The organism is Cellulomonas sp. P1_C4 (genome assembly GCF_056406355.1).
This window is the reverse complement of the sequence record NZ_JBFUAI010000015.1, coordinates 56,504-113,013: the sequence shown is the minus strand read 5'-3', so window position 1 is coordinate 113,013 and position 56,510 is coordinate 56,504. Positions and strand designations below refer to the sequence as shown.

Genomic DNA, 56,510 nt, shown 5'->3' with positions numbered 1-56,510 from the left:
CGCGGACCGGCCGGGGGCGCGCTGGTCCTCCGACCCGCCGACGGCGCTGGCCGGTCGGGTGGAGACGGACCCGACGAGCGCCTCCTCGGGCACACGCTTCTGCGCGTGCTCCACGATCCGCGCGAGGTCGACGCTGTAGGCGACGAGCGCGATGGTGAACGCGGTCGCGGCACCCCAGACGAGCAAGGTGCTCAGGTCACCGGTGGTCATGGCGTGCCCTCTCCTGAGGTCTGGCCGCCTGGGGCGGCCGGGGGTCTGTCATCCGACCGCGCGAGCGTCTCCGCCAGCACCCGGTCGAGCTCGGGCTGGAGTCCGACGTCGTCGCCGCGGGCCAGCCCGGCCGCGGTGACCACTGTACGGCCGTCGCCCTCGCCCTCGCCCGGCGCGAACCGGAGCCAGACGCGTCGGCGCGGGGCGAACAGCGAGGTGGCCAGGCCGGCGAACGCGAGCAGCGCGAACACCAGGACGAACGGCAGCGCGGGGTCGTGGCGCAGGTCGAGGGCGACGTAGCGGGGCAGGCCGTTGAACGTCAGCGTGCCCAGGCCGTTGGGGAGGTCGACGGTCTCGCCGGGGCGCACGTACAGCGTGATCGCCTTGCCGTCGGCGTCGACGGCCTGGGTCAGCCGGGCCTCGTCGAGCTGGTAGACGTTCTGCGGGACGCCCGTGTCGAGCCCGAGGTTGCCCTGCCAGACCGACAGGACGAGCAGGGGGTCGTTCGGCTGCGGGTCCACGGAGCGGTAGAGGTCGTCGCCGACCTCCTGCGCGGTGGGCAGCAGGTAGCCGACGACGCCGATCTGCTCCTGGTCGCCGGAGACGTCGGGGACCTTGAGCACGCCGCGCGACGTGTAGACGTTGTCCTGCGGCAGGAACGGCGTCGGTCCGCTGAAAGCGACCTCCCCGGCGGCGTCGTGCACCGTGATGTCGGGGGCGTAGCCGTTGCCCTGCAGGTATACCTTGGCGCCGCCGGCGTCGAGCGGGTGGTTGACCTTGATGGTCTTCTTCTCCGGCGCCGCGCCCGGGTTGGTCAGGGTGACGTGCGCGGTGAAGTCGCGCGACTGCAGGGTGTCGGGGTCGAAGCGGGACTCGAAGTCGTCGAGGCGCAGCGTGAACGGCACGAGGCTCGTCGGCGAGTAGGCGGTGCCCTGCTCGAACGTGTCGTAGTCGACCTGCGCGTTGGCGAACCCCCGGCCCTGCACCACGATCGCCTGCCCGCGGTAGTGCAGCACCTGCCCGGTGGCCACGGACAGGAGCAGCCCGACGAGTGCGAGGTGGAACACCAGGTTGCCGGTCTCGCGCAGGTAGCCGCGCTCCCCCGACACCGACCACGTGCCGCCGCCCTCGTCGCGGGTGTCGACGCGGTAGGTCGGCACGAACGGGAGCCAGCGCCAGCCTCGGCGCAGGACCGTCACGGCGTCCTGGGCGGCGACCTCCGGGTCGGCGGCCACGGAACCGGACCCCTGCGCGGGGAACCGCCCGAACCGGCGGGGCGCGCGCGGCGGGCGGCCGCGGACGCCGGCGAGGTGCACCTTGGTGCGCGGGAGGATGCAGCCGACCAGGGAGACGAACAGCAGGATGTAGATCGCCGAGAACCAGACCGACGAGTACACGTTGAAGAACCCGAACCGGTCGAGCCACTGCCCGGCGGTCGGGTGGTCGGTGAGGTAGGTGGCGACCTTGTCGGCGTTCTGCGCGCGCTGGGGCCACACGGTCCCGGGCACGGCCGCGACGGCCAGCAGCATGAGGAGCAGCAGCGCCACCCGCATGCTGGTGAGCTGCCGCCAGGCCCAGCGGGACCAGCCGACGAACCCGAGCGTGGGCAGGGTCGGCGGCGTCGAGGCCGGAGCCTCGGTCGGGTCCATGAAGACGTCGGAGAGGCCCTCGGGGCGATGCACGCTCACGTCACACCACCGGCACGAACGGGTCGCCGCCCACGAGGACGCCCTGCAGCCACGACGACCACGTGCCCCACACGCCGGTGACCAGCGCGAGGCCGAGGATCACGAGCATCMCGCCGCCGAGCCGCATGATCGCGAGGCGGTGCCGACGCAGGAACCCGAGCATCGTGGCGCTGCTCTCGATGCCGAGGGCGACGAGCAGGAACGGCAGCCCCAGCCCGAGGCAGAACGCGACGGCGAGCAGGGCGCCGCGGCCGGCCGACCCGCCGTCGAGCGAGAGCGTGAGGATCGCGGCGAGCGTCGGGCCGATGCAGGGCACCCACCCGAGCCCGAAAGTGATGCCCAGCAGGGGCGCACCCCACAGCCCCGCCCGCGGCGCCAGGTGCACGCGCCGCTCGTTCTGCAGGAACGGGATGAGCCCCAGGAACCCGAGGCCCAGCACGATGACGACGACCCCGAGCACCCGCGAGATCACGTCCTGGTACTCGACGAGCACCCCGCCCAGCGACCCCGCGAGCGCGGCGAGCGCGACGAACACTGCAGTGAAGCCCGCGACGAACAGCCCGACCCCGAGCAGCACCCGGCTGCGCGCGGGGGCGGTCTTGACGAGCGTGGTCCCCGATGAGGAGCCGAGGCGGTCGGCGCTCCCCGTCATGCCACCCAGGTAGCCGACGTACGCGGGGACCAGCGGCAGCACGCACGGCGACGCGAACGACACGAGCCCGGCGACGACGGCGACCGGGATCGCCAGCAGCAGCGAGCCCGAGGTCACCGCCCGGCCGAAGGCGTCGCCGGCGTCGAGAAGCATCACGAGGTGGGCGCCGGCTCGGCCAGGAGCCCGTCGACCATCGAGCGCAGCGTCGACGGGTCCGCCAGGCCGAGGATGCGGCCGGCCACGTTCCCCGAGCGGTCGAGCACGACCGTCGTGGGCACCGCGTTCACCGGCACCGTGCCCTGCAGGGCCGCGATCGCGGTCCCGTCGGAGTCCGCGAGGCTGGGGTAGGGCACCGAGAACTGCCGCTCGAACGCCTGCGCGGTCCCGGCGTCGTCGGTGCGGTTGATGCCGAGCACCTGCACGTCGTCGGCTGCGTAGTCCGTGGCCAGGGCGGCGAGGTCGGGCGCCTCGGCGCGGCACGGCGGGCAGTTGGCGTACCAGGTGTTGAGCACGACGACGTCGCCCCGCCAGTCGGCGACGTCCTGTGCGGTGCCCTCGAAGTCGGTGCCGGACAGCTCGAGCGGGCCCGTGCGGTCGCCCACGGCCCACGTCGTCGTGCTGCCGTCGCCGGACTGGTAGCCCTGGTCGGCGACGTCGTCGGGGTTCTCCTGGCCCCCGGGCGTGCAGCCGGCGAGAAGCAGGAGGGCGACGGCGCCCACCGCGAGACCGCGTCCGCGCACGTCAGGCCCCCGCGACCGAGGAGACGCCCGGCAGCAGGGAGCCCGCGGGCTCGCTGTAGCCGATGCCGACGAGCGTGTCGCCCTCGAACCGCAGGCTGGTCAGGGACGCGACCGAGCACTGCCGCTTGCGAGGGTCGTGCCACAGGTGCCGGTTCTCGAGCGCGAGGCGGGTGACCCAGACCGGCAGCTGGTGGCTGACCAGCACGGCCTCGTGGCCACGGGCGAGCTCGCGCGCGGTGTCGACGKCGGCCAGCATCCGGTCGGCCTGCTCCCTGTACGGCTCGCCCCAGGACGGCCGGAAGGGGTTGCGCAGGTAGGGCCAGTGCCTCGGGTGGCGCAGCGAGCCGTCACCGACGCCGAAGGCGAGGCCCTCGAAGTGGTTGCCGGCCTCGATGAGCCGCTCGTCGGTCCCGATCGACACGCCGAACGCGGCGGCGATGGGTCCGGCCGTCTCCTGCGCGCGCTGCAGCGGGGAGGCGACGACGGCGACGACGTCGTGGCGCACGGGCCCGGCGAGGTGCGCGGCGACCATGTCCGCCATCGCCAGACCCCGCTCCGAGAGCCGGTAGCCGGGCAGCCGTCCGTAGAGCACGCCCGCGGGGTTGTGGACCTCGCCGTGCCGCATCAGGTGGATCGTGGTCGCGACCATGGGCTCAGTCTCGCAAACACTCCTGTGCGCTCAGCACGCGGGAGCGTCTGGCTCGACGTGACACGCGCCACCCGTGAGGTGCAGGCGGACGGACTCCATCGCGTCGCCGAGCGCCGCGAACTGCTCGTCGGTGAGCACGTCGACCAGGTGGTCCCGCACGGACTGCACGTGCTTCGGGGCGGCCGCGACGAGGACCTCCCAGCCCTTGTCGGTCATGACGCAGTTCACGCCGCGCGCGTCCTCGAGGCAGGGCGCCCGGGTGACGAGCCCCTGCTCCTCCATGCGCCGGATGGTGTGCGTGAGGCGGCTGCGGGAGTGCGCGATGTTGTCGGCCAGCTGAGCCATGCGCAACGTCCGCGCCGGCTCCTCCGACAGGCGCACCAGCACCTCGTACTCGTGGGTGGACAGCCCCGTGTCGCGCTCGAGCTCGTGCTCGAGGGCGGCGAACAGGCGGGCCGCGCCGCCGCGGAACGCGCGCCAGTGGGTCTGCTGCTCGGCAGTCAGCCACTCCACCGTGGTGGATGTGTCAGTGGTCACAACGGGGCCTCCGTCCTGGGGTCTGGGGTTGCGGGTCTGGAGCGAGTGTAGTACAACTTTGAACTAACAGGTTTCGTTGACTCTTCAACAACCACGGAGGACTTCCCCCATGAGCACCACCACCACCGCCGTTCTTCCCGCCGGTCTCACGACGGGCACGTGGGCGGTCGACGCCTCGCACACCGAGGCCGCGTTCACGGTCCGTCACGCCGGCATCTCCAAGGTCCGCGGCACCGTCGCGGTCACCGAGGGCACCGTCGTCGTCGGCGAGGACCTGGCGAGCACGTCGGTCTCCGTCACGCTCGACCCGTCCACCGTCGCCACGGGCGACGCCAACCGCGACGGCCACCTCAAGAGCGGCGACTTCTTCGACGTCGAGAAGTTCGGCCAGTGGTCGTTCGTCTCCACCGAGGTCCGCGAGGCCGGCAAGAACTACGTCATCGTCGGCGACCTGACGATCCACGGCGTCACGCAGTCGGTCGAGCTCGACACCGAGTTCAACGGCACCGCGGTGGACCCGTTCGGCAACACGCGCGCAGGCTTCGAGGCCAGCGTGACGATCTCCCGCAAGGACTTCGGCCTGACCTGGAACGCGGCCCTCGAGGCCGGCGGCGTGCTCGTCTCCGACAAGGTCGTCATCGCGCTCGACGTCTCGATCATCAAGGGCTGACACAGCTCGCACCACACGTCCGGCCGGGTCCCTCGGGGCCCGGCCGTTCGCGTGCTCAGGCACCGGTGGCCGTGCGGCGGCGGTCGTGGAACGCCAGGATCTGCAGCTCCGAGGCGACGTCCACGGCACGCAGGTCGACGTGCTCCGGGACACGCAACGCCCGCGGGGCGAAGGTGAGGATGCCGACGACGCCCGCCGCGACCAGCGCGTCGCAGACGTCCTGGGCCCCCGCAGCGGGCGTGGCGATGATCCCGATCGTCGCGTCGTTGGAGGTGACGACCTCCGCGAGTGCCGACGACGGCTGCACCACCAGCCCCGCCACCGACGTCCCCACCACCGCGGGGTCGGTGTCCACCAGGCCGACCACCGCGAACCCGCGCTCGGCGAACACCGAGTAGCTGGCCAGCGCGTGCCCGAGGTTGCCGATGCCCACGATGACGACGCGCCGCTGCGTCGTCAGGCCCAGCACGACCGCGATCTGCTCCGACAGGTGCAGGACGTCGTAGCCGACACCGCGCCGCCCGTACGAGCCGAGGAACGACAGGTCCTTGCGCAGCTGGGCCGGCGTGACCCCGGCGCCCGACGCGAGCTCCTCCGACGACGTCGTGACCACGCCCTCCGCGGTGAGGGCGTGCAGCGCGCGCAGGTACCCGGGCAGCCGGGCCACGGTCGCGGGCGGCACGTCGCGCGCGCGCAGGTGCCCGGTCGCACCGGGCTCCGCTGCCCCGCCGTGCGCCCGGGACCCACCTCGCTGCGTGTCCACATCGACTCCCGCGACGCCCCGTCGGACCCGGTCGCCCGGGTCCTGCTGGTCAGGCTAGGGGTCGGGGCCCGGCGGGGGTAAGGGTTCGACGCAGACGCGCCGCGTCGATCCGCCAGTAGCCCTGCTGGACGCCGTCGACCTCGACCACCGGGACCAGCTCGCCGAGCTCGTCGACCAGGTCCCGACCTGCGACGTCGGCCGCGTCGATGTCGATCTCGGTCCATGCGTCGCCGGTCTCGGCACAGACCGTCCGCACCACCTCGCGGGCCTCGTCGCACAGGTGGCAGCCGACACGGCCGTAGAGGACCACCCGACTGTTCACCGTCATGCCACCAGGCTCTCACCGACCGGCACCCGTCGTTCACCCGTCGCGGGTCTCGAGCCTCGTTACAGTGACCAGGTGCGTCAGGCGTCCGGGAACACCGCCGCCCCCGCTCCCGTGCTGCGGGACCCGGGGTCAGGTCCGGACGGTCCCGGCGTGGGCGCGTTCTTCGACGTGGACAACACGATCATCCGCGGCGCCAGCTCCTTCCACCTGGCCGTGGGCCTGTACCGGCGGGGCTTCTTCCGCAAGCGCGACCTCGTCCAGTTCGGTCTCCACCAGTTCCGGTACCTGACGTTCGGGGAGAACAAGCACCAGATCGACGAGGTCCGCAGCCGGGCGCTGTCGATCATGGAGGGCCACTCGGTGGCTGAGGTCACAGCCATCGCCGAGGACGTCTACGACGAGGTGCTCTGCCTGCGGATCTACCCCGGCACGCAGCGGCTCCTCGACCAGCACATCGCGGCCGGCCACTCCGTCTGGCTGGTGACGGCGACCCCCGTCGAGATCGGCTCGCTCATCGCGCGCCGGCTGGGCGCCACCGGGGCGCTCGGCACCATCGCCGAGCACCGGGACGGCTTCTACACCGGGCGCCTCGTCGGCGACATGCTGCACGGGCAGGCGAAGGCCGACGCCGTGCGGGCCATCGCCGAGGAGGAAGGGATCGACCTGGCGGCGTCGTACGCGTACGGCGACTCCACCAACGACGTGGCGATCCTGTCCGAGGTCGGCTTTCCGTGCGCCATCAACCCCGACCGCCGCCTGCGCCACTACGCCGCCGAGGTGGGATGGCCGGTCCGCGAGTTCCGCAACCGCCGCCGCAACGCCCGCCGCGGCACCACCGTCGCCAGCCTCGCGGGCGCCGCGTGGGCCGCCGGGCTCATCACCCGCGCGGCCCTCCGGGCCTGGCGGGGTACCGGGAAGGACGTGCTGTGACCACGATCGAGACGACGATCCGCCCGGCCGTGCACGCCGACCTCGGCGCGCTCGCGGCCTTGGCCGCCCTCACGTTCCCGCTCGCGTGCCCGCCGGGGTCGACCGCGCAGGACCAGCAGGAGTTCATCGACGCGGTGCTCTCGACCGAGCGGTTCGCGGAGTACCTCGAGGACCCCCACCGGACCGTCCTGGTCGCCGAGGACCGCGGCCTGGTCGGCTACACCATGCTGGTCGCGGGCGAGCCCGCCGACGACGACGTCCGCGCCGCCCTGCACGTGCGGCCCACCATCGAGCTGTCCAAGTGCTACGTGCACCCGGACCACCACGGCGCCGGCATCGCGAACGCGCTGATGGCGGCGTCGCTGGAGGCCGCACGCGACCGCGGCGCGCAGGGCATCTGGCTGGGCGTCAACCAGCAGAACGCGCGGGCGCAGGCGTTCTACGTGCGGTCCGGCTTCGCCGTCGTCGGCACCAAGCACTTCACCGTGGGCACACGCATCGAGGACGACTACGTGCTGGAGCGCCCGCTCTAGCCGTCCTGCTCGTCGCGCGTCGTCGCGACGGGCCACCCCTCGTCGTCCCAGGCCAGCTTCCGGATCTCGAGCCGGAAGTCGCCGCCCGCCGCCGCGTCGTAGTAGTGGAACGCGAGGTACCCGCGCGAGACGGACTGCCCGCCGGGTCCGACCATGTCGCCGGTCGACGTCAGCAGCTGCTCGCCGCCGTCGAGCGTCATCTCGGAGCCCGACCGGTCGACGTACGGACCCGTGACCTCCCGCGAGCGCCCGACCGCGATGTTGTACGTCGAGTCGGTGCCCTGGCAGCACGCGTCGCGCGAGACGAACAGGTAGTACCAGCCGTCGTGCAGCCCCAGGTACGGCGCCTCGATCGCGTTCGGCGGCGAGGTGCGGCTGGCGATCGTCGTCGGCTCGGCACCCTCGACGGGCTTGCCGGACGGCCAGGTCAGCTCGACCAGCTGGATGCCGCCCCAGAACGAGCCGAACGCCATCCACGGGGTGCCGTCGGCGTCCTCGACCACACCGGGGTCGATCGCGTTGTAGTCGGTCTGGCCCGGCTCGGACCGGATGACCTCGCCCTGGTCGACCCACGCGTAGGCCGGGTCGTCCGGGTCGAGCGTGGTGTTCGTCGTCAGGCCGATGACCGACTTGTTGGAGCCGAAGGTGGACGCCGCGTAGTAGAGGTAGAACGTGCCGTCGTGCTCGATCACCTCGGGCGCCCAGAAGTTGGACACCCCGGGCACGGCGTCGTAGACCCACTCGGGCCGGGTGTCGGCGTCCCAGACGGTGCCGACGAGCTCCCAGGTCTGGCCCCCGTCGGTGGACCGCCGGATCTGCGGCGCGCCGAGCCCCTCGCGCACGTCGCCGGTGGAGAACACGTACCAGGGCTCGCCCTCGGCGCCCGCGACGAGCGCGGGGTCGTGGGTGTGGATGTCCCCGCTCAGGGACAGCGCCGTCGCGGCGGGTGACGGGTCGGGCCGCAGCGCGSCCACGACCCCGGCTCCCCCCAGCAGGGCGAGAGCGACGACGCCCGCCACGACGGCTCTGCGCACGGCGGTCAGACCCCCAGCCGGACGACGTTCCAGGACACCGGCGGCACCTCGACGGTGAGCCGGCCGTCCCGGACGACCGCGGACGCGTTGCCGCGCGGCACCACGGAGTAGTCGTCGTCGGCCGTCGCCGACCACGTGTGGTCGGGGTTGGCCAGCGTGGTCGCCTCGACGACGCGCAGGCCGGGCAGCGAGCGGGCGTCGACCTCGAGCGTGACGGTCTGCGTGAGCGAGCGGTTCACCGCGAACAGCGCGACCGCGCCGGTCTCGGGGTCCCGCGTCGCGACGGCATCGACCAGCGCGGCGTCGCCGTACTTCGCCGTCTCGTACGTCGGCGACTCGACCGCGACCTGCAGCACGTCGCCGACCGCGTAGCGCGACGCCTGGGCGAAGGGGTGGAAGATCGTCTGCTTCCAGGACCGGCCGCCCGGCTCGGTCATGATCGGCGCGATCACGTTGACCAGCTGCGCCAGCGACGCGGAGTGCACGCGGTCGGTGTGCCGCAGCAGGGAGATGAGCAGGTTGCCGACGACGACGGCGTCCGCGACGTTGTACTTGTCCTCGAGCAGCACGGGTGCGACGGGCCAGTCGTGCCCGGTCGGCGGCTTGGACTCGGCGCGGTGCTGGTACCAGACGTTCCACTCGTCGAACGAGATGTGGATGCGCTTGTCCAGCTTCTTGTGCGCGCGCACGGCATCGGCGGTGGCGCTCACCGACTCCACGAAGTGGTCCATGTCCACGGCCGAGGCCAGGAACGAGCCGAGGTCGCCGTCCTCCTCCCAGTAGTACGCGTGGGCGGAGATGAGGTCGACCTGCTCGTACGCCTCGGTGAGCACGATGCGCTCCCACTCCCCGAAGGTCGGGATGGCCACGCCCGACGAGCCGCACGCGACGAGCTCGAGGTCGGGGTCGACCATGCGCATCGCGCGGCCGGTCTCGGCGGCCAGCCGGCCGTACTCGTAGGCCGTCTTGTGCCCGATCTGCCAGGGACCGTCCATCTCGTTGCCCAGGCACCACATGCGGATGTCGTACGGGTCGGGGGCGCCGTTGGCGCGGCGCTGGTCGGACAGGCGGGTGCCGCCCTGCACGTTGCAGTACTCGAGCAGGTCGAGGGCCTCCTGCACGCCGCGCGTGCCCAGGTTCACGGCCATCATCGGCTCAACCTCGGCCAGCTTCGCCCAGCGCATGAACTCCTCGACGCCGACCGTGTTGGGGTCGGTCGAGTGCCACGCGAGGTCGAGGCGCGCCGGGCGCTGGTCCCGCGGGCCCACGCCGTCCTCCCAGCGGTAGCCCGAGACGAAGTTGCCGCCCGGGTAGCGCACGGTGCTCACGCCGAGCTCGCGGGTCAGCTCGATGACGTCCTTGCGGAACCCGTCGGCGTCGGCCGTCGGGTGCTCGGGGTCGTGGATGCCGGTGTAGACACAGCGGCCCAGGTGCTCGACGAACGAGCCGAACGTGCGCCGGCGGACCGGGCCGACCCGGAAGGCCGGGTCGAGGGTGAGTCGGACGGGGATCATGCGGTCTCCTGGTTCGGTCGGTGGTCGAGCGCGGTCCAGCGCACGCCGTGCGACGGGACGTCGAGGACGAGCGCGCCCTCCGGTTCCCACGCGGTCGGGTGCAGGTCGGGGGTGGTGCCGGGTTCCCACAGGTCCCGGGTGGTCCAGTCGCCCCTCGCGGCGGCGTGGCCGACCAGCGAGGAGAGCGGGAGCGAGACGGTCCGCGTCTGCGGGCCGGTCCAGAACACGGCGACGTAGGTGGTGTCGGCCTCGACGGCGGTCCACACGATCAGCTCGCCGTCGTCGAGCGGCTCGCGGACGACCTCGCGGCCGCCCGTCGCCGACCGCAGCACGTGGCCGACCGCGGGGGTGGCCAGGAGGTCGAGGGTCGCCGGGTCGCTGGTGGGCAGGTCTCCCCCGACCATCAGCGGTGAGCGGGCCATGACCCAGAGCGTGAGGATCGTGCGCTGCTCGTCGTAGGTCAGCCGGCTCTGCCGGTCCTCGCCGCGCTCCGCGCGCAGGCCGACGCGCCCGAGCGGCAGCATGTCGGCGTCGGCCCACCCGCCGGGTCGCTGCAGCGGCGCCCACCGGGCCAGCCGCGCGAACTGCGCGTGCACGTCCTCCCAGCGGTCCCACAGGTCGTCGGAGATCCGCCACATCTGGGCGTGCTCCCGCAGGTGCTCGACCTGCGCGGTCGACAGGTGGGTGCCGGGCGAGAGCGAGAGGACGACGTCGCGGCCGGAGCGCTCGATCGCCCGCGCCCACGCCTCGATCGCGTCGGGGTGGTACGGCGCGAGCATGTCGTCGACCTTGAGGAAGTCCACGCCCCAGCCGGCCAGCTGCGCGACCAGCCCGTCGAGATAGGCCTGCGCGGCCGGGTGGTCGTGGTCGAGACCGTAGTTGTCGACGTTCCAGGGGCACACCGACGTGGTGTCCGCGGCGTCGCGGGCCGTCCAGTCCGTGCCCTCGACGGGCAGGTCCTGCTCGACGGCGAGCCGCGGGATCCCCCGCATCATGTGCACGCCGAACCGCAGCCCGAGCTCGTGCACCGCGTCGGCGAGCGGTCCGAAGCCGCGTCCGCCGGCGGCCGACGGGAACCGGTTCTCGGCCGGGAGCTGGCGGCCGAAGGCATCCAGGACCAGCGACGAGCCGTCGTTGTACCCGTGCGCACGGGCCTGTGGGTCGTACCAGTCGATGTCGACGACGACCGTGTCCCACCCGTGCGGCAGCAGCCGCTCGGCCAGCACACGGGCGTTCGCCAGGACCTCGTCCTGCGTCACGGTGGTCCCGTAGCTGTCCCAGCTGTTCCATCCCATGGGCGGCGTCTGCGCATGGATCGACATCGTCAGCCCCTTCGCCGTCGGTCGCTTCTACATCGTTGTAGACGCATCATGCACGGCCCCTCCGACGGCGTCAACCGTCCGTTACGAGTTCGTGGCTTGACCGCGCACCGCTTCTCGTGTCATGTTCTACATCGTTGTAGATCAACGTTGTAGATGCAGCGCTGATCGGACGGAACGAGGTCAACGACGACCCTGACGGACCAGCCCCACGGCGGTCCTGACGCGACCGTGACCTCACACATCCTTGGGATATGGGAGGCAGGACGATGAAGAAGAACAAGCTCATCGCCGGCGCCGCGTTCGCCGCGGTCGCCGGGATGCTGGCGCTCACGGCGTGCAGCGGCGGCGACGGCGGAAGCGACGGCGGCGACAAGCAGATCACGTTCATGTTCCGCGGAGGCGCGGACGAGAAGGCGGCGTACGAGGCCGCCATCAAGAAGTACACGGCGGACACCGGCGTGAAGGTGAAGGTCATCGTCACCGACGCCGACCAGTACGCCACCAAGCTCCAGGCGGCCGTGGCCGGCAACAACGTGCCCGACGTGTTCTACATCGAGCAGGCCAGCCTGCAGTCGTACGTCAGCTCGGGCGTCCTGGCGGACATCACCGACGAGGTGGCCGCCAGCGGCATCGACCTGGACAACATCTGGCCGTACGGCGTGAACTCCTACCGGTTCGACGGCACGCTCCAGGGCACCCCCGACGGCAAGCTCTACGGCCTGCCCAAGGACGTCGGCCCGTTCTCGTTCGGCTACAACAAGACGATGCTCGAGGCCGCGGGCATCCCGCTGCCCGACAAGGACACCCCGCTGACGTGGGACCAGTTCGTCGACATCAGCAAGCAGCTCACCAAGGACACCGACGGTGACGGCGCCGTGGACCAGTGGGGCACCGGGCTCAACGTCCAGTGGAACCTGCAGTCGATGGTGTGGAGCAACGGCGGCGACTGGACCAACGAGGACCGCACCAAGGTCACGGTGGACACCCCCGAGTTCGCCGACGCGCTGCAGAAGTTCGCGGACCTCACCAACGTGGACCAGGTCACGCCGTCGGCCTCCGACGCCGCCACGCTCGATACCTACCAGCGGTGGATGGCCGGCGAGATCGGCTTCTTCCCCGTCGGCCCGTGGGACGTCAGCACGTACAACAAGCTCGACTTCGACTACGACCTGATCCCCTGGCCGACCGTCGGTGACGGCGGGGCGGCCACCTGGGTCGGCTCGCTCGGCATCGGGGTCTCCGCCACGAGCAAGCTGCCCGACGACGCCGTCAAGCTGGTCACGTACCTGTCGGCGGACCCGACCGCGCAGCAGACGCTCGTCGACGCCGGGGTGCAGATCCCGAACCTCGTCGACATGGCCCAGACGTGGGCGGCGGAGACCGACTCCGAGCCCGCCAACCGCCAGGAGTTCCTGGACATCGCGCAGGACTACGGCCGGGCGATGCCGGCGGCCTTCACCTACGGCGCCGAGTGGTACGACGAGCTCTGGACCAACATCCAGCCGGTGCTCGACGGCAAGCAGACGGCCGCCGACTACCTGGCCGACGAGCAGCCGAAGATGCAGAAGCTCCTCGACGAGTCGAACGACAACGCCGAGCAGGCCGCGGCCGGCAACTAGCTCCACCCCTCCCTGATCCCGCCGCCCGGGCACGCTCCCGGGCGGCGGGATCCCCCGGAAAGGACCCTCGCGATGACCGCGACCATCGAGTCGACGTCGACCGGCGCCGGCCTCACGCCCGAGCAGCGGGCGAAGCGGGCCAACCGCCGCCTGCACCGCGCTGAGCACCGGTGGGCGCTCGCGTTCGTCGCTGCGCCGATCCTCGGGTACCTGCTCTTCACGCTGTACCCGATCTGCTTCGCGGTCTACGCGTCGCTGACCAGCTGGAACGGCCTGGGCCCGATGACGTTCGTCGGCCTCGACAACTACGTGACGCTGTTCGGCGACGAGTACTTCCGCATCTCGCTCTACAACACCGTCTTCTACATGATCGGCATCCCGATCGGGCTGGCGCTCTCGCTGCTCCTGGCGCTCGCGCTCAACCGGAAGATCCGCGGACGCACGGCGTTCCGGACCATCTACTACGTGCCCGTGATCTCGTCGCTCGCCGCGATCGCGATCGTGTGGCAGTTCGCCTACAACGGCGACTTCGGCCTCATCAACCAGGTGCTCGCCTGGTTCGGGATCGACGGGCCGGACTGGCTGCAGAACACCGCGACCGTCAAGCCGGCCATCATCATCATGGCCATCTGGAAGGGGCTCGGGTACTCGATGCTCCTGTACCTGGCCGCGATCCAGGGCGTGCCCGCGTCGCTGCACGAGGCCGCGGCGCTCGACGGCGCGAACTCTTTCCAGCGGCTGCGGCACATCACCTTGCCGATGGTGCGGCCGGTGACCTTCTTCCTGGTCGTCACCAACATCATCGCCGGGTCCCAGATCTTCACGGAGATCAACATCATGACCCCGGCAGGCGGCCCCGAGTTCAGCTCCGCCTCCATCGTCTGGTACATCGTCCGCAAGGCGTTCAAGTACCAGCAGATGGGGTACGCGACGGCGATGTCGATCGTGCTCGGCGTGCTCGTCTTCGTCATCACCTTGATCCAGTTCCGCCTCAACCGGCGCAACAGCTTCAGCATCGACTGAGGAAGAGACGGAGACGCAGCCATGGCTACGACCCTGATGAAGCCGCCCATCCAGGCGCCGCCGACCGAACGTCCCCGCACGGGCGCCCAGCGCGAGAGCCGGCTCGGCAACGCCGCACTGTTCGCCCTGCTCGCCGTCGGCTCGCTGGTGATGCTCGCGCCGCTGCTCTGGATGTTCACGACGGCGCTCAAGACCAAGGTGCAGGTCTTCGCCCTGCCGCCGGTCTGGATCCCCAACCCGCCGCAGTGGGACACGTTCGTGCGGATGTGGACCGAGGCCCCGATCCTGTCGGGCTTCAAGAACAGCCTCATCGTCGCGCTGAGCGTGACGGTCATCGGCACGTTCACGTCCGCGCTGGCCGCGTTCGCGCTGGCCAAGCTGCGGCTGCCCTACAAGAACGCGATCTTCCTCGTCCTGCTGTCGGGCCTCATGGTGCCGTACCCGACGATCATGATCCCGCAGTTCGTGATGTTCTCCCGGCTGCACTGGGTGGACACCCTGCTGCCGCTGATCGTCCCCCTGCTGTTTGGGAACATCATCATGATCTTCTTCCTGCGGCAGTACCTGTCGACGGTCCCCGACTCCATGATCGAGGCCGCGAAGATCGACGGAGCGTCCTACCTGCAGATCTTCCGCGTGATGATCCTGCCGATGATCCGCCCGGCGATCGCCGCCCAGTTCATCCTCTGGTTCATGTACATCTGGAACGACTACCTCGCGCCGATCCTGTACCTGAACTCCCCGGAGAAGCAGACGCTCCAGGTGGTGATCGCCAACCTCAACGTCGAGTTCGCGACGCAGCGGGACTACCCGCTGATCATGGCCGCGTCGTTCGTCGCGCTGCTGCCGATCCTCGTCGTCTTCCTCATCTTCCAGCGGCAGATCATCGAGTCTGTCGCGCTCACCGGCTCGAAGGGCTGACCGATGACCCCCGACACGGCCCTCTGGGGAGGCCGGCACGCGCACGACCCGACCGCGGTGCGCGACGACGACGGCACGTACTGGCTGTTCTCCACCGACGCGTGGGCGGACGGTCCCGTGCGGGCGGGCGTGCAGGTGCGGCGCTCGAAGGACCTGGTCACCTGGGAGTTCCACGGGTGGGCGCTCGACGGCGTGCCGAGCGCCGGGGCGGCCTGGTCCGGGGCCGAGGGCCTGTGGGCGCCGGACGTCGTGCGGGTCGGCGACGAGTGGCGCATGTACTGGTCGGCGTCGACGTTCGGCTCGCGCACGTCGGCCATCGGCCTGGCGGTCGCCGGGCACCCGACCGGCCCGTGGGAGGACCGCGGGCTCGTGGTGACGAGCCTGCACGACGTCGACGGGCCGAACGCGATCGACGCCAACGCGGTGGTCGACGCCGACGGCCGGCACTGGCTGGTCTACGGCTCGTTCTTCGGCGGCATCCACGCGCTCGAGCTCGACCCGGTGACGGGCCTCGCGATCGGCGACGCCCCCGGGATCCTGCTCGCCCGGCGGCCGCGCAGCGTCGACGGCGCCGTCGAGGGCGCGTTCGTGCTGCCGCGGCCCGGCGGTGGCTACGCCCTCGTGCTCTCCTACGACTCCCTCTTCTCGACGTACCACGTGCGGGTCGGCGTCTCGGAGTCGCTCACCGGTCCCTACGTGGACCGCACCGGGCGCGACCTCACGGACCTCGAGGGCGACCCGGCCCTCGTCGGCACCCTGGTGCTCGCCGGCCATGCGCTGGCCGGCGGCCGCACCTGGCTGGCCCCGGGGCACGCCTCGGTGCTCGTCGACGGCGACCGCCAGCTGTTGGTCCACCACGTCCGCGACGCCGACGACCCCACGCAGCACGAGGTGCAGGTGCGCCGGCTCGTCTGGACCGCCGACGGCTGGCCGGTCGTGTCGCCGCAGCCCTGGGCCGGCGACGCCGAGCCTGACGACGACGACCGCCCCACGGACCCGGCCGCGCTGGCCGGCACCTGGGAGCTGGTGACGTTCGACCAGGCCACGGCCGGCACCGTCACCACGTCCCGGACCATGGAGGTCGGCGACGAGCTCCTCGAGACGGTCCGCAGCCACGGCGACGGGCGGTTCGCCTCGCCGGGCTTCGAGCTCGTCGCCTTCGGGTCGGTCGACGCCGTCCGCGGCGTGCGCACCGTCTCGTTCGCCGGCCTCGACGCCGACGGCAACGCCACGCTCGGCACCCGGGTGGGACCGTGAGCGCCGCGACGCACGACGACGACGCCGTCGGCGGCTGGGCCGGACGCGTCATGGTGTTCCTGCGCGCCGGCACGCAGGTGGTCGCGGTGAACGTCCTGGTCCTCCTGGGCACCCTCGCGGGCGGGGTCGTGCTCGGCGCGTACCCCGCGCTGGGCGCCGGCGGCGCGCTGCTCGCCCGGCTCGTCGGCGGATCGCCGTCCGAGCACCTCTGGCGCGAGTTCTGGTCCGCCTACCGCGCCGGCTTCCGGCGGCTCAACCTCCTCGGCGCACCCCTGACCGTGGGGTTCGTCCTCCTGGCCCTCGACGCGTCGGTGCTCGCCGCCGCGTCCCCGGGCCCGACGAAGGCCGCGCTGACGGTCGGCGTCGTCGTCCTGACCGCCTACCTCTCGGTCGCGCTCGCCACGCTGGTGCCCGTCGCCCGGCGGTACGACGACGCGCCGGTGGCCCGCGCGTGGCGGTTCGTCGCCGTCGCGCCGCTGCTCTGGCCGCTCACGAGCCTCGCGGTGCTGGCCGCGTTCGTGGTCCTCGCGGTCACGTTCAGCGCCGTCCCCGTGCTCGTCCCGCTGGTCGGGGCGAGCGTGCCGCTGCTGGTCAGCGGCTGGCTGGTCGACCAGCGCCTGACCAGGCTCGACGCGGTCTGAGCCCGCTCAGGCGCTCGGTGCGCGCTCGCCGAGCGTCGACTCGCGGCCGACGATCTCGAAGTCCGTGATGACCTGCTCGAACGGTCGGCCGGGCTCGGTCTCCTCGATGCGGGCGAGCAGCAGGTCGACGGCCGTCGCCGCGATCTGCTCGCGTCCCGGCGCCACCGTGGACAGCGTCGGCGAGGAGTACGCGGTCTCCTCGATGTCGTCGAAGCCGATGACCGCGATCTGCCCCGGCACGTCGATGCGGCGCGCGTGCAGGACGTGCAGGGCGCCGAGCGCGAGGGCGTCGTTGAGGCCGAAGACCGCGTCGATCTCGACGCCGGAGTCCAGCAGCCGGGCCATGGTCTCCGCACCCGTCGCCCGGTGCCACAGACCCGCCTCGCCGACGAGGGCCGGGTCCACGGGGAGACCGGCCTCCTCGAGCGCCTGCCGGTAGCCCTGCACGCGCAGCGCGGCCGAGCCGACGGTCTCGCCCTCGTGCGCGCCGACCACGGCGATGCGCCGCCGCCCGAGGTCCAGGAGGTGCTGGGTGGCGGCGCGGGCCGCCTCGACGTTGTTCATCGTCACGTGGTCCGCGGGCCCCCCGAAGATGCGCTCGCCCAGCAGCACCATGGGGAAGTCGACCTGCAGGGCGTCCGCATCCTGAGGCCCGAGCTCCAGCGGCGAGAAGATGAGCCCGTCCGTGAGGTGCCGGCGCTGGCCGGAGAGCACCTCGAGCTCGCGCTCGCGCACGGACCCGGTCTGCTCGATGAGCACGGTGAGCCCGCGCGCCTCGGCGGCGCGGATGACCGAGTCGGCCAGCTCCGCGAAGTAGGGCAGCGACAGCTCCGGTACCGCGAGCCCGATGATGCCCGTCCGGCCGCGGCGGAGGTTCCGCGCCGAGATGTTCACCTGGTACCCGAGGTCCGCGATCGCGGCCTCGACCCGCTCCTTGGTCGCCGGCCGGATGTACTGGTAGCCGTTCACCACGTTGGAGACGGTCTTGATCGACACCCCTGCTCGCGCGGCGACCTCGTGCATCGTCACCGCGGCACCGCGCCTGGCCGTGCTCATCGCTGTCTCCTCGTAGGCGTGACCCTTGGGACAGAGTCGCAGACCAGGGCAACTCTACATCGTTGTAGAAGGCGTGTCCGGACACACGAAAGGCCCGGCAGCTGCCGGGCCCCTCGACCGCCTAGCGACCCTGACGGGCCGCGTGGCTCACTTCTTGTTGCGGCGCTGGTGACGCGTCTTACGAAGAAGCTTGCGGTGCTTCTTCTTGGCCATCCGCTTGCGGCGCTTCTTGATGACGGAGCCCATGGGGTCCTCACTTCGCTTCCGATGGAGACCCGGAGACGGGCCGTTCTGGTGGTCGATCGACGCGTAGAAGAGATCGAGTGCAATCGAGCCACCCACACGCGTTCAAAGTCCGAGGCTCTACCTTACGCGATCGGCAGAGCCCTCGACGACACGCGTGGATGTCAGGAGCTCTGGCGGTCCTGCTCGCGAGCCTCGACGGCGGGCGACGTGGCGAGGTAGTGGTCGAGCGCGTCCTGCGGGACCCGGAACGAACGGCCGACGCGGACCCCGGGCAGCTCCCCTGAGTGCAGCAGCCGATACACGGTCATCTTCGACACGCGCATCACGTCGGCGACCTCGAGGACCGTGAGGAACCGGGTACGGCCGGGCTCGCGCTGCTCGCGCTCGTCGCTCATGTTCCTTGTCCGTTCCGCCCGTCGGCGCGGCGGGCCCGCGCACCCTCCGGCGGGTGCCGCATCAGCCTAGCCGCGCGTGGGACAGGTGGGAAAGAGGGGACGCCTGGGACGTCGCCCGTGTGGCCCAGCCGCGCTTCTGCCGGTCAGTCGTGGTCCGGGTCCAGGCCCAGCGCCGGGAACACGGCCGCGCGGGTGGCCCGGATGGCGCGGTCCACGTCGTCGGCGGGGTCGTAGCCGGCGGACCACGGGCTGAACCGCGCGTCGCGGCCGTCGGTCATCCGGTCCGGACCGAGCCGGCCGTAGCGCTCCCGCACCAGCGCCCGCCAGTCGTCGGGGATCTCGGTGGCKGGGTCCACCGGCTGATGGGTCGCGATGCCGAGCAGATGGGTCCAGGCCCGGGGGACCACGTCCACCACGGCGTACCCGCCGCCCCCGAGCGCGAGCCAGCGCCCGTCGGCCACCTCGTGCGCCAGGTCGTGCAGGCGCACGGCGGCGGCCCGCTGCCCGTCCACGCTGACGCGCAGGTGGGTGAGCGGGTCGAGGACGTGAGTGTCGCAGCCGTGCTGGGTGACCAGCACCTCCGGGTCGAACGCACGGACGACCGCGGGGACGACGGCGTCGATGGCCCGCAGCCAGCCCGCGTCGCCGGTGCCCGAGGGCAGCGCGACGTTGACGGCCGAGCCGTCGGCGCCGGGCCCGCCGGTCTCCCGCGGGCTGCCGGTGCCGGGAAAGAGCGCCTGCCCGGTCTCGTGCAGCGAGACGGTGAGCACCCGGGGGTCGTCCCAGAACACGGCCTGCACGCCGTCGCCGTGGTGCGCGTCGATGTCGACGTAGGCGACCCGGCGGACACCGGCGTCGAGCAGCGCCGTGATGGCCACCGCGGCGTCGTTGTAGACGCAGAACCCCGAGGCGGCCGCCGGCATCGCGTGGTGCAGGCCGCCCGTGACGTTCACGGCGTGCTCGGCCCGGCCCTCCCACACGGCGAGCGCCGAGTCGACCGACCCCTGCACCACGAGCGCCGACGCCTCGTGCATCTGCGGGAAGACGGGGTCGTCGCTGGTACCCAGGCCGAAGGCCACGTCGGGCGTGCCGTCGGCCGACGCGCGCCGCACGGCCGCGACGTACGCGGGGTCGTGGACGGTCTGCAGGAGGGCGTCCGACGCGACGTGCGCGCCCACCAGCTCCACGCCCGGTCCGTCGAAGAGGCCCAGCGCCTCAGCCAGCCGGATGGTCAGGTCCAGGCGCTCCGACGTCATCGGGTGACCGTGGCCGAAGTCGTACGCGAGCATCTCGCGCGACCAGACCACGCGCACGGGCGTCGACGACGTCATGCGCTCACCGTCGCACCCCACCGATGACGTGTCGAATGGTGCCCACACTGTGCCGACTCACTGCCCACGCAGACGCGTGCGCCTGTCGGGTCGAGCACCACGGCCCTCGCGTGCCAGAGTTGCCCCGTCCGGCAGGCGCCGGCCGGTGCGGGGAGGTGCGATGGCGCGGGGTGGCCCGGGCGTGGCATGGCGGGTGCGCGAGCTCGTCGACCAGTCCGCACGGCAGTCCCCCGCCCGGCTCGCGCTCGGTGTGTTCGGCCTCGTCATCGGCGTGGTCACGCTGGGCCTGTCGGCACCGTGGGCGACGGTCAGCGGGCACCGTGCCCCGTTCGTGGACGCGCTGTTCACCGCGACGTCCGCCAGCACGGTGACCGGCCTGGTCGTCGTGAACACCGGCGCGTACTGGTCCGCGTGGGGACTCGTCGTCATCCTGATCGCCATCCAGATCGGCGGTCTCGGCGTCATGACGCTCGCGTCGCTGCTCGGCATGGCCGTCTCCCGCCGGATCGGGCTCACGCAGAAGCTGCTCGTCTCGTCGGAGACCAAGGAGACGCGCCTCGGCGAGGTCGGGTCGCTGATCCGGACGGTCATCATCACGTCCGTCTCGCTCGAGCTCATCATCGCGCTCGTCCTGTTCCCGCGGTTCCTCATGTTCCACGAGGACCTGGGCGAGGCGGCGTGGCACTCGGTCTTCTACGCGATCTCCTCGTTCAACAACGCGGGCTTCGTGCCGACGCCGGAGGGGCTCGAGCCGTTCGTGTCGGACTGGTGGGTGCTGATGCCCATCATCGTCGGCGTGTTCATCGGCTCGCTCGGCTTCCCCGTGATCCTCAACGTCGCCCGCAACCTGCGCGAGGCGCGCCGGTGGAGCCTGCACTCCAAGCTGACGGTGACCACGAGCGTCGCGCTGCTGGTCGCGGGCTCCGTCCTGGTCGCGGCGTTCGAGTGGACCAACCCGGAGACGTTCGCCCCGCTGGGCTTCAACGCGACCGCGCTGGCCTCGCTGTTCGCCGGGGTCATGCCGCGGTCGGGTGGCTTCTCCACCGTGGACGTGGGGCAGATGCACGAGAGCACCTGGTTGCTCATGGACGCGCTCATGTTCGTGGGCGGCGGCTCGGCGTCGACGGCTGGCGGCATCAAGGTCACGACGCTGGCCGTCATGCTGCTCGCGATCCTGGCCGAGGGCCGTGGCGACAAGGACGTGGAGGCGTTCGGCCGACGCATCCCGCGCGAGGCGCTCCAGGTGGCGATCGCCGTCTCGCTCGTCTCGGCGACCCTCGTGCTGGTGTCGTCGCTGGTCCTGCTGTCCCTCACTGACCTCGCTCTGGACCGCGTCCTGTTCGAGGTCATCTCCGCGTTCGCCACCTGCGGGTTGTCCACCGGGATCACCCCTGACCTGCCCAACCCCGCGAAGTACGTGCTGACCGTGCTCATGTTCATCGGCCGGACCGGCACGATGACGCTTGCGGCCGCGCTCGCGCTGCGCAACCGTCGTCGGGTGATCCGGCTACCGGAAGAGAGGCCGATCATTGGCTGAGAAGTTTCGCGACCCGATCAAGGGGACGCACAACGCGCCGCGCACGCCGAAGAAGGACTCCGGCGTGCTCGTCATCGGGCTGGGCCGGTTCGGCTCGTCCATCGCCGCCACCCTCGACCGCCTCGGGCAGGACGTGCTCGCGGTCGAGCGCAACCCCGAGCTGGTCGCCCAGTGGGCCGGCCGGATCGCGCTGGTCGAGGCCGACGCCGCCAACCCCGAGGCCCTCGAGCAGCTGGGCGCGCGGGAGTTCCCCGTCGCGGTGGTCGGTGTCGGCTCCTACCTCGAGGCGTCCGTGCTGATCACGGGCAACCTCGTCGACATAGGCATCCAGCAGATCTGGGCCAAGGCCGTCAGCAACGAGCACGCGCGCATCCTGCAGCGGATCGGGGCCCACCACGTGGTGCTCCCCGAGGCCGATGCCGGCGCGCGGGTGGCCCACCTGGTGTCCGGCAAGCTCCTCGACTACATCGAGGTCGAGGACGGGTTCACCATCGTCAAGATGCGCCCACCCAAGGAGACGCAGGGTTTCACGCTCGCGCAGTCCAGGATCCGCGAGCGGTACGGCGTGACCGTCATCGGGGTGAAGAGTCCGGGCGTCGACTTCGCGTACGCGACGCCCAGCACGCGGCTGTCGGCCAACGACCTGATCATCGTGTCGGGCCACGCCGACCTGCTGGAGCGCTTCGCCGCGCGGCCGTGAGCGCCGCTCAGCGGCCCGTCAGCGGCGCCTGATCACCAGCAGGCGCTGCAGGACCACGAAGATCAGCAGCAGGGCGCCGATGAAGATCTTGGTCCACCAGGAGCTCAGGGTGCCCTGGAACGTGATGATCGTCTGGATCAGCCCGAGCACGAGCACGCCGAGCACGGACCCGAGGACGAAGCCGCTGCCGCCGGTGAGCAGGGTGCCGCCGATGACGACCGCGGCGATGGCATCGAGCTCCATGCCGACGCCGGTCAGCGCGTAGCCGGACCGCGAGAAGATCGCGAAGAGCAGGCCGCCGAGCCCGGCGCACGTGCCGCTGATGACGTAGACCAGCACCTTGGTACGCGCGACCGGCAGGCCCATGAGCCTGGCGGACTGCTCGCCGCCGCCGATCGCGTAGACCGTCCGGCCGAACCGCGTGTAGTGCAGCGTGACGAAGGCGATGATCACCACGGCGAGGGCGATGACGCCGCTGGGCGTGATGACCAGGCCGTCGTCGGTGCCCCACCGGGTGCGGGCGAGGGCGACGATCGTCGGATCTTCGATCGGGATGGACTCGGGCGCGACGATGTAGCAGAGGCCGCGCGCCAGGAACATCGCGGCCAGGGTCGCGATGAACGGTTGGATCTCGAACACGTGGACCATCACGCCGACCACCAGCCCGATGACGGTGCCGACGAGGATCACCGCCGGGATGGCCACCGCGGCGCCGTAGCCGTGCGTGAACATCCACGCGGCGACACAGCTGGACAGGGCGACGACCGCACCCACGGACAGGTCGATGCCGCCGGTGAGGATGACGAAGGTCATGCCGACCGCGAGCACGACGAGGAACGAGTTGTTGATGAGCACGTTGGCCATGACGCGGCCGGTGAGGAAGTTCTCGTACAGCGAGCCGCCGATGATGAGCATCGCGATGAGGACGACGACGGCGCCGAGGACGGGCAGGTAGCGCTCGTCGATCCGGAAGCGGCGGACCCGGGCACCCAGGGGCGTCGGTTCGCCCGCCGGGAGCGTGGTGGAGGTGATCTGGTCGGTCGCCATCAGGCAGGCACCTCCACGAGAACGGGTGCGGTCGCCCTTCGTCGGGACCGCATCTTGGAGCGGACCACCGGCGACTGGAGCAGGCAGACCGCGATGACGACGAGCGCCTTGAACAGCGAGACCGCGTTGACGGGCACGCCCAGGATCGTCACCGAGAACGTCAGGGTGGTGATGACGAGCGTGCCGACGAGCGTGCCGGCCAGCGAGAACTTGCCGCCGGCCAGCGACGTCCCGCCGATGACCACGGCGAGGATGGCGTCCAGCTCGATGAACAGGCCGGCGTTGTTGGCGTCGGCCGCCATGATGTCCGAGCTCTTGATGAAGCCGGCGATGCACGCGAAGAACGCGCACAGGATGTAGACGGTCCAGATGATCGTCCGCGCCCGGACCCCGGCCAGGCGCGACGCCGACGGGTTGATGCCGACGGCCTCGATGAGGACGCCGAGCGCTGTGCGCCGGGTCATCAGGGCGGTCGCGACGAAGAAGAACCCGGCGATCAGCGCCGCCACGGGCAGCCCGAGCCAGTACCCCGAGGCGATCGTCTTGTACGGCGCGCTGGTGACCGTGGTGATCTGGCCGCCGGTGATGAGCATCGCGATGCCGCGGCCCGCGGTCATGAGGATCAGCGTCGCGATGATGGGCTGGATGCCCACCACAGCGATGAGGAAGCCGTTCCACGCGCCGATGACCAGGCAGACCAGCACGGCGACGCCCATCGCGCTGAGCACGGTGGCCACCGACCCGGGGTTGGGCGACGCGGCGATCTGCGTGAGCGCGATCGCCCCGGCGATCGCCATGACGGCGCCGACGGACAGGTCGATGCCGCGCGTGGCGATGACGAGCGTCATGCCGAGGGCGACGAGCAGCAGCACGCTCGAGCGCCGCACGATGTCGATGGGCCCGCCGAACAGGTGCCCGTCGCGCACCTCGATGTCCAGGAAGGTGTGCGACTTGAGGACGCAGGCCAGGACCAGCACGGCGAGCGCGACGACCGGCCAGAACAACCGGTGGCGGGTGATCGAGCCGATGGCGTTCATGCGGCAGTCCCCTCGTCCCCACCGCTGGCGATGAGGTGCACGACGTCGTCGGTGGTGATGTCGTCGGAGTTGGTGATCTGCGCGACGAGCTTGCGGTCGCGCAGGACGGCGATGCGGTGCGAGAGGCGCAGGACCTCGTCCAGCTCCGCGGAGATGAACACGACCGCCATGCCCTGCGCGGCGAGGTCGGCGACGAGCCGCTGGATCTCGGCCTTCGCGCCGACGTCGATGCCACGCGTGGGCTCGTCGAGCAGCAGGAGCTTGGGCTGGGTGGCCAACCATCGAGCGAGCAGCACCTTCTGCTGGTTGCCGCCCGAGAGGTTGCCGGCAATCGCGTCCGGGTTGGCCGGGCGGATGCCGAGCGCCTTGACGTACCGGTCCACCACCTCGTCGGACTTCCGCTTGGACACCCGGCGCAGCCAGCCGCGCTCCGCCTGCAGGCCGAGCACCATGTTCTCGCGGACGGTCAGGTCGCCGACGATGCCCTCCGTCTTGCGGCTCTCGGACGAGTAGACGATCCCGCGGGACAGCGCCGAGCGCGGCGTCCGCATCTTCGTCGGCCGGCCCTCGACCCGGATCTCGCCCTTGTCGGCGCGATCCGCGCCGTACAGCAGGCGCGCGAGCTCGGTGCGTCCCGAGCCGAGCAGGCCGGCCAGGCCCACCACCTCGCCCGAGTAGACGTCCAGGTCGAACGGCTCGATGGTGCCCTTGCGCCCGAGGCCGATCGCCTGCAGGTACGGCGTGGTGTCTGCGCGCTCGGCGACGGACCGCTTGGGCGCCTCCTCGAGCTGCTCGAGCACCTCCAGCGCGCGGCCGATCATCTTCTGCACCAGCTCGACGCGGGGCAGCTCGGCCGTGCGGTACTCCCCCACCAGGGCGCCGTTGCGCAGCACCGTCATGCGGTCGCTGATGGCGTACACCTGGTCGAGGAAGTGGGAGACGAACAAGATGGCGACGCCGCGGTCGCGCAGCCCGCGCACGACGTCGAACAACCGGGCCACCTCGTCGGCGTCGAGGCTGCTCGTCGGCTCGTCGAGGATGAGGACGCGCGCGTCGACGACCATCGCGCGCGAGATCGCGACCAGCTGCTGGACCGCGAGGGAGTGGGACGACAGCGACGACTTGGGGTCGATGTCGAGGTTCATGGTCCGCAGGTGCTCGCGTGCCGCACGGCGGGTCCGGCGCCAGTCGACGACGCCCGCGCGCCGCACCTCGTGGCCGAGCATGATGTTCTCCGCCACGGACAGGTTGTCGCAGAGGTTGACCTCTTGGTACACCGTGCTGATCCCCGCGGCCTGCGCCTGCGCGGGACCCGCGAACGTGCGCTCCTCACCGTCCACGACGATGCGCCCGGAGTCGATCGAGTAGACGCCGGTGAGGGCCTTGATGAGGGTCGACTTGCCGGCGCCGTTCTCGCCCATCAGAGCGTGCACCTCGCCCGGGAACAGGCGGAAGTCGACCGTGTCGAGCGCCTTGACGCCCGGAAACGTGATGGAGATCCCCGACATCACGACGATCGGGTTCGAAGAAGCTGTCTCGGTCATCGTCGACCTTTCGTCCGCGCCGGTCCCACGGTACCGGCAGGGCTGTGCTGCCCGGGGGGACGCGGAGGTCCCCCCGGGCAGCGGGGCTGGTCGGCTCAGTACTGCCGGTCGGGCAGTGCTGCGATCGCCTGCTCCTGGGTGAACGCATCGTCCTCGGTCACGATCCGCGGCTCGACGGTCCCGCCGTCGTTCAGCGTCTTGATGATGTCCGCGAGGTCCGGGCCGAGCAGCGGGTTGCACTCGACGATGTAGCTGATCTTGCCCTCGGACAGGGCGACCATGCCGTCGTGGACACCGTCGATGCTGACAATCTTGATGTCCTTGCCGGGCACCTTGCCGGCCGCCTCGATGGCCTCGATGGCGCCGAGCCCCATGTCGTCGTTGTGCGCGTACACCACGTCGATGTCGGGGTAGGCCTGGAGGAAGCCCTCCATGACCGTCTTGCCCTCGGCGCGCGTGAAGTTGCCGGTCTCCGAGGCGATGACCTTCACGTTCGGGTTGCCCTTGATGGCGTCCGCGAAGCCCGACTTGCGGTCGTTCGCGGGGGCCGAGCCGGTGGTGCCCTGCAGCTCCACGACGTTGATGGGCTCGGTGCCGAGGTTGTCGGACACCCACTCACCGACGCGCTCGCCCTCCTTGACGAAGTCCGACCCGATGAACGTCTTGTAGAGCGACGTGTCCTTGGAGTCGACCGCGCGGTCGGTGAGGATGACGGGGATCCCGGCGTCCTTGGCCTCCTCGAGCACGCTGTCCCAGCCGGACTCGACCACCGGGGAGAACGCGATGTAGTCGACGCCCTGGGCGATGTAGGACCGGATCGCCTGGATCTGGTTCTCCTGCTTCTGCTGGGCGTCGGAGAAGCTCAGGTCGAACCCGTTCTCCGCCGTGAGCGTGTCCTGGATGGACTTGGTGTTGGCGGCACGCCAGCCGCTCTCGGAGCCGACCTGGCTGAAGCCGACGGTGATCGCGTCGCCGCCGCTGTCACCGCTGCTGCCGGTGGTCGCCCCGTCGCCGGAGTCGTCCCCCCCGCCGCCGCAGGCCGCGAGGCCGAGTGCGAGCACCGCGATGCCGGCCGCGATGGACCGGGTCCTGAACATCTTGCTGACCATCTGCTTCTCCTCCTCGAGAAACGCACTCGCGACACCGGTCCACGCCGACCGGCCCGCATCGCGCACCCGGGACACCGGGCACGCGAGCCCCGCCGAGTTGCCCCCGCGGGTGGTTCGCTCGAATGTTAGCGCTCACATTTGGTCCCGTGGTGGCGTTTTCAGGTTGCATTCCGGTCACAGTGAGAGCGCGACTACGGCCGGTCCCCGCCGGGGTGACCGACGGGGACCAGGCCGCGCGGCCGGGGAGGAGCCCGGCCGCGGGTGGTTCTCAGCCCTCGCGCAGCACGACGACCCCTCGCGCGGCCACCGGATCGCCCGGACGGTGCTCCACCTCGCCGACGAGGTCGTGCCCCGACGCGTGCAGCGGCAGGTCGGTGTCCGTGTGGTTGATCGCGAACAGCCAGCTGCCGTGCTCACCGACCCGCCGCACGACGTCCAGGCCGCCCGGTGCCTCCACCAGCGGGGAGACGCCGGCCGCGTCGAGCACGCGGGCCACGACGTCGGCCGCGGAGGACGGCCGGGTCGACAGGTACCAGGCCGCACCGCCGCCGTCGACGCTCCGCCGGGTCAGCGCCGGGCGCCCGGCCGACGGCCCGTCCTCGTAGGTCGCGAGCACCTCGGCGTCGTCGGCCGTGAACCGCTCGGTCCAGACCGTGCCCGTGGTCCCGTCGCTGAGTCGCACGGAGCCGCCCTCGCGCAGGGGCGCGAACTCCTCCACGCGCACCCCGAGCAGGTCCCGGTACGCCCCGGGGTACCCGCCCAGCAGGACGCGGTCCTCGTCGTCGACGATCCCGGAGAAGTACGAGACCAGCACCTGCCCGCCGCGGGCGACCACCTCCTCGAGCCGGCCCGCGAGCCCGTCCTGCGCCACATAGAGCGTCGGGACCAGCACAATCTCGTACCCCGAGAGGTCGGAGCCCGCCGGCAGGACGTCGACCGCGACCCCCGCGTCGAGCAGGGCGCCGTGCAGGTCACGGGCGAGGTCGAGGTACTGGACGTCGACGCTCGGGTGCGCCTCCAGGTCCGTCGCCCACCAGGCGGGCGTGTCCCAGAGCAGCGCCACCCGCGCCTGCTCGACCGTGCTCCCCCGAACCTCCGCGAGCCGCCCGAGCGTCGCGCCCAGGTCGACGACCTCGCGGAACAGGGCGGAGTCGGCGCCGGCGTGCGGCACCAGGCCCGAGTGGTACTTCTCGGCGCCCGCCCGTGACTGGCGCCACTGGAAGAACAGGACGCCGTCGGCACCGCGGGCCACGTGCTGCAGCGAGTTGCGCAGCATCTGCCCGGGCTCCTTGGCCAGGTTGCGCGGCTGCCAGTTCACTGCGCTGGTGGAGTGCTCCATGAGCACCCAGGGGTCACCGCCGGCCAGTCCCCGGACGCGGTCGGCGCTGAACGCCAGCTCCGCCCAGCCGCGCGGGTCCTCGGCCGACAGGTAGTGGTCGTTGGACACGATGTCGACCAGCGGCGTCGTCTGCGTGTAGTCGATCTGGTGGAAGTCCCCCATGACCATGTAGTTCGTCGTCACCGGGAGGTGCGGCGTGACCTCGCGCAGCACCGCGGCCTCGGCCTCGAGGTGCGCGACGAACGCGTCGGACGAGAACCGCTCGAACGCGAGCCGCTGGCCCGGGTTCGGGATGGTGGTCGTGCGGCGCGGCGGAAGGATCTGCTCGAACGACGAGTACCGCTGGCCCCAGAACGCGGTGCCCCACGCCAGGTTGAGCGCGTCGATGTCCGCGTACTCCTTGCCCAGCCAGTCGCGGAACGCCGCCGCCGACACGTCGCAGTAGCACCGCCCGTTGTGGCAGGCGAGCTCGTTCGAGACGTGCCACATCTTCACGGCGGGGTGGTGGCCGTACCGCTCGGCGATCACCCGGGCGATGCGCGTGGCGTGCGCGCGGATCACCGGKGAGGAGACGCACCACGACTCGCGGCTGCCGTGCGTGAACCGCAGGCCGTCGGCGTCGACGGGCAGCATCTCCGGGTGCGCGAGGTGCAGCCACACGGGCGGAGCCGCGCTAGGCGTGGCCAGGTCGACGCCGATGCCGGCCTCGTGCAGCAGGTCGAGGATCCGGTCCAGCCAGCCGAAGTCGAAGACGCCCTCCGCCGGCTCGAGCTGCCCCCAGGAGAAGATGCCGACGCTGACCAGCGTGACGCCGGCCTCGCGCATCAGCGCGATGTCGTCCGGCCAGACCTCCTCCGGCCACTGCTCCGGGTTGTAGTCGGCACCGAACGCGATGCCGTCGGTGGGCCACGGGCCCGTCCACCGGCTCACCGGGTCACCGCCACGAGGACGTCCCAGGAGCCGAGGGTGATCTGGTCGCCCTGGGTGAGAGCCGGCCCGGGGCCGTCGGCGGGCGGCGGGTCCGCGGGGGCACCGCCGCGCGCCGCCACGAGCACGTCGAGATCGGTCGGAGCAGTCACGGTCACGGCCTCCCAGGACCAGTTGTGCACGATGTAGACGCGACTGCCGTCCGCTCGGGTCGAGCTGTGGACCGTGACGCTGGCGGGCAGGTCGGCCCAGCCCGCGAGCGGTGCCGGGACGAGCCACCGCGCGAGCGAGGCGGCCAGGTCGAGGCCCGGCACGGTTCCGACGACGGTGATCCGGCCGGCGCCGTGCGCCCGCGTGGTGATGGCCGCCCAGGCACCCAGGTGCGGGTGCTCGTAGGTGGCCAGCACGTCCGCACCGTCGGCGACCAGGCACTCGGCCCACGCGGTCGCCTCCCCCGCGAGCGCACCGGTGACCCGGACCGGCTCGGCGAGGTTGCTGAACTCCTCGTACCAGGCACCCGCCGGCCCGGACAGCCGGGCGGGCTGGACCTCCGCGCGGGCGCGACCCTCCTGGTCCGCGTACGCCGTCCGCGGGCCGACCACCAGGTGGCCACCCGCCTCGGCGTACCGCAGCAGCCAAGCCAGGTCGGCGTCGGAGGCCGGGTAGTACCCGGCCGCGACGAGCACGGGGTGGGTGACGACGACGTCGGCGGGGTCCTCCGCGAACACGTACCGCGGCCGGACCACGCGCACCTGCAGCCCGGCGTCGAACGCACCCCGGTAGAACGAGCTGACGATCCGCGGGTAGCTGTTCGGGTCGCCCGTGCCGTCCTCCTTCTGCAGCGGCGGCTGGGCCGCGAGCGCGAACCGCGATTCGGTCGACGACAGGATCGCGATGTCGGAGTCGGGAAGCGCGTCCGCCAGCGTGCCGCCCACCCGCGCGAGCTCCGCGCCCAGGAGGGCCAGCTCGCGGTAGGGGCGACCGGGCAGACCGCTGTGCGGCAGGACCCCACCCCAGTACGTCTCGGCGCCGTAGTGCAGCGTGTGCCAGTGCCAGTACTCGACCATCCGGGCGCCGCGGGCGACGAGCGCCCACGCGGCCTGCCGCCACTGGCCCGGGTAGGCCGGGTTGTTCGTGCTCGGGCCGCCGATGGACTGCGCGTTGGTCTCCGTCACGAGGAACGGCTCGCCGCGGCTGGAGAACATCGCGTCACCCACCTGGAACAGCGCCCACGTGCCATAGGCCGTCCAGTACTGCGGCGTGACCGTCGTGCTCGGGTGCAGCAGCGAGTCCTGCATGCCGTAGTAGGCGTTCCCGCTGGTCACGTCCAGCACGGAGGCCAGGTCGGCGTCCTCGAGGGCGGGCCGGTCGTACGCGATGCACGTGGTGACGAACTGGTCCTCGCGCGCCAGGGCGCGGACCGCCTTGGCCTGCCAGTCGATCATCTCGGTGGTCAGCGACGCCTGGAACCGGCGCCATACCAGGTCGTACTGCGGCTGCACGTTGCCGTCCGGGGTCCACAGGTCCGCCCACGTGGACAGCCGGTGCGACCAGTACACGAGGCCCCACTCACGGTTGAGCGTCTCGACGTCGCCGTACGTGTGCCGCAGGTGGTCGACGAACCGCTGGAACACCCCCCGGTTGCGCAGCAGGAAGTTCCCGGGCTCGTTGTCCACCTGGAACCCGACGACCGCCGGGTGGTCCCGGTAGCGCTCGACGATCTTGGTCAGGACGCGCTCGGCGTAGAACCGGAAGGCCGGGTGCGTGAAGTCGGCCTCCTGCCGGGCGCCCCAGCCCATCGGCTCGCCCGTCCGCAGCTCACCGGCGACCTCGGGGTACCGGCGCACCAGCCACATCGGCACCGCGTACGTCGGCGTGCCCAGCACGACGTCGATGCCGCGGGCCAGGGCCCCGTCGAGGACGGGCTCCAGCCAGTCGAGCTCGAACCTGCCCTCGTCGGGTTCCCAGGTGGACCACACCGACTCACCGACGCGGATCACCGAGAACTTCGCCGCGGCCATGAGGTCGAGGTCGCGCTCCAGTGTCTCCGGCTTGGGATCGTCGCCCGGCCCCGCGTACTCGTAGTAGTACGCGGCGCCGAAACGCACACCTTCGTGCTGCACAGCCATGGTGATATGTCTCCGTCGTGTTGTCGTCAGCCCTTGACCGCGCCGCTTGCGAGGCCAAGCTGCCAGTACCGCTGCAGGAACAGGAACGCGACCGGTCGGGGCTTGCTGGCGACGATCTCATCGGTCATGCCCTGCGCGCCCCTCGACCCCGTTGTCGGTGAGTACGCAGTCAAGAGATACCTGACTGCGTAGTCAAGCGCGACAGGCACCGACTGCGCGCTGAAGCGGCGGGGATCGCGCTCACGCATGCCGTGAACGATCCCTCGAGTCGGGATCTCGGCGTGCCCGGGGGCGCTGGCAAGAGGACAGCCTGGGGTCAGGGGGTGCGGCGGCGCAGGGTGGCGCCGCCGACAAGCAGGGCGCCCACGATGAACAGAGCGATCACGCCGACGTCACCGCGGACGTCGACCCACGTGGCGCCGGCGGCGAGCTGCTGCATGGCGTCGAGCGCGTAGGTCAGGGGCAGGACGCGGGAGATCCACTGCAGGAGGGTCGGCATCTCGTCGCGGGGCATCAGCAGGCCGCAGGTGATGAGCTGCGGGAACAGGACCAGCGGCATCAGCTGGACGGCCTGAAACTCGGTCTTCGCCAGCGCGGAGGCGCCGAGCCCGAGCGCGCAGCCCAGGACGGCGTCGAGGATGGCCACCAGGATGACCAGGCCGATCGGCCCGGCCACATCCATCCCGCACACCCAGACGGCGAACCCGACGATGACCAGCGCTTGCACCGTGGCGAGCACCGCGAACGCCAGGGCGTAGCCGACGACGACGTCGCCGCGCCCGATCGGCAGGGTCATCAGCCGCTCGAGGGTGCCGGAGGTCCGCTCCCGCAGCGTGGCGACGCTGGTCACCAGGAACATCACCACCAGCGGGAACAGCCCGACCAGCAGCGGACCGAACTGGTCGAGCACGGGCGTGCCGTTGAACATCCATGCGATCAGGCCGATGAGCAGGCACGGCAGAAGGACGACGAGGGCGATCGTGCGCTTGTCGTGCCGCAGCTGCGTGAGGACCCGGCGCGCCGTGGCGGCGGTGAGGGCCGGGTTGAGGCCGCCCTGACCGCGCTCGCGCGTCGCCGGGTCCGTCGTCGTCGCGGTCTCCGCCGGTGCGCTCGCGTGCCGGGCGCGCCCGGTCCCGTCGTCCTGCACGGCCGGCCCGACGGCGCTCATGCCGCGGCCCCGCCCTCGCGGGCGACGGCCTGGTCGACGAGCGCCAGGAAGGCCCCCTCGGCGTCGGTCGTGCCGGTGCTGGCGAGCAGCTCGTCCAGGGTGCCGTCCGCCAGGACGGCCCCGCCGCGCAGGAGGATCAGCCGGTCGCAGCGGGCGGCCTCGTCCATGACGTGGCTGGACACCAGCAGGCTGACGCCCGAGCGGCTCAGCCGGTGGAACAGCTCCCAGAGGTCACGGCGCAGGACCGGGTCGAGCCCGACCGTCGGCTCGTCGAGCACCAGGAGGTCCGGGCGCCCGAGCAGTGCGATCGCGAGCGACACCCGCGAACGCTCGCCGCCGGACAGGGTGCCGATGGACTGGCCGGCGTGCGCGACGAGGTCGACGTCGGTGAGCGCCCGCCGGATCCCCGCCGCGTCGACCCCGAGGATCGACGCCGCGTACCGCAGGTTCTCCGCGACAGTGAGATCGGCGTACACGCTCGGCGCCTGGGTGACGTACCCGATCCGCCGCCGCAGCGGGGCGGACCCCGCGGGGAGCCCCAGCACCGTCACCGTGCCGCCGGCCACGATCTGCGCGCCCACGATCGCGCGCATGAGCGTCGTCTTGCCGCTGCCGCTCGGTCCGAGGAGCCCGACCACCTGGCCCACCGGCACCGTGAGGTCGAGCGCCTCGATGACCGCGGTGCCGCCGCGCACCACGCGCAGGCCGGTGATCTCGATCGCCGCACCGTTATTCCCCATGCGAGGAATTGTGCTCCTCCCGGCGTGCGGACGCAAGGATCAAGCCGCGCTACTGCGTCGACCCGACGATCACCGTACGGAGCCGCTCCACCGCCGCCGGGTCGCCCTCGAGCTCCAGCGTCTCCAGCGGGCCGCGGCCCCAGAGCCAGAGCTCGAGATCCCACGCCCGGCCCGAGACCGTCGCGCTGACGTCGTCGTCCTCGCCCTCCCACGGTGCGCCGCCCACGAGCTCGGCGCAGTCCTCGTCGTAGGTGGTGCCCGTGGTCGGCGACGTGCCGTGGAACCGGCCGAACGCGACCACCCACTCGCGCTCCGCGTCACTCGCCCGCAGCCGGACGCGCGCACCGTCGGCGGTGAAGCCGGCCCACTCCGGCAGGCCGCTGACCATGACGGCCAGCATCTCGTCCACGCCGTCGCCCGCCAGGACGACCCCCGGATCAGTCACGGGCAGCCCGGCCGCCTGCTCCGCGTCCACCCGGTGCACCAGCGCCTCGTGCGCCTGCCGGCGGTAGACCCACTCGACCGTCCCGCCCGTCGACGACCACGACCAGCACGGCTCGTCCGGATGGTGCGACCGCAAGGCGCTGAGCAACGCGTCGGTCCGGGACCGCAGGAACGCGACGAGCTCGTCGTCGGGCCGGCGCTCCGTGTCCTCGGCGTCGTCGGGACCGGCCGGGGCGTGCGCGACGACCTGCGACCAGAAGTCCTGCACCTCGGCCAGGTGGAAGGCGAGGTCGGCGGCGTCCCAGTCCCCGCACGACGGCACCGGCGCGGACGCGGGTGCACGGTCGAGCGCGTCGGCCGCGCGGGCCGACTCCTGCCCGATCACCTCGGCGTAGTGCGCGGGCGACAGCGCGACGGTGTCCATGCCTTGCACCGTACCGACGGGCGCCGACAGCGGTTACCGTGACGCGTGCCGTTCCCCCTCGCCCGTCGCCACCTGCCCGCCCTCGCGCTCGCCGCCGTGCTGGGCACGTCGGGCGCCCTGCACCTGCGCCGGCCGGGCATCTTCCGCCCGCTCATCCCCCGGAGCCTCGGGAACCCCGACCCCTGGGTGCTCGGCAGCGKGGTCGCGGAGCTGGCGTGCGCGGYGGCCCTCGCCGTCCCCGCCACCCGGCGGCTCGGCGGTCTCGCGTCGGCCGCGCTGCTGGTCGGCGTGTTCCCGGGCAACGTGACGATGGCCGTCCGCTCCCGGCCTGATGCCAGGTCGTGGACGGGCAAGCCCGTCGTGGCGTGGGCGCGGCTGCCCCTGCAGGTGCCGCTGGTCGCATGGGCGGTCGCCGTGGCCCGGCAGCCGGGCTGACCGGCCCTCAGACCGCGCGGAGAGGTCCCGTCAGGTAGCGCTGCACGACGGGGCCGACGAGGACGACGACCTCCTCGACCGGCATCGACGCCAGCGGCTCCAGCCGCATGACGTGGCGTGCGAGCAGGACCCCGGCCACCTGCGACGCGACGAGCGAGACACGCAGCTGTTGATCCGGCGGCGGCAGGATCCGCGCGACCTGCCCGAACACCTCCCGCGCGACGTACCCCATGAGCGCCTCCGCCTGCACCTCGCCGGAGGACATCCCMGCGAACGCCACCCGGAACGCGACCCCGCCGTCGGCCTCCCACACCCCCAGGACGGCGGTGAGCAGGCGCGCCCCGAGACCGTCCACGCCGCCGGCCGTGATGCCCCCGACGATCACGGCCGGGTCGGCGCCGGCGGGGATCATGCCGGCCGCGAACAGCTCCGACTTGTCGCGGAAGTAGTGCCGCACCAGCGCAGGGTCGACGTCCGCGCGACGAGCCACCGAGCGCACGCTCGCGCCGTCGTAGCCCCGCTCCGCGAACTCGTCGCGCGCCGCCGCCAGGATGGTGCCGCGGGTGTCCTCGCCCGCCGGCCGACGGCCCCGACGACGTCCCGGAACCGGGACGTCGTCGGACGCGTGGATGGAGGACATGGCACCAGGGTACGGAGCCGCCGACGACTCCTCCGGCGTCGGGTCAGAAGCCCTGCGCGAGCCGGAAGTAGACCTGGTTCCAGCGGACCTGGTCGCGGAAGCCGCGGCGCGTGGTGTCCTCGTCGATGACCAGCAGCTCGGTGCGGGCGATCTCGGCGAAGTCCTCGAACGCCTCGACCCCGACGGCCGTGGTGAGCACGGTGTGGTGCGCTCCCCCGGCGGTCAGCCAGGCCTCGGCGGACGTGCGGAAGTCGGGGCGCGGCTCCCACACCGCGCGGGCGACCGGCAGGTGCGGCAGGTCGGCGGTCGGCGGGACGACGTCGACCACGTTGGCGGTGAGCCGGAAGCGGTCGCGCATGTCGGCCATCGAGACGACGACGCCCACGCCGGGGTCGGCGTTGAAGACCAGGCGGACCGGGTCCTCCTTGCCGCCGATGCCGAGGGGGTGGATCTCGAGCGTCGGCTTCGAGGTCGTCAGGCTGGGGCAGATCTCGAGCATGTGCGCGCCGAGGATCCGCTCCGAGCCGGGCGTGAGGTCGTAGGTGTAGTCCTCCATGAGCGAAGCGCCGCCGGGCAGGCCGGCGCCCATCACCTTGGCGGCGTGGACCAAGATCGCGGTCTTCCAGTCGCCCTCGGCGCCGAAGCCGTACCCGTCGGCCATGAGCCGCTGGACGGCGAGGCCGGGCAGCTGGCGCAGGTCGCCGAGGTCCTCGAAGTTCGTCGTGAAGGCCTTGGCACCCAGCGACTCGAGCAGGGTCCGCAGGGCGATCTCCTGCCGGGCGCCGTAGCGCAGGGACTCGTGGCGGTCGCCGCCGGCGCGCAGCTCCGGGACCACGTCGTACAGGTCCTCGTACTCCGCGACGAGCGCGTCGACGTCGGCGTCGGCCACCGCGGCCACCGCGGCGACCAGGTCGTTCACGCCCCACGTGTTCACCGAGACGCCGAACCGCAGCTCGGCCTCGGTCTTGTCGCCCTCGGTGACCGCGACGTTGCGCATGTTGTCGCCGAACCGCGCCAGCTTCAGCTCGTGCGTCGCCGCCCAGCCCGCGCACGCGCGGACCCAGGTGTCGATCGACGCGGTCACGGCCGGGTTGGACACGTGCCCCGCGACCGTCTTGCGCGCCGCCCCGAGCCGGGTCGCGATGTACCCGAACTCGCGGTCGCCGTGCGCGGCCTGGTTGAGGTTCATGAAGTCGAAGTCGATGGTGTCCCACGGCAGCTCGACGTTCGCCTGCGTGTGCAGGTGCAGCAGCGGGGTGCGCAGCGCGTCGAGGCCGGAGATCCACATCTTGGCCGGCGAGAACGTGTGCATCCACACGATCACGCCGATGACGGCGTCGTCGGCGTTGGCCTCGAGGGCCGCGCGGCGGATGGCGTCGGAGTCGGTGAGGACCGGCTTCCAGACCAGCTTCGCCGGCAGGGCGTCGCCGAGGACCCGCGCGATCTCCTGCGACTGCGTGGCGACCTGGCGCAGCGTCTCCTCGCCGTACAGTCCCTGGCTCCCGGTGAGGAACCAGATCTCGCGGTCGGCGTAGGGCTTGGTCATGACTCGGTCTCCGTGGTGTGGGTGGGCTGCTGGCCGTAGACGTGCTGGTAACGCGCGTACAGGGAATCGATGTCGGACTGCGCGATGGGCACGGTGTCGCCCAGCTGACGGGCGATGTGCACCGTGCGCGCGACCTCCTCGACCATCACGGCGGCCTTCACGGCGGCCTTGGCGTCACGGCCGATCGTGAACGGGCCGTGGTTGCGCATGAGGACCGCGGGGCTGCGGGAGTCGCGCAGGGTCTCGACGATGCCGCGACCGATCGAGTCGTCGCCGATGAGCGCGAACGGGCCGATCGGGACGTCGCCGCCGAACTCGTCGGCCATCATCGTCAGCACGCACGGCACCGGTTCGCCGCGGGCGGCCCAGGCCGTCGCGTAGGTGGAGTGGGTGTGCACGACGCCGCCGACGTCGGGCATGTGCCGGTAGACGTAGGCGTGCGCCGCTGTGTCGCTGGAGGGCGCGCGGGTCCCGTCGACGAGGTTGCCGTCCAGGTCACAGACGACCATGGACTCCGGCGTGAGCTCGTCGTAGGTGACGCCCGAGGGCTTGATGACGAACAGGTCGTCGGGTCCGGGGGCCGTGCCGACGACGACGCGCTGCGAGACGTTGCCCGCCGTCCACACGACGAGCTCCCAGCGCGGGAGCTCCGCGTGCAGCCGCGCCACGACCTCGCGGGTCCGGGCGATCTCGTTCTCGATGCTCACAGCGCCTCCACCGCGGCCCGCTCGACGGCCAGCCCGGCGCTGTAGCGCGCGAGGTAGGCGTCGAAGCCACGCAGGTCGTCGTCGTCGGGCGCGACGGTCACCGACTCGGCGGCACCGAAGACCCGTTCGGTCAGGTACGTGCTCAGGTCCTGCTCGGACGCCGCGCCCAGGTAGGCGGCGAGCACCGCGATGCCCCACGCCCCGCCCTCGCCCGCCGACTGCCCGACGGTCACCGGGGCGCCGATGGCCGCGGCCAGCAGCCGCTGCGCGACCCCCTCGGTCCGGAACAGGCCGCCGTGCGCGTACATCGAGTCGAGCTCGACGCCCTCGTCGGCCAGGACGCGCATTCCGATGCTGAGCGTGCCGAACGCGCTGTAGACCTGCGTGCGCGCGAAGTTGGCGAGCGTCAGCCGGCTGTCGGGGGTGCGGACGAACAGCGGCCGCCCCTCGTCCAGGCCCGTGATCGGCTCGCCGGACAGGTAGTTGTAGGCCAGCAGCCCGCCGCCGTCGGCGTCGCCGGTCAGGGCCGCGCGCAGCATCGTGCCGAAGACCTCGTCCGGGCTGGCGGTGGCACCCAGGGCCGTGGCGAACTGCCCGAACACCTCGGCCCACGCGCCGAGCTCGCTGGCGCCGTTGTTGCAGTGCACCATCGCGACCAGGTCGCCGGCGGGCGTGGTCACCAGGTCGAGCTCGTCGTGGACGGTGGCGAGGGGCTGCTCCAGCACGACCATCGCGAAGATGCTCGTGCCGACACTGACGTTGCCCGTCCGCGGCGCGACCGCGTTGGTGGCGACCATGCCGGTGCCCGCGTCACCCTCGGGCGGGCACAGCGGGATGCCCGCCTGCAGGGTGCCCGTGGGATCGAGCAGCGCGGCGCCGGCCTCGGTCAGCGCGCCGGCGTCCTGGCCCGCGAGCAGGACCTCGGGGAGCAGGGCCTCGATGCTCGGGCCGGGGTACGCGGCCAGCATCGTCGCGTCGTAGGTCTTGGTCGTCGTGTCGATCGGGAACAGGCCCGACGCGTCGCCGATGCCCAGCACCTTGCGGCCGGTCAGCCGCCAATGCACGTAGCCGGCGAGCGTGGTGATCGTGCGGATCTGCGCGACGTGCGGCTCGGCGTCGATCGTCGCCTGGCGCAGGTGCGCTATGGACCAGCGCAGCGGGATGTTGTAGCCGAACAGCTCGGTCAGCTCGGCGGCGGCCGGGCCGGTGCTGGTGTTGCGCCAGGTGCGGAAGGGGACCAGGAGCTCGTCCGCCTCGTCGAAGGCGAGGTAGCCGTGCATCATCGCCGAGATGCCGATGGCCTGCAGGTTCGTGGGTCGCACGCCGTGCTGCCGCTCGGCGTCGTCCAGCAGGGCGGCGACCGCCGCCTGCAGCCCCGACCAGACCGCGTCCAGCGAGTAGGTCCACACCCGGTCGACGAACTGGTTCTCCCAGTCGTGGCTTCCGCTCGCGAGCGGCGCGTGGTCCGGGCCGATCAGGACGGCCTTGATTCGGGTGGAGCCCAGCTCGATGCCAAGGCTCGTCCGCCCGCTCGCGATGGCCGCCCGGGGGTCGGCATCGTGGGGATCGACCGTCATCACGCGGCTCCGTTCCTGCATCGCGGACCGCGGCGGACGCCGGCGGCCGTGAGACATGTTAGCGCTAACATCCCGGATTCTGGCCACTGGCAGCAGGGAACGAGATCGACGACATCTGTCGGTCGTCGCGCGTCACGGTCGACCCAGCGAGCTCGCGCGCACCACCAGCTCCGCGGGGATCTGCTGGCGCTCGACGTCCTCGCCCGCGAACGCGGCCTGCAGCGAGGCGACCGCGAGCCGCCCGAGCGCCCCGAAGTCCTGCCGCACGGTGGTCAACGGCGGCGTGTAGTGCGCAGCCCCGACCTCGTCGTCGAACCCGACGACGGCCACGTCGTGGGGCACCCGGACGCCCCTCTCCCAGAACGCGTGCAGCAGGCCGAGCGCGAGCTGGTCGTTGGCCGCAAAGATCGCGCGCGGCAGCCCTTCGTCGGCCATGCGCAGCCCGAGCTCGTAGCCGTCGGCGGCGTCCCAGCCGGCCTCGATGTGCTCGGGGGCGCCGGGTCCGGACACCTCCCGCCAACCGGCGAGGCGGTCCTGGGCGTCGAACCAGTCCTGCGGCCCGGCCACGTGGACCACCTCGGGGAAACCCTGGTCGAGCAGGTGCTGCGTGGCCAGGCGCGCGCCGTGCCGTTGGTCGACCCCGACGGCGTGCAGGTGCGCCTCCGACGGGACGTCGGACGCCGACGAGATGAGCACGACCGGCACGGGGGACGCGATCGCGGCGATGGCCTGCGCGACCTCCGTCGTCGGCGCGATGATCGCGATGCCGTCGACGCCCTGCCCCAGGAAGTGCTCGACCGCGGTGTGCATGCTGTCCGCGTCGAACTGCCTGATCGTGGCCACCGAGACGAACCAGCCGACCACCCGTGCGGCCTCCTCGAGCCCGACCAGCGTGCTGGTGGGGCCGTAGAGCGCGGTGGCCGGGGTGACCACGCCGAGCGTGCCGGACCGCCGGGTCACCAGGGCGCGGGCGGCGCTGTTGCGGCGGTAGCCGAGGGCCGCGATGGCGTGGTTGACGCGGTCGCGGGTCTCCGGCCGCACGCTCGGGTGGTCGTTGAGCACGCGGGAGACGGTCTGGTGGGAGACGCCGGCGAGCGCGGCGACGTCGCTCATCGCCGGCGGACGCACCATCCCGTTCATCGGTTGCTCATCAGTACTGCTGGCCGAGCTCGCGCGAGCGGTCGCGCGCGGCCTGCGCGGCGGCGACGAACCCGGCGCGGACCCCGTGCGCGTCGAGCACCTGAACGGCGGCGACCGTGGTGCCGCCCGGCGACGACACCCGTTCCCGCAGGATCACGGGGTGGTCACCGGACTGGGCGGCGAGCGCCGCAGAGCCCTCGACGGTGGCCACGGCCAGCTTGGTCGCCAGGTCCCGGCTCAGTCCGAGCAGCACGCCCGCCTCGGCCATCGCGTCGATCAGGTAGAACGCGTACGCCGGCCCCGACCCGGAGATCGCGGTTACCGCGTCGAGGTCCTTTTCCGCCACGCGGACCACGAGGCCGGTGGCGGCGAGCATCTTCTCGACGAGCACGAGGTGGCCCTCGCTCGCGTGCGTGCCGGGGGCGATGGCGCTCGCGCCCTTGCCGACGACGGCCGGCGTGTTCGGCATGATGCGGACGACGGGCTGGCCGGGGTTGAGTCGCTTCTCGTAGCTCGAGATCGGCAGCCCGGCGGCCACGCTCACGACGAGCTCACCGCCGCGCAGGGCCTGCTTGACCTCGTCGAGCACCGACGCGACGACGTTCGGCTTGACCGCGAGGAGCACGACGTCGGCGCGGGCGGCGGCGTCGGCGTTCGACGCGCCGGTGCGCACGCCGTAGCGGCCGGCGAGCTCGTCGGCCCGCGGCACGTACCGCTCGGTGACCTCGACCTGCTCGGGCGCCCATCCCGCGGTCAGCAACGCGCTGAGCAGGGTCTCGCCCATCACCCCGCCGCCCAGCACCGCGACCTGCGGCCTGCCGTCGGTGGCCTCGTCGGTCATCGTCGTCCCTCCGTCCGTGCCGCCGAAGGGCGACGCCGCGAGCCTACCGACGCGGCCGCGGCGCCGACGACGGACGGGGCCGAGGGCACCCGTTCACGCGTCTGCGCTCAGCCGCCGTTGGTGGCACCGCCCCCCGAGAAGCCCGCCGGGGGTCCGCCCTGGCCGCCGCCGTCGAACCCGAACTGCGGCGGGCCGCCCTGGTCGCTCGAGTCGCCGCCCAGGCCGGACAGGCCCTGGTTGGTGGTCGACGTGCTGGACACGATGGCCTCGTCGTTGTCCGCGAGGACCACCCGGTCGCCGGCGGCGAGGCCGTCGGTGATCTCGGTCCGCTCCGCGCCGACCGCGCCGCGGGTGACGGTGACGTCGGTCGGGCTGCCGTCCTGCAGGACCTGGACAGTGGCCGTCGCGCCGTCGACGTGGACCGCCGACGTCGGGACCGTGAGCACCTGGTCGGCGCCCGCGACCGAGAGGTGGACCTGCGCCGAGGCCCCGTCGTAGAGCGTCGCGTCCGTCGGGTCGAGGGCCAGCTCGACGCTGTAGGCCGGGTCCGCCGTGGTCGACGTGTCGAGGATCCCGATGCTGCTGACCGTGCCGGTGAGCTTGGCGTCCGTGCTCGGCGTGGTCACCTGGGCGCTCTGGCCGACCGTGACGATGTCGATCTTGGTCAGCGGGACGCTCGTGGTGACCGTGTAGCCGTCGGGGCCGAGGACCGTGACCACCGCGGTGGTCGACGACGCGGTGACCGAGTCGCCCACGGCGAGCGAGACCGCCGCGACCGTGCCCGCGATCGGGCTGGTCAGCGTGGAGAACGGGAGCCGGCTCTGCGCCAGCGCGACGTTCGCCTCGTGCAGGTCGATCGCGGCCTGGTCGGCCAGGATCGTCGCCGCCGACGCCACGGTCGTGGTCGAGCCGCCGGACGGCGAGCTGGCGGTGGACGGGGTGCTGGTCGACGGGGTGCTCGTCGACGGGGTGCTCGTCGACGGGGTGCTGGTCGACGATGCGGACGTTGACGACGGCGTGGTCGACGACTGCGTCGGGGTCGAGGTCGTCGGGCTGGTCGACGGCTGCGCGGCGGTCGACGAGCTCGCGCCCGACGAGGCGATCGCCGTCTGCAGCGCCGCCACGGCGTCGTCGAGGGCCGTGGCCAGCGTCATGAGCTCCTGCTGCTCCGCGTCGGTGGCCGTCTGCGCGTCGAGAGCGCCGGAGAGCGCGGCCTGGCAGTCGGCGAGCGCCTGGTCGACGGCCGAGGTGTCCGGGGCGGGGGCGTCGTCGGTGGACGTGCCGTCCGTCGTCGCCTCCGCGGTCGAGGACGGATCGGGCGTCGGCGTGGCGTCGCCGGAGCCGTCGTCGGACCCGTCCGCGCCGCCGTCGCCGGTGACGTCCGTCCCGACGACCGCGAGGAACGCCGCGCACGACGCCTGCGACGCCGTGACGCTCGCACCGCTGGTCGCCAGCGCGCCGGCCGTCACCTGGTACTGGTCGAGCAGCGCCTGCTGCGCCTTCTGCACGTCGGCCATCGCCGCGGCGACCGCCGGGTCCGTGGAGTCGCCGCCGCCACGGGTGTCGCCGCCCGTGCTCGGGTTCTCGGTCGACGCCGTCGGTGTCGACGACGGCGTCGCGGAGGACGACGGTGTCGACGACGACGTCGACGACGAGGACGCGGAGCTCGACGAGCTGGAGGAGGACGAGCTCGAGGACGACGCCGTCTGCGAGTCCAGGTCGTCGCTCAGCTGCTGCTGCGCGTCGGCCAGGTCCGCCTGCGCCTTGTCGACGGCCTCCTGCAGCGCGTCGGTGTCGAGCGTCGCGAGCACGTCACCGGCCGCAACGACCTGCCCGACGGACACGGTCACCGTGGCGACCGTGCCGTCGACCGAGAACGCGGCGTCGCGGCGGCTGGCCGACGCGATGGTCCCGACGGAGTCCACGATCTGCTCGACGTTCGCCTTCTCGGCGGTCACGGTGCGGTAGCGGCCGTCGTCGGGACCGCCGAGGGCCAGGGCGACGCCGCCGCCCGCGGCCACGAGGACCACGGCGCCGGCCGCGGTGAGGGCGACGACGCGGCGACGACGGGCTCGCCGCCGGAGCGCGACGGACGGGCGCGCTGCGCGGTCAGGCATCGGTGCCGCCCTGCTGGTCCGTGCTCGTGTCGGAGCCACCCTGTCCGCCCGGGAAACCGCGGCCCGCGAACCCGGTGCTGCACTCGCCGTCGGTCGGCGCGGAGACGGTGATGCTGGTCGCGGTCACCTTGCCGCTGTCGTCGGCCTGGCCGCGCGCGCTGGCGCACTGCCCGACGACTATCGCGGTGGCGTCGGCCGGCACGGCCTTCGTGTAGGTCGTGGCGTCGGTGACCGCGACGGTCCGGGAGGTCGTGGCGTCGTCCTGGCCGGTGACCTCGACGGTCAGGGTGCCGCCGTCGACCGCGGTGACCTTGCCGCCGGCGATGCCGTTGAAGCCCCGCATGCCGCCGGGTGCGCCGGACGGGGCCCCGGACGGTCGGTCACCGGCAGGCATGCTGGGCAGGTCGGTCGGGGCGCCGTCGGGACGGTCGCCACCGCCGCCGAAGCCGCCCCCGCCACCGAAGCCACCGGCGCACGTGCCGTCGTCGGCGGCCGTGGTCAGCTGGATGGTCGTGGCGGCGAGCGGGGCCGTCGCGTCCGTGGAGTCGTCCGTGGTGGCCGTCGACACCGCGACCACGCACGAGCCGACGGTGACGTCGGACAGCGCGCCCGCGACGGACGCCGTGAACGTCGTGTCGTCGGTCCAGCTCACCGCGGTCTGCGCGTCCGTGGAGCGGACCTGCATGACCGTGCCGGTGACGGACGCGATCTCGCCGGAGGTACCGCCGCCGGGGCCGGAGCGCTGCGGGTCGTCCTGCTGGGCGCCGGCGGTCGAGTCGCCGCTGGGGGCAGCGGCCGCAGCCGCCGGCGTGTCGGAGCCGCCGGAGCAGCCGGCGAGCACGAGGACGGTGGCCGCAGCGAGCGCCGGGAGCACCACGAGGGCGCGGTGTCGCGTGGGACGAGACATGGGAAGACTCCTTGCTGAGAGGGGTTTTACTCCGCGCGCAGCGCGTCGATGGGGGCCAGGCGCGCGGCGCGCGTGGCGGGGTAGACGCCGAACACCAGGCCGATGCCCATCGCGATCACGACCGAGCCCGCGACCGCGGCGCCGGACACGACGACCGACGAGCCGAGCAGTCCGGGCAGGACCTGGGCGGCGATGATCCCGAGCGCCGCGCCGAGCACGCCACCGGCCAGTCCGAGCACCGTGGCCTCGACCAGGAACTGCCGGCGGATGGCCCACGGCGGGGCACCGAGCGCCTTGCGCAGCCCGATCTCGCGCGTCCGCTCCGTGACGGAGACGAGCATGATGTTCATGACCCCGATGCCCCCGACCAGCAGGGACAGAGCCGCGATACCGGTGAGCAGGACGGTCAGCGTCTTGTAGACAGCGGTCGCCGTCGAGACGAGGGCGTCCTGGCTGTTGATGGTGAAGTCGGCCCCGTCGGCGTCGGTGATGCCGTGCAGGTTGAGCAGCAGCGCCTCGGCCTCCTGGTACGCGGCGTTGAGCTGGTCGGTCGCGGCCGCCTGCACATAGATCGTCGACACCGCGTTGCGGTCCTGCCCGCCGACGAGCGTGTCCGCCGCCGTCGACATCGGGATGACCGCGACGTCGTCGAGGTCGCTGTCGCCGCTGGCGCCCTGGGCCGCCAGCACGCCGACGATCCGCAGGTCGGTGTCGCCGATGCTGACCGTCTGGCCGACCACCCGCGTGGAGCCGAACAGCTCCTCGGCGGTCTCCGGTCCGAGCACGACCACGTCCGCGCGGGACGCCTCGTCGTCGGCCGTGAAGAACGCCCCGGTGGCGAGCGTGCGGCCGCGGACGTCGGGCCAGTCCGCGCTGGTGCCGGTGACGCTGGTGGTCCAGTTGGTGTCGTTCGCCTCGAGCGAGGTGGACGTCGTCTTCTCGGCGGCGACCTTGCCGATGTCGGGCGCGTTGACCGACGAGTCGAGCGCCGCGGCGTCGGCCGTCGTCAGTGTCGTCCGCGAACCGAAGCCACCGCGGACGCCTGACGTGCTGGTGCTGCTGCCCGGCTTGACGATGAGCAGGTTGCTGCCCAGCTGGCTGATCTGCTCGCTGACGTCCTTCTGCGTGCCGAGTCCGAGCCCGACGGTGAGGATGACCGCGGCGATGCCGATGAGGATGCCCAGCACGGTGAGGATCGACCGCATCGCGTGCGAGGTCACCGCCGACCATCCGGTGCGCAGGGTCTCGGTCCAGGTCATGCGGCACCCCCGACGATGAGCCCGTCGTGGACGCGGACCACCCGCTGCGCGCGCTCGGCGACATCGGCCTCGTGCGTGATGAGGACGATCGTGCGGCCCTGCCCGTGCAGCTCGTCGAAGAGCTGCAGGACATCGCTGGTGGACGTCGAGTCGAGGTTGCCCGTGGGCTCGTCGGCCAGGAGCAGGGCTGGTTCGCCGACGAGGGCGCGCGCGACCGCGACGCGCTGCTGCTGCCCGCCGGACAGCTCGCCCGGGCGGTTGTCCAGCCGGTCGCCCAGCCCGACGCGCTCGAGCGCGGTCGCGGCCCGTTCCCTGCGGGACGCCGCCGGCACCCGCCCGTAGACCAGCGGGAGCTCGACGTTCCGCCAGGCCGAGAGCGACGGCAGCAGGTTGAACTGCTGGAACACGAAGCCGATCTGACGGTTCCGGATGTCCGCGAGGTCGATCTCGTCGAGCTCCCCCACGTCCTCGCCGGCCAGGCGGTAGGTGCCGCTGGAGAGCGTGTCCAGGCAGCCGAGGATGTTCATGAGCGTCGACTTGCCCGACCCCGACGGCCCCATGACCGCCACGTACTCGCCCTGCTCGATCCGCAGGTCGATGCCGCGCAGCGCCTCGAACTCGATGGTGCCCGAGGTGTAGGTCTTGCGGACGCCGACGAGGTCGATGACCGGCTCGGTGCCGCTCGACTCGGGCGCCGCCTCGAAGTACGGCAACGTCAGCTCAGCCATTCGTCTGGCCGCCCTGCTGGACCTGCGGTCCGCCCGGGAACGCGCCGTCGGGGAACTGCCCGCCCTGCTGCTGGTTCTGGTTCTGCCGACCCGTGCCGCCCTGGCCCGGGGTGAAGGTGGCCAGCACGACCTCGTCGCCCTCGGCCAGGCCGTCGGTGATCTCGGTGAGGTTGCCCGACGTCTCCCCCGTGGTGACGGTGACCTCGGCGGTCTTCCCGTCCGCGTCCACCTGCTTGACGGTCGCGGTGCCGTCGGTCGCGGTGGTGACCGCGAGGCTCGGCACGGTGAGCACGTCGGTGCGGCGCTCGTAGACCAGCTCGACGTCCGCGGAGACGCCGTCGTGCAGGCCCTCCTGGTCGCCGGTGACCGCGACGGTCACGGGGTAGGCCGCGACGCCGGAGTCGCTCGTGGACAACAGGCCGATCTCGCTGATGGTGCCGAACACCGGGTCGGTCGCACCGTCGAGCGTGACCTCGGCCTGGTCGCCCACCGCGATGAGCGCGACGTCCGCGTCGCTCACCGTGACGTCGACCTCCCACGCGTCGGTGCCGACGATGGTGAACTGCGCGGTGGTCGTGTCGCTGCCGCCGCCGGTGCTCGGACCGCTGCTGCTACCCCCGCTGACGGCATCGCCGACCTCGAGGTTGACGGCGGTGAGCAGGCCGGCGACGGGCGCGGTCAACGTCGCGCCGTCCATCGCGGTCTGCGCGGTGTCGACCCCGGACTGGGCCACGTCGACCTGCGCCTGGGCGGCCGCGATCTGCGCGGTGCCCGCCGCGTCCGACAGCTTGGCCTGCGCGCTGGCCAGGGTGGCCTTGGCCTGGAGCAGGTCGGCGTTGAGCTGCAGGGTGTCCACCGTCGCGAGCGTCTGCCCGGCCGTCACGGTCTGCCCGACGGCCACCGGCACCGCGGTGACGGTGCCGCTCACGTCGAAGCTCACGTCCTGCTGCACCGACGGGGTCAGCGTGCCGCTGCCGCTGACCGACTTCTGCATCGTCGTCACGCTCGCCGCGACGGTGCGCGTCACGGGCGCGGCCGACGCCGCCGACGCGTCCCTGATCCCGAACCACCAGATTCCCGCGGCGACGAGGCCGACGAGGACCGCGGCTGAGACCGTCCTCGTCAGCGGCGTTGTCCGCCTCCACACGTGCTGCATGTTCTCCCTCACGTCGACCCGGTCGTCTGACCTGGGCCGAACGTAGGGACGCGCGCTGGGTCGGCCTTAGCACCGGCCTGTGGCCGACCTGTGAGTAGCGCACCCGCGTGCTCGAGCTCCGCTGATCTCGCTTCCAACGTCCGAGCAGATGTGGGTCCTGACATGCATCTGCTCGGACGTTGCGCATTCACCGCCCCGTTGCGTCCGAGGAACGGTGGGGCCTGGCCTCCATCTGCTCGGACGTTGCTGGGGTGCTAGTCCGCGGGGAGCAGGAGACCGTCGCGGACCAGGCCGCGGGCCGACGGGAGGACGTCGGCCCCGACGGCGTCGGCGCCGACCTCGAGCAGGGCGCCGAGGGCGTTGACGATCTGGCCGACGGTCAGCTCGCCGTCGCAGACTCCGACGAACCCCGCGAGCGCGGTGCCGGCCTGGACCGCGCGGCCGAAGCCGCCGCCCTGGCGCAGCAGCACGACCTGGGGGTCCGGGTCACCGGGCGTGAGGTACCGCTCCTCGGTGACGTCAGGGGCCACGACGAGGCGCTGACCAGTGAGGTCGTCGTCGGACATCGAGAGCCAGTCGTGAGCGGCCAGCGACGCCGCGATCGCGGGGCCGAGCGGCTGCCGGACGGTGCCGGTGACCTCCTCGAGCCGCCGCAGCGAGGGCTCACCGACAGGTTTGCGGAGGGTCACGACGCCGAACCCGATCCCCTCGACGTCCCGCGACGCGAAGTCGTCGAGCCACGCGCCATAGCGCGCCGCCCAGGCCGCCCGGTCCCGGTCGGGAGTCGTGCCGCCGTCGCGGATCCACGTCTCGGCGTACTGCGCGGGGTCCTGCAGCTCGCGCTGGACCACCCAGCCATCCAGCCCGCTGGCGTCGAGCCACGAGCCCACCCGCTCGTGCCACTCCTCGCCGCGGCGCACCTCCCAGTTGCCCAGCAGCTGCGCGACGCCGCCCGGCGCCAGCACCGCCCCGACGCCTTCGACCAGCTCCTGCACGATCGCGTCCCCGGAACGGCCGCCGTCGCGGTACTCGTACGACGGCATGCCCGGCGTGCGCGGCGTGATGACGAACGGCGGGTTGCTGACCACGAGGTCGAACCGCTCCTGCGCGACCGGCTCCAGCATCGACCCCTCGCGCAGCTCGAGGCGGAACCCGTCCAGGCCGGCGAGCTCCGCGTTGAACCGCGCGAACCCGAGCGCCCGCCGGGAGATGTCGGTGCCGACCACCCGCCGCGAGTGCCGCGAGGCGTGCAGCGCCTGGATCCCGCAGCCGGTGCCCAGGTCGAGCACGAGGTCCCGCTCGTCGCGGACCGTGACCTGCGCCAACGTGGTGGACGCCCCGCCGACGCCGAGCACGTGGTCGGTCCGCAGCGCGGTCCCGGTGGCCAGCTCGCCCAGGTCGGACGCGATCCACCAGTCGACCTCCCCGCCGCCGTCGACCGCGGTGTAGGGGCGCAGGTCTACCCGCGCGCGGACCTCGTCGCCGTCGACCTCGACCAGGCCCAGCCGCGCGGCGCCGGCCACGGTGAGCGTCGGCAGTGCTCGCTCGAGCGTCGCGCGCGGGGTCGTCTCCCCCAGCAGGAACGTGCGGATCAGTCCCGCGACGACGTCGTCGGCAGCCGCGGCGGTCGCGCGCAGCGCCGGCACGGGCTCCTCGCGGTGGAGGGCGTCCGCKGCGACCGCCCCGAGCACCTCCTCGACGCCGACGACGCCGTACCCGCTCGTCGTCAGGTCGTCGCGGAGCGCCGCGACGAGCGCCGCATCGGGCTGGGGCGCGCCGGGCGCGGAGTCATGAGCCACGCAGCCATCATCCCCGCCCTGGCCCCACCACCAACGGCAACGTCCGCACGTTCGGCCGTCGGGACGCTCGAATGTGCGGACGTCCGGCACAGGATCCGGCAACGTCCGCGCATTCGGCCGTCGGGACGCTCGAAAGTGCGGACGTCCGGCACAGGGCCCGGCAACGTCCGCACATTCGGTTGTCGGGACGCTCGAATGTGCGGACGCTGCGGCTACGTCAGGGGGCCAGGTCGACGACGAGGGGGCGGTGGTCGCTGCCGACCAGGACCTCCGGGCCCTCCAGGACCCGCGGTGCCGAGAAGGTGAGGTCCGGCGTGACCAGGATCGCGTCGATGCGCTGGTGCGGCTCGACCGCGGGGAACGTGGGGCCGCCGGCAGGGGCGGTGTCGACGAGCACGCCGGTGAGCCGGGCCCACGCCGGTCCGTCGGGGAGCTCGTTGAGGTCGCCCAGGACGACTGTTCGGTCGGTCGGGACGTGGTCCCGGAGCACGTCGGACAGGTGCTCGGCGCGCTCGTCGCGGACGAGCGAGAGGTGCACGACGACGAACCGGATGCCGTCGACGGTCGCCACCGAGACGCCGCGCCGGGTGGTCCCGGGCCGCCAGGACAGTCGCAGCGCACGGGCGTCGGACACGTGCCGCCCCGGCGCGACCAGCAGGGYGGTCGTCCGCGCGCCGCGGCCGTTGACGACCGCGCGCAGGCCGGCGGCACGCCCGAACCGGGCCAGCCGCCACCGTCCGAGCACCCCGCGAGGCGGCTCCTGCACGGCGAGCACGTCGGGCGTCGCGGCACGCACCACCGCGACGGCGTCGGGCCGGGACAGGTGCAGACCCTTGATGTTGTAGGTCATGACCCGGAGGCGGGGGCCATCGGGGCTCGTGGTCACCGGCGCTCCTCGTTCGACTTCACTCGCGGCCCAGCAGCCAGCGGACCTCGCGGCGGAACAGGTCGACGCGGGACGGTGAGTCGTAGGACCGGACGTCGTGCCCCAGCGCGTCGTAGACCACCCGAGCGGGGCCAGGCGCGACCCAGACGACCGGGTGCGCGGCACCCTCGTGGTCGGCGACGACGAGCACGTGCACGTCCGGCGAGACGGCGAGCGAGAGGTACCGCTCGTCGGCGGCCTCGACGAAGCTCAGCCCGGAGGTGACGGGGTGTCCTGCGTCGACCACCCGGAACGAGGCGTGCCCGTGCGGCGGGTGCCACGACGTCCCCTCGACCCACCGACCACCCAGCACGGAACCCCAGGTGGGCGAGTCGAGGAACGTGTTCGTCGCCTGGTGCAGCCCGAGCACGGGGACCCCGCCGGCCACGAGCGCGTCGAGCCGCGCGTGGAACGGCGCCCAGTCCTCGTCGGAACCGTCGAACTCCACGTCGGGCCGCCCGCGACCCGCGGCCACGACGACCAGGTCGGGGTCGACGTCGTCGAGCGCGGACGGCATCGTGCCGCGGATCGTGGTGTCGATCCCCTCGTCGGCGAGCAACGACGCCACGCGGTGCGAGACCGCCGCGGCGTCGTGCCACGGGTCCTCGTACCGGCCATGGCCGGCGAGCACGAGCGCGTGGGGCATCAGTCCTCCTCGGGGTCAGCTCGACCACACCACAGACAGCGGCGGCACGCACGCCACGATCCGCGAGTCGACCGCTCCGCCGCCAGGACAGACGACGATGCCCCCGGCCGGAGCCGGGGGCATCGTCGGTGAGCGTCAGCCTGCGAGCGCCTTCTCGGCCTCGCGCGTCAGGTCGTCCTGGTCGGCTCGCGCCGCACGAAACCGAGACATGACGACGGCGCCGCCCGCGATGAGCGCGGCGACGACGGCGATGGTGACTCGGACCGTGGTGTTGGCGTCGGTCCCCACCGAGACGGCCACGACGGCCGGCGCGATGAGCAACGACACCAGGTTCATCACCTTGATCAGCGGGTTGATGGCCGGTCCGGCGGTGTCCTTGAACGGGTCGCCCACGGTGTCGCCGATGACCGCCGCCGCGTGGGCGTCGGACCCCTTGCCACCGAAGTTGCCGTCCTCGACGATCTTCTTCGCGTTGTCCCAGGCGCCGCCCGAGTTGGCCAGGAAGACCGCCATGAGCACGCCGGTCGCGATGGCCCCGCCGAGGAACCCGGCGAGCGGGCCCACGCCGAGGCCGAACCCGACGGCGATGGGTGCGAACGCCGCGAGCAGCCCAGGCGTCGCCAGCTCCCGCAGGGAGTCACGGGTGCAGATGTCGACGACCTTGCCGTACTCCGGCCGCTCCTCGTACGTCATGATCCCGGGGTGCTCGCGGAACTGGCGACGCACCTCGAACACGATGGCGCCCGCGGCACGGGTCACGGCGTCGATGGCCAGGCCCGAGAACAGGAACACCGTCGCGCCGCCGAGGATCACCCCGACCAGGGTGACCGGGCTGATGATGCTGTAGTTCAGCATCGAGGCGGTGATGTCGCCCGTCACGTCGCCCGCAGTGGCCAGGGCCCGGGCGACCGCCTCCGCGTACGACCCGAACAGCGCGGTCGCCGCGAGGACGGCCGTCGCGATCGCGATGCCCTTGGTGACGGCCTTGGTGGTGTTGCCGACGGCGTCCAGGTCCGTGAGGATCTGCGCGCCCTCCGGCGTCACGTCGCCCGACATCTCGGCGATGCCCTGCGCGTTGTCGCTCACCGGCCCGAAGGTGTCCATGGCGACGATGACGCCGACCGTGGTGAGCAGGCCGCAGCCCGCCAGCGCGATGAGGAACAGAGACAGCGCCACCGAGCCGCCGGCCAGCAGGAACACGCCGCAGATCGCCGCGGCGATGATGCCCGCGGTGTAGACGGCGGACTCGAAGCCGACCCCGATGCCCGACAGGACCACCGTGGCAGCGCCGGTGAGGGTGGTGCGCGCGACGTGCAGCGTCGGCTTGCTCGTCGTCCCCGTGAAGTACCCGGTGACCCAGAGGATGATCCCGGCCAGGACGACGCCGATAGCCACGGCCACGGAAGCGATGAGGCGCGGGTCGCCGGCGTGCGTCTCCAGGCCGGCGGTGCCGCCCGTGAAGTCCGCGAACGTCGACGGCAGGTAGATGAACGCCGCGATCGCCGACAGGCCGACGCCCACCAGAGCCGAGATGTAGAAGCCGCGGTTGATGGCCGCGAGGCCGCTCTCCGCGCCGCGCACCCGCGTGATGAACACGCCGAGCACCGCGACGAGCGCGCCCATCGCCGTGACGATCAGCGGGAAGACGAGACCCTGCTCGCCGAACGCGGCCTTGCCCAGGATGAGCGCCGCGACGAGCGTCACCGCGTAGGACTCGAACAGGTCGGCGGCCATGCCGGCGCAGTCACCCACGTTGTCGCCGACGTTGTCCGCGATCGTGGCGGCGTTGCGCGGGTCGTCCTCCGGGATGCCCTGCTCGACCTTGCCGACGAGGTCGGCGCCCACGTCGGCGGCCTTGGTGAAGATGCCGCCGCCCACGCGCATGAACATGGCGAGCAGCGCCGCACCGAAACCGAAGCCCTCGAGCACCGCCGGCGCCTCGGCCTTGTAGATAAGAACCACGGACGCGGCGCCGAGCAGGCCGAGGCCCACGACGCTCATGCCCACGAACCCGCCGGTCCGGAATGCGATGCGCGCGCCCTCTGCACGCCCACCCTCCTGCGACGCGGCGGCCGCCACCCGGACGTTGGCCCGCGTGGCCAACCACATGCCGAGGTACCCGATCGCCGCGGAGAACCCGGCGCCGATCAGGAAGAAGATCGACCGGCCGACCTTGACGCCGCTGTCGCCCGGCAGCAGGAACAGCAGGGCGCAGACGACGACCGCGAAGAGGGCCAGGGTGCGGAACTGGCGGCTCAGGTACGCCGCTGCCCCTTCCTGGACCGCGCGCGCGATCTCGCGCATGGACTCGGTCCCTTCACCGGCCGCGAGCACCTGGCGGCGCAGGACGACAGCGATGAGCAGGGACGCGACCGCAACGGCCGCGATGACACTGACGATCGTGATGCTCGTTGACCCGAGCTCGACCATGCATCCTCCTCGGACATCAGCGAGGCCCCCTGACCACGCTTGCCCCGCAGCCCCGTTGCTGCGCGACCCGGTGAGTCTAGCCAGCAGATGTGACGTAGATCGCACCACGACGCGTCGATCATGTTGCCCGACGGTTGCGATCTGACCGGCGTCTCGGTGAGTGACGAGACAACTGGGAACGGGCGACCTGGGAGAGCGAGTCGGGGCGCGTGTCCCTCGGGTCGTCAGCCGGCAACCAGACCGCTGGCGAATGTCACCCGTCTGCTCGCGGACGGCCAGGGTGGGCGTCAGGCGCTGAGCGCAGCCTCGACCGTCTCGTGGACCGTGAACACCTGCAGCAGCGCGGTGATGCGGAAGACCTTGAGCAGCTTCTCGGAGTCGATGACCAGCTGCAGCTGACCGCCGGCGATCCGGACCTTCTTCAGGGTGCCGACGAGCACGCCGAGGCCGGTCGAGTCCATGAACGTGACGGAGCGCAGGTCGATGACGAGGTCCGTGCGGTCGCGGTCGAGGAGCTCCGCGAGCTGGTCGCGCAGGGCGTCGGCGGACGACACGTCGATCTCGCCCTCGACGTCGACGACCGTCCGAGGACCGACGTCCCGGCTGGTCACACGCACATCCACCACGGTCGGCTCCCCTCTGGGCCATTCATAACAGAGTGGGGGCCCACGACGAAGACGGGTTACCCCGGCAACCGCTGTGAGTTCTCCAGGGCTGCTCGGTACTCGTCCGTGGTCCCGTCCGGCCGGACCTCCTGCAGGACGTGGTCCCGGACGCCCAGGTCGGCCAGGACCGACCCCAGCGCCGCGACGTCGCCGGCGCCGAGCACGGTCGGGTCGACGGTCGTGCGGACCTGCACCGCGACTCCCGCGTCCAGCACGAGCCGGAGCGAGGCGAACGCCGCGTCGGCGCTCGTCGTCGGCCCCCCGACCCGGGTGATCGCGCGATAGAGCCCTGCGGGTGCCTTGATGTCGAGCCCCACCCAGTCGACGTGCGGGAGCACCGCGGCCAGCCGGCGCGGGTAGGCGCCCGCCGTGTGCAGCCCGACGCCGAACCCCGCCGCGCGGACGTCGCGCGCGGCGTCGACCAGCCCGGCCTGCCTCGTCGGCTCCCCGCCCGAGAAGACCAGGCCGTCGAGCAGCCCGACCCGCCGCCCCAGGAGGTCGAGGACGTCGGCCCACGGCACGGTGCCCGGCACGCGCGGGTCGAGGATCGCCGCGTTGTGGCAGTACGTGCACCGCCATGGGCAGCCCTGCAGGAAGACCGTCGCGACGAGGCGGCCCGGCCAGTCGCACGACGACAGCGGCACCAGGCCGGCGATCGCCAGGTCGCTCATACCAGCGCGGCCGCGCGCTCCCGGAAGGGCACCCGCTCGATGTGCTCGCCCTGCTTACCCACGTTGAACGAGCTCACCGGCCGGTGGTACCCCATCACCCGCGTCCACACCTCGCACGCCTCGGCGCACGTCGGGCAGGTCGGGTGCTCGCCGGCGAGGTAGCCGTGGCTCGGGCAGATCGAGAACGTCGGCGTGACGGTGAGGTACGGCAACCGGAAGCTCGACAGCGCGCGGCGGACCAGCGTCCGGCACGCGTCGGGGCTGGACAGGCGCTCGGCCATGTACAGGTGCAGGACCGTGCCGCCGGTGTACTTGGTCTGCAGCTCGTCCTGGCGGATCAGCGCGTCGAACGGGTCGTCGGTGTACCCGACCGGGAGCTGCGAGGAGTTCGTGTAGTACGGGTGGTCCGGCGTGCCGGCCTGCAGGATGTCGGGGAACCTGCGCAGGTCCTCCTTGGCGAACCGGTACGTCGCGCCCTCGGCCGGCGTGGCCTCCAGGTTGTACAGGTGGCCCGTCGCCTCCTGCAGCTCGACCATGCGGGCGCGCACGTGGTCGAGGACGCGGACGACGAGGGCGTGGCCGCGGTGGTCGACGAGCCCGTAGCGGTCGCCCGTGAGGTTGCGGACCATCTCGTGCAGGCCGTTGACGCCGATGGTCGAGAAGTGGTTCTCGAGCGTGCCGAGGTAGCGCCGGGTGTACGGGAACAGCCCGTCGTCGATGAGCCGCTGGATGAGCGTGCGCTTGAGCTCCAGCGACGCGCACGCCAGGTCGATCAGGCGGTCCATCTCCGTGAGCAGCGTCTGCTCGTCGTCGTAGAGGTACCCGAGGCGGGCGCAGTTGATGGTCACGACGCCGATGGAGCCCGTCTGCTCCGACGACCCGAACAGCCCGTTACCGCGCTTGAGCAGCTCGCGCAGGTCCAGCTGCAGGCGGCAGCACATCGAGCGCACGTCGCCGGGGTTGAGCTCGGAGTTGAGGAAGTTCTGGAAGTACGGCAGACCGTACTTGGCGGTCATCGCGAACAGGCGGTCGGCGTTCTCGGAGTGCCAGTCGAAGTCCTTGGTGACGTTGTACGTCGGGATCGGGAACGTGAAGACCCGGCCCGAGGCGTCGCCGTCGGTCATGACCTCGATGTACGCCCGGTTGATGAGGTCCATCTCGCGCTGCAGCTCGCCGTAGGTGAACTCGCACGGTTCGCCGGCGACGAGCGGCACCTCGTCGCGCAGGTCGTCGGGGCACGTCCAGTCGAACGTGAGGTTGGTGAACGGCGTCTGGGTGCCCCACCGGGACGGCACGTTGAGGTTGTAGACGAGCTCCTGGACGCCCTGCAGCACCTGCGCGTAGGTCAGGCCGTCGAGCCGCACGTACGGCGCCATGTAGGTGTCGAACGAGCTGAACGCCTGCGCGCCGGCCCACTCGTTCTGCATCGTCCCCAGGAAGTTCACGATCTGCCCGATCGCCGAGCTGAAGTGCCGCGGCGGCCGGGCGTCGACCTTGCCGGGCACGCCGTTGAGGCCCTCGGCGAGCAGCGTCCGCAGCGACCAGCCGGCGCAGTACCCGGAGAGCATGTCGAGGTCGTGGATGTGCAGGTCGCCGTCGCGGTGCGCGCGGCCGATCTCGGGCGGGTAGACGTGGCTGAGCCAGTAGTTGGCGACGACCTTGCCGCTGGTCTGCAGGATCAGACCGCCCAGCGAGTAGCCCTGGTTGGCGTTGGCGGCCACGCGCCAGTCGCTGCGGTCGAGGTACTCGTCGATCGACGACCCCACCTCGACGACCACTCGCTCGGACATGTCTGGCACTCCTCGTCGTCGGGGACCGGGTGCGCCAGTTCTATGCCGGGGTTCGTCCGCGGCGGGGGGACCTACGTCCTGTTCCCGCTCGACATCCGCGGCGTGTCGCTGGAGGTCACCCCCGCACGAACCGCACCGGGTCGCCGGGGCGCAGCTGCCCCAGCAGCCCGAGCGCGTGCCGGCGCACCACCGCGGCGACCGGGTAGCCGCCGGTCACCGGGTGGTCGACGGAAAAGACGACGGGCTGCCCGTCCGGCGGCACCTGCACGGCCCCGACGACGAGGCCCTCCGAGGGGAGCTCGCGGCCTGCTCTCTCGGGCGTGCGCG

The 56,510-nt window shown here is 72.2% G+C and carries 54 protein-coding genes (2 of these 54 running past the window's edge); 11 read left to right on the top strand and 43 right to left on the bottom strand.

Annotated features, from left to right (window positions below; genetic code table 11):
• The 6 genes in view from ccsB to AC1DYZ_RS13625 are tightly spaced (at most 40 nt apart) and all read right to left on the bottom strand, a layout consistent with a single transcriptional unit that may run on beyond the window.
• A protein-coding gene (ccsB, locus tag AC1DYZ_RS13650; RefSeq protein ID WP_477065727.1) for a c-type cytochrome biogenesis protein CcsB crosses the window boundary here: on the bottom strand, positions 1–210 show its start. 849 nt of this gene lie to the left of the window's left edge; only the first 210 of its 1,059 coding nucleotides appear in the window; it begins with the start codon at positions 208–210; its stop codon lies beyond the left edge, outside the window.
• Positions 207–1,859: a cytochrome c biogenesis protein ResB gene (gene resB, locus AC1DYZ_RS13645; protein WP_477065751.1), complete on the bottom strand. Its 1,653-nt coding sequence runs from the start codon at positions 1,857–1,859 to the stop codon at positions 207–209. Before resB ends, ccsB begins: the two co-directional genes overlap by 4 nt.
• A gap of 40 nt (positions 1,860–1,899) precedes the next feature.
• Positions 1,900–2,703, bottom strand: a complete 804-nt coding sequence (locus tag AC1DYZ_RS13640) for a cytochrome c biogenesis CcdA family protein (protein WP_477065726.1) — start codon at positions 2,701–2,703, stop codon at positions 1,900–1,902.
• Entirely contained in the window at positions 2,703–3,269 is a 567-nt protein-coding gene (locus AC1DYZ_RS13635; protein ID WP_477065725.1) for a TlpA family protein disulfide reductase, read from the bottom strand. Before AC1DYZ_RS13635 ends, AC1DYZ_RS13640 begins: the two co-directional genes overlap by 1 nt.
• A gap of 22 nt (positions 3,270–3,291) precedes the next feature.
• Positions 3,292–3,939 carry a histidine phosphatase family protein gene (locus AC1DYZ_RS13630; protein WP_477065724.1) on the bottom strand — a complete coding sequence of 216 codons (648 nt, stop codon included), beginning with the start codon at positions 3,937–3,939 and terminating at the stop codon, positions 3,292–3,294.
• Positions 3,940–3,969: 30 nt separating this feature from the next.
• Positions 3,970–4,476: a MarR family winged helix-turn-helix transcriptional regulator gene (locus AC1DYZ_RS13625; protein ID WP_477065723.1), complete on the bottom strand. Its 507-nt coding sequence runs from the start codon at positions 4,474–4,476 to the stop codon at positions 3,970–3,972.
• A gap of 109 nt (positions 4,477–4,585) precedes the next feature.
• Here AC1DYZ_RS13625 and AC1DYZ_RS13620 point away from each other — a divergent pair, with 109 nt between their 5' ends.
• On the top strand, positions 4,586–5,146 hold the full coding sequence (locus AC1DYZ_RS13620) for a YceI family protein (RefSeq protein ID WP_477065722.1): 561 nt from the start codon (positions 4,586–4,588) through the stop codon (positions 5,144–5,146).
• 55 nt (positions 5,147–5,201) lie between these two features.
• Here the strand turns inward: AC1DYZ_RS13620 and AC1DYZ_RS13615 are convergent, their stop codons facing one another.
• Positions 5,202–5,909, bottom strand: coding sequence for a redox-sensing transcriptional repressor Rex (locus tag AC1DYZ_RS13615; RefSeq protein WP_477065721.1), 708 nt, complete (start codon positions 5,907–5,909; stop codon positions 5,202–5,204).
• A gap of 49 nt (positions 5,910–5,958) precedes the next feature.
• Complete coding sequence (locus AC1DYZ_RS13610; protein ID WP_477065720.1) at positions 5,959–6,237, bottom strand: glutaredoxin family protein; 279 nt, start codon at positions 6,235–6,237, stop codon at positions 5,959–5,961.
• 111 nt (positions 6,238–6,348) lie between these two features.
• Here AC1DYZ_RS13610 and AC1DYZ_RS13605 point away from each other — a divergent pair, with 111 nt between their 5' ends.
• Positions 6,349–7,167 (top strand): HAD family hydrolase, encoded by an 819-nt coding sequence (locus AC1DYZ_RS13605; protein ID WP_477065750.1) that lies wholly within the window; start codon positions 6,349–6,351, stop codon positions 7,165–7,167.
• 5 nt (positions 7,168–7,172) lie between these two features.
• Positions 7,173–7,700 carry a GNAT family N-acetyltransferase gene (locus tag AC1DYZ_RS13600; protein WP_477065749.1) on the top strand — a complete coding sequence of 176 codons (528 nt, stop codon included), beginning with the start codon at positions 7,173–7,175 and terminating at the stop codon, positions 7,698–7,700.
• Here AC1DYZ_RS13600 and AC1DYZ_RS13595 read toward each other — a convergent pair.
• From AC1DYZ_RS13595 to AC1DYZ_RS13585, 3 genes are read right to left on the bottom strand one after another with little or no spacing between them, the layout of a single operon-like run.
• Positions 7,697–8,734: an arabinan endo-1,5-alpha-L-arabinosidase gene (locus AC1DYZ_RS13595; protein WP_477065719.1), complete on the bottom strand. Its 1,038-nt coding sequence runs from the start codon at positions 8,732–8,734 to the stop codon at positions 7,697–7,699. The genes AC1DYZ_RS13600 and AC1DYZ_RS13595 overlap by 4 nt on opposite strands.
• A 5-nt stretch (positions 8,735–8,739) precedes the next feature.
• Positions 8,740–10,248 carry an arabinosylfuranosidase ArfA gene (gene arfA / locus AC1DYZ_RS13590; protein WP_477065718.1) on the bottom strand — a complete coding sequence of 503 codons (1,509 nt, stop codon included), beginning with the start codon at positions 10,246–10,248 and terminating at the stop codon, positions 8,740–8,742.
• Positions 10,245–11,570 carry a glycoside hydrolase family 27 protein gene (locus tag AC1DYZ_RS13585; RefSeq protein WP_477065717.1) on the bottom strand — a complete coding sequence of 442 codons (1,326 nt, stop codon included), beginning with the start codon at positions 11,568–11,570 and terminating at the stop codon, positions 10,245–10,247. Before AC1DYZ_RS13585 ends, arfA begins: the two co-directional genes overlap by 4 nt.
• Positions 11,571–11,821: 251 nt before the next feature.
• Here AC1DYZ_RS13585 and AC1DYZ_RS13580 point away from each other — a divergent pair, with 251 nt between their 5' ends.
• The 5 genes from AC1DYZ_RS13580 to AC1DYZ_RS13560 all read left to right on the top strand — a co-directional run bounded on the left by AC1DYZ_RS13580 (position 11,822) and on the right by AC1DYZ_RS13560 (position 17,031).
• On the top strand, positions 11,822–13,189 hold the full coding sequence (locus AC1DYZ_RS13580) for an ABC transporter substrate-binding protein (protein WP_477065716.1): 1,368 nt from the start codon (positions 11,822–11,824) through the stop codon (positions 13,187–13,189).
• Positions 13,190–13,261: 72 nt separating this feature from the next.
• Positions 13,262–14,212 carry a carbohydrate ABC transporter permease gene (locus tag AC1DYZ_RS13575; protein ID WP_456826496.1) on the top strand — a complete coding sequence of 317 codons (951 nt, stop codon included), beginning with the start codon at positions 13,262–13,264 and terminating at the stop codon, positions 14,210–14,212.
• A gap of 21 nt (positions 14,213–14,233) precedes the next feature.
• Entirely contained in the window at positions 14,234–15,133 is a 900-nt protein-coding gene (locus AC1DYZ_RS13570) for a carbohydrate ABC transporter permease (protein WP_477065715.1), read from the top strand.
• Between the two features lie 3 nt (positions 15,134–15,136).
• Positions 15,137–16,390 (top strand): arabinan endo-1,5-alpha-L-arabinosidase, encoded by a 1,254-nt coding sequence (locus AC1DYZ_RS13565; protein WP_477065714.1) that lies wholly within the window; start codon positions 15,137–15,139, stop codon positions 16,388–16,390.
• Entirely contained in the window at positions 16,387–17,031 is a 645-nt protein-coding gene (locus AC1DYZ_RS13560; protein WP_477065713.1) for a YesL family protein, read from the top strand. Before AC1DYZ_RS13565 ends, AC1DYZ_RS13560 begins: the two co-directional genes overlap by 4 nt.
• Positions 17,032–17,037: 6 nt before the next feature.
• On the opposite strand, the gene AC1DYZ_RS13555 is transcribed toward AC1DYZ_RS13560, so the two are convergent.
• The 4 genes from AC1DYZ_RS13555 to AC1DYZ_RS13540 all read right to left on the bottom strand — a co-directional run bounded on the left by AC1DYZ_RS13555 (position 17,038) and on the right by AC1DYZ_RS13540 (position 20,059).
• On the bottom strand, positions 17,038–18,087 hold the full coding sequence (locus AC1DYZ_RS13555) for a LacI family DNA-binding transcriptional regulator (RefSeq protein WP_477065712.1): 1,050 nt from the start codon (positions 18,085–18,087) through the stop codon (positions 17,038–17,040).
• 147 nt (positions 18,088–18,234) lie between these two features.
• A complete protein-coding gene (locus tag AC1DYZ_RS13550; RefSeq protein ID WP_003792170.1) occupies positions 18,235–18,333 on the bottom strand; it encodes a 30S ribosomal protein bS22 in 99 nt (32 codons plus the stop codon).
• A gap of 161 nt (positions 18,334–18,494) precedes the next feature.
• Positions 18,495–18,728 carry a helix-turn-helix domain-containing protein gene (locus AC1DYZ_RS13545; protein WP_477065711.1) on the bottom strand — a complete coding sequence of 78 codons (234 nt, stop codon included), beginning with the start codon at positions 18,726–18,728 and terminating at the stop codon, positions 18,495–18,497.
• A gap of 143 nt (positions 18,729–18,871) precedes the next feature.
• On the bottom strand, positions 18,872–20,059 hold the full coding sequence (locus AC1DYZ_RS13540; protein ID WP_477065710.1) for an acetoin utilization protein AcuC: 1,188 nt from the start codon (positions 20,057–20,059) through the stop codon (positions 18,872–18,874).
• A gap of 160 nt (positions 20,060–20,219) precedes the next feature.
• Between AC1DYZ_RS13540 and AC1DYZ_RS13535 the strand changes: the two genes are divergently transcribed.
• Together AC1DYZ_RS13535 and AC1DYZ_RS13530 are read left to right on the top strand one after the other, a co-directional pair.
• Positions 20,220–21,596: a TrkH family potassium uptake protein gene (locus AC1DYZ_RS13535; RefSeq protein WP_477065709.1), complete on the top strand. Its 1,377-nt coding sequence runs from the start codon at positions 20,220–20,222 to the stop codon at positions 21,594–21,596.
• Positions 21,589–22,296, top strand: coding sequence for a potassium channel family protein (locus AC1DYZ_RS13530; protein WP_477065708.1), 708 nt, complete (start codon positions 21,589–21,591; stop codon positions 22,294–22,296). The genes AC1DYZ_RS13535 and AC1DYZ_RS13530 overlap by 8 nt, the downstream gene beginning before the upstream one ends.
• Positions 22,297–22,314: 18 nt before the next feature.
• Here the strand turns inward: AC1DYZ_RS13530 and yjfF are convergent, their stop codons facing one another.
• The 9 genes from yjfF to AC1DYZ_RS13485 all read right to left on the bottom strand — a co-directional run bounded on the left by yjfF (position 22,315) and on the right by AC1DYZ_RS13485 (position 34,204).
• Entirely contained in the window at positions 22,315–23,343 is a 1,029-nt protein-coding gene (gene yjfF / locus AC1DYZ_RS13525; protein WP_477065707.1) for a galactofuranose ABC transporter, permease protein YjfF, read from the bottom strand.
• Positions 23,343–24,380, bottom strand: a complete 1,038-nt coding sequence (locus tag AC1DYZ_RS13520; protein WP_477065706.1) for an ABC transporter permease — start codon at positions 24,378–24,380, stop codon at positions 23,343–23,345. The genes yjfF and AC1DYZ_RS13520 overlap by 1 nt, the downstream gene beginning before the upstream one ends.
• On the bottom strand, positions 24,377–25,924 hold the full coding sequence (locus AC1DYZ_RS13515) for a sugar ABC transporter ATP-binding protein (RefSeq protein ID WP_477065705.1): 1,548 nt from the start codon (positions 25,922–25,924) through the stop codon (positions 24,377–24,379). The genes AC1DYZ_RS13520 and AC1DYZ_RS13515 overlap by 4 nt, the downstream gene beginning before the upstream one ends.
• Before the next feature lie 95 nt (positions 25,925–26,019).
• Positions 26,020–27,033, bottom strand: a complete 1,014-nt coding sequence (locus tag AC1DYZ_RS13510) for an ABC transporter substrate-binding protein (RefSeq protein ID WP_477065704.1) — start codon at positions 27,031–27,033, stop codon at positions 26,020–26,022.
• 268 nt (positions 27,034–27,301) lie between these two features.
• The gene (locus AC1DYZ_RS13505) at positions 27,302–29,302 is read right to left on the bottom strand and encodes a beta-galactosidase (protein WP_477065703.1); all 2,001 of its coding nucleotides are present in this window, start codon (positions 29,300–29,302) and stop codon (positions 27,302–27,304) included.
• Positions 29,299–31,428, bottom strand: a complete 2,130-nt coding sequence (locus AC1DYZ_RS13500; RefSeq protein ID WP_477065702.1) for a beta-galactosidase — start codon at positions 31,426–31,428, stop codon at positions 29,299–29,301. Before AC1DYZ_RS13500 ends, AC1DYZ_RS13505 begins: the two co-directional genes overlap by 4 nt.
• Before the next feature lie 316 nt (positions 31,429–31,744).
• Positions 31,745–32,596, bottom strand: coding sequence for an ABC transporter permease (locus tag AC1DYZ_RS13495; RefSeq protein ID WP_477065701.1), 852 nt, complete (start codon positions 32,594–32,596; stop codon positions 31,745–31,747).
• Positions 32,593–33,336 (bottom strand): ABC transporter ATP-binding protein, encoded by a 744-nt coding sequence (locus AC1DYZ_RS13490; protein ID WP_477065700.1) that lies wholly within the window; start codon positions 33,334–33,336, stop codon positions 32,593–32,595. Before AC1DYZ_RS13490 ends, AC1DYZ_RS13495 begins: the two co-directional genes overlap by 4 nt.
• A gap of 49 nt (positions 33,337–33,385) precedes the next feature.
• Entirely contained in the window at positions 33,386–34,204 is an 819-nt protein-coding gene (locus AC1DYZ_RS13485; RefSeq protein ID WP_477065699.1) for a maleylpyruvate isomerase N-terminal domain-containing protein, read from the bottom strand.
• A gap of 45 nt (positions 34,205–34,249) precedes the next feature.
• Between AC1DYZ_RS13485 and AC1DYZ_RS13480 the strand changes: the two genes are divergently transcribed.
• The gene (locus AC1DYZ_RS13480) at positions 34,250–34,639 is read left to right on the top strand and encodes a DoxX family protein (protein ID WP_477065698.1); all 390 of its coding nucleotides are present in this window, start codon (positions 34,250–34,252) and stop codon (positions 34,637–34,639) included.
• Between the two features lie 7 nt (positions 34,640–34,646).
• Here AC1DYZ_RS13480 and AC1DYZ_RS13475 read toward each other — a convergent pair whose 3' ends face one another.
• The 19 genes from AC1DYZ_RS13475 to AC1DYZ_RS13385 all read right to left on the bottom strand — a co-directional run.
• Positions 34,647–35,279, bottom strand: a complete 633-nt coding sequence (locus AC1DYZ_RS13475) for a TetR/AcrR family transcriptional regulator (protein WP_477065697.1) — start codon at positions 35,277–35,279, stop codon at positions 34,647–34,649.
• Positions 35,280–35,322: 43 nt separating this feature from the next.
• On the bottom strand, positions 35,323–36,825 hold the full coding sequence (araA, locus tag AC1DYZ_RS13470; RefSeq protein WP_477065696.1) for an L-arabinose isomerase: 1,503 nt from the start codon (positions 36,823–36,825) through the stop codon (positions 35,323–35,325).
• Positions 36,822–37,532 (bottom strand): L-ribulose-5-phosphate 4-epimerase, encoded by a 711-nt coding sequence (locus AC1DYZ_RS13465; protein WP_477065695.1) that lies wholly within the window; start codon positions 37,530–37,532, stop codon positions 36,822–36,824. Before AC1DYZ_RS13465 ends, araA begins: the two co-directional genes overlap by 4 nt.
• Positions 37,529–39,109, bottom strand: a complete 1,581-nt coding sequence (locus AC1DYZ_RS13460; protein ID WP_477065694.1) for a xylulokinase — start codon at positions 39,107–39,109, stop codon at positions 37,529–37,531. Before AC1DYZ_RS13460 ends, AC1DYZ_RS13465 begins: the two co-directional genes overlap by 4 nt.
• 132 nt (positions 39,110–39,241) lie before the next feature.
• A complete protein-coding gene (locus AC1DYZ_RS13455) occupies positions 39,242–40,222 on the bottom strand; it encodes a LacI family DNA-binding transcriptional regulator (protein ID WP_477065693.1) in 981 nt (326 codons plus the stop codon).
• Between the two features lie 37 nt (positions 40,223–40,259).
• Positions 40,260–41,090 carry a pyrroline-5-carboxylate reductase gene (gene proC, locus AC1DYZ_RS13450; protein WP_477065692.1) on the bottom strand — a complete coding sequence of 277 codons (831 nt, stop codon included), beginning with the start codon at positions 41,088–41,090 and terminating at the stop codon, positions 40,260–40,262.
• 107 nt (positions 41,091–41,197) lie between these two features.
• Positions 41,198–43,207: an efflux RND transporter periplasmic adaptor subunit gene (locus AC1DYZ_RS13445; protein ID WP_477065691.1), complete on the bottom strand. Its 2,010-nt coding sequence runs from the start codon at positions 43,205–43,207 to the stop codon at positions 41,198–41,200.
• On the bottom strand, positions 43,200–44,114 hold the full coding sequence (locus AC1DYZ_RS13440) for a hypothetical protein (protein ID WP_477065690.1): 915 nt from the start codon (positions 44,112–44,114) through the stop codon (positions 43,200–43,202). The genes AC1DYZ_RS13445 and AC1DYZ_RS13440 overlap by 8 nt, the downstream gene beginning before the upstream one ends.
• 26 nt (positions 44,115–44,140) lie before the next feature.
• Entirely contained in the window at positions 44,141–45,373 is a 1,233-nt protein-coding gene (locus tag AC1DYZ_RS13435) for an ABC transporter permease (protein WP_477065689.1), read from the bottom strand.
• Positions 45,370–46,101, bottom strand: coding sequence for an ABC transporter ATP-binding protein (locus AC1DYZ_RS13430; protein WP_477065688.1), 732 nt, complete (start codon positions 46,099–46,101; stop codon positions 45,370–45,372). Before AC1DYZ_RS13430 ends, AC1DYZ_RS13435 begins: the two co-directional genes overlap by 4 nt.
• Positions 46,094–47,257, bottom strand: coding sequence for an efflux RND transporter periplasmic adaptor subunit (locus AC1DYZ_RS13425; RefSeq protein ID WP_477065748.1), 1,164 nt, complete (start codon positions 47,255–47,257; stop codon positions 46,094–46,096). The genes AC1DYZ_RS13430 and AC1DYZ_RS13425 overlap by 8 nt, the downstream gene beginning before the upstream one ends.
• A 254-nt stretch (positions 47,258–47,511) precedes the next feature.
• Positions 47,512–49,056 (bottom strand): DUF7059 domain-containing protein, encoded by a 1,545-nt coding sequence (locus AC1DYZ_RS13420; RefSeq protein ID WP_477065687.1) that lies wholly within the window; start codon positions 49,054–49,056, stop codon positions 47,512–47,514.
• 217 nt (positions 49,057–49,273) lie between these two features.
• Positions 49,274–49,942: an endonuclease/exonuclease/phosphatase family protein gene (locus AC1DYZ_RS13415; RefSeq protein ID WP_477065686.1), complete on the bottom strand. Its 669-nt coding sequence runs from the start codon at positions 49,940–49,942 to the stop codon at positions 49,274–49,276.
• 19 nt (positions 49,943–49,961) lie between these two features.
• Positions 49,962–50,627: a ThuA domain-containing protein gene (locus AC1DYZ_RS13410; RefSeq protein ID WP_477065685.1), complete on the bottom strand. Its 666-nt coding sequence runs from the start codon at positions 50,625–50,627 to the stop codon at positions 49,962–49,964.
• Positions 50,628–50,762: 135 nt separating this feature from the next.
• A complete protein-coding gene (locus tag AC1DYZ_RS13405) occupies positions 50,763–53,057 on the bottom strand; it encodes a sodium-translocating pyrophosphatase (protein WP_477065684.1) in 2,295 nt (764 codons plus the stop codon).
• A gap of 287 nt (positions 53,058–53,344) precedes the next feature.
• Positions 53,345–53,683, bottom strand: coding sequence for an STAS domain-containing protein (locus AC1DYZ_RS13400; protein WP_477065683.1), 339 nt, complete (start codon positions 53,681–53,683; stop codon positions 53,345–53,347).
• Positions 53,684–53,739: 56 nt separating this feature from the next.
• Positions 53,740–54,393, bottom strand: coding sequence for an anaerobic ribonucleoside-triphosphate reductase activating protein (locus tag AC1DYZ_RS13395; protein WP_477065682.1), 654 nt, complete (start codon positions 54,391–54,393; stop codon positions 53,740–53,742).
• Positions 54,390–56,183 carry a ribonucleoside triphosphate reductase gene (locus AC1DYZ_RS13390; protein WP_477065681.1) on the bottom strand — a complete coding sequence of 598 codons (1,794 nt, stop codon included), beginning with the start codon at positions 56,181–56,183 and terminating at the stop codon, positions 54,390–54,392. Before AC1DYZ_RS13390 ends, AC1DYZ_RS13395 begins: the two co-directional genes overlap by 4 nt.
• A gap of 115 nt (positions 56,184–56,298) precedes the next feature.
• A protein-coding gene (locus tag AC1DYZ_RS13385) for a 5-oxoprolinase subunit C family protein (RefSeq protein ID WP_477065680.1) crosses the window boundary here: on the bottom strand, positions 56,299–56,510 show its 3' portion. 652 nt of this gene lie beyond the right edge of the window; the window shows 212 of its 864 coding nt (coding positions 653–864); the start codon falls outside the window, past its right edge; it ends in the stop codon at positions 56,299–56,301.

Coding starts and splice junctions, on each gene's coding strand:
- AC1DYZ_RS13520 (WP_477065706.1), bottom strand. CDS start 24,380: ATGAACGCCATCGGCTCGATCACCCGCCACCGGTTGTTCTGGCCGGTC.
- AC1DYZ_RS13585 (WP_477065717.1), bottom strand. CDS start 11,570: ATGTCGATCCATGCGCAGACGCCGCCCATGGGATGGAACAGCTGGGAC.
- AC1DYZ_RS13555 (WP_477065712.1), bottom strand. CDS start 18,087: ATGAGCACGGCCAGGCGCGGTGCCGCGGTGACGATGCACGAGGTCGCC.
- AC1DYZ_RS13515 (WP_477065705.1), bottom strand. CDS start 25,924: ATGACCGAGACAGCTTCTTCGAACCCGATCGTCGTGATGTCGGGGATC.
- AC1DYZ_RS13460 (WP_477065694.1), bottom strand. CDS start 39,109: ATGACGGTCGATCCCCACGATGCCGACCCCCGGGCGGCCATCGCGAGC.
- AC1DYZ_RS13445 (WP_477065691.1), bottom strand. CDS start 43,207: ATGCCTGACCGCGCAGCGCGCCCGTCCGTCGCGCTCCGGCGGCGAGCC.
- AC1DYZ_RS13495 (WP_477065701.1), bottom strand. CDS start 32,596: ATGAGCGCCGTCGGGCCGGCCGTGCAGGACGACGGGACCGGGCGCGCC.
- AC1DYZ_RS13535 (WP_477065709.1), top strand. CDS start 20,220: ATGGCGCGGGGTGGCCCGGGCGTGGCATGGCGGGTGCGCGAGCTCGTC.
- proC (WP_477065692.1), bottom strand. CDS start 41,090: ATGACCGACGAGGCCACCGACGGCAGGCCGCAGGTCGCGGTGCTGGGC.
- AC1DYZ_RS13395 (WP_477065682.1), bottom strand. CDS start 54,393: ATGAGCGACCTGGCGATCGCCGGCCTGGTGCCGCTGTCGTCGTGCGAC.
- AC1DYZ_RS13390 (WP_477065681.1), bottom strand. CDS start 56,183: ATGTCCGAGCGAGTGGTCGTCGAGGTGGGGTCGTCGATCGACGAGTAC.
- arfA (WP_477065718.1), bottom strand. CDS start 10,248: ATGATCCCCGTCCGACTCACCCTCGACCCGGCCTTCCGGGTCGGCCCG.
- yjfF (WP_477065707.1), bottom strand. CDS start 23,343: ATGGCGACCGACCAGATCACCTCCACCACGCTCCCGGCGGGCGAACCG.
- AC1DYZ_RS13440 (WP_477065690.1), bottom strand. CDS start 44,114: ATGTCTCGTCCCACGCGACACCGCGCCCTCGTGGTGCTCCCGGCGCTC.
- AC1DYZ_RS13485 (WP_477065699.1), bottom strand. CDS start 34,204: ATGGACACCGTCGCGCTGTCGCCCGCGCACTACGCCGAGGTGATCGGG.
- AC1DYZ_RS13550 (WP_003792170.1), bottom strand. CDS start 18,333: ATGGGCTCCGTCATCAAGAAGCGCCGCAAGCGGATGGCCAAGAAGAAG.
- AC1DYZ_RS13510 (WP_477065704.1), bottom strand. CDS start 27,033: ATGGTCAGCAAGATGTTCAGGACCCGGTCCATCGCGGCCGGCATCGCG.
- AC1DYZ_RS13455 (WP_477065693.1), bottom strand. CDS start 40,222: ATGAGCGACGTCGCCGCGCTCGCCGGCGTCTCCCACCAGACCGTCTCC.
- AC1DYZ_RS13425 (WP_477065748.1), bottom strand. CDS start 47,257: ATGCAGCACGTGTGGAGGCGGACAACGCCGCTGACGAGGACGGTCTCA.
- AC1DYZ_RS13490 (WP_477065700.1), bottom strand. CDS start 33,336: ATGGGGAATAACGGTGCGGCGATCGAGATCACCGGCCTGCGCGTGGTG.
- AC1DYZ_RS13410 (WP_477065685.1), bottom strand. CDS start 50,627: ATGCCCCACGCGCTCGTGCTCGCCGGCCATGGCCGGTACGAGGACCCG.
- AC1DYZ_RS13620 (WP_477065722.1), top strand. CDS start 4,586: ATGAGCACCACCACCACCGCCGTTCTTCCCGCCGGTCTCACGACGGGC.
- AC1DYZ_RS13610 (WP_477065720.1), bottom strand. CDS start 6,237: ATGACGGTGAACAGTCGGGTGGTCCTCTACGGCCGTGTCGGCTGCCAC.
- AC1DYZ_RS13565 (WP_477065714.1), top strand. CDS start 15,137: ATGACCCCCGACACGGCCCTCTGGGGAGGCCGGCACGCGCACGACCCG.
- AC1DYZ_RS13570 (WP_477065715.1), top strand. CDS start 14,234: ATGGCTACGACCCTGATGAAGCCGCCCATCCAGGCGCCGCCGACCGAA.
- AC1DYZ_RS13500 (WP_477065702.1), bottom strand. CDS start 31,428: ATGGCTGTGCAGCACGAAGGTGTGCGTTTCGGCGCCGCGTACTACTAC.
- AC1DYZ_RS13435 (WP_477065689.1), bottom strand. CDS start 45,373: ATGACCTGGACCGAGACCCTGCGCACCGGATGGTCGGCGGTGACCTCG.
- AC1DYZ_RS13580 (WP_477065716.1), top strand. CDS start 11,822: ATGGGAGGCAGGACGATGAAGAAGAACAAGCTCATCGCCGGCGCCGCG.
- AC1DYZ_RS13430 (WP_477065688.1), bottom strand. CDS start 46,101: ATGGCTGAGCTGACGTTGCCGTACTTCGAGGCGGCGCCCGAGTCGAGC.
- araA (WP_477065696.1), bottom strand. CDS start 36,825: ATGACCAAGCCCTACGCCGACCGCGAGATCTGGTTCCTCACCGGGAGC.
- resB (WP_477065751.1), bottom strand. CDS start 1,859: ATGGACCCGACCGAGGCTCCGGCCTCGACGCCGCCGACCCTGCCCACG.
- AC1DYZ_RS13405 (WP_477065684.1), bottom strand. CDS start 53,057: ATGGTCGAGCTCGGGTCAACGAGCATCACGATCGTCAGTGTCATCGCG.
- AC1DYZ_RS13545 (WP_477065711.1), bottom strand. CDS start 18,728: ATGAGCGACGAGCGCGAGCAGCGCGAGCCCGGCCGTACCCGGTTCCTC.
- AC1DYZ_RS13575 (WP_456826496.1), top strand. CDS start 13,262: ATGACCGCGACCATCGAGTCGACGTCGACCGGCGCCGGCCTCACGCCC.